Annotated in this window: 52 protein-coding genes (2 of these 52 running past the window's edge); 28 read left to right on the forward strand and 24 right to left on the reverse strand. The window is 70.7% G+C overall.

Annotated elements, in window-relative coordinates; translation table 11 throughout:
• From tsaB to EDF42_RS03255, 4 genes are all read left to right on the forward strand, one after another.
• Positions 1-483 carry the 3' portion of a tRNA (adenosine(37)-N6)-threonylcarbamoyltransferase complex dimerization subunit type 1 TsaB gene (tsaB, locus tag EDF42_RS03240; protein WP_123671435.1) on the forward strand. The gene continues 153 nt to the left of window position 1, outside the view, so the window shows 483 of its 636 coding nt (coding positions 154-636); the start codon falls outside the window, past its left edge; it ends in the stop codon at positions 481-483.
• A 2-nt stretch (positions 484-485) separates the two neighbouring features.
• Positions 486-1,037 (forward strand): ribosomal protein S18-alanine N-acetyltransferase, encoded by a 552-nt coding sequence (gene rimI, locus EDF42_RS03245; protein ID WP_260235031.1) that lies wholly within the window; start codon positions 486-488, stop codon positions 1,035-1,037.
• On the forward strand, positions 1,024-2,079 hold the full coding sequence (tsaD, locus tag EDF42_RS03250; protein WP_123671436.1) for a tRNA (adenosine(37)-N6)-threonylcarbamoyltransferase complex transferase subunit TsaD: 1,056 nt from the start codon (positions 1,024-1,026) through the stop codon (positions 2,077-2,079). Before rimI ends, tsaD begins: the two co-directional genes overlap by 14 nt.
• Before the next feature lie 141 nt (positions 2,080-2,220).
• On the forward strand, positions 2,221-3,000 hold the full coding sequence (locus EDF42_RS03255) for a DUF4190 domain-containing protein (RefSeq protein ID WP_123671437.1): 780 nt from the start codon (positions 2,221-2,223) through the stop codon (positions 2,998-3,000).
• Here the strand turns inward: EDF42_RS03255 and EDF42_RS03260 are convergent.
• On the reverse strand, positions 2,993-4,183 hold the full coding sequence (locus EDF42_RS03260) for a class I SAM-dependent methyltransferase (protein WP_123671438.1): 1,191 nt from the start codon (positions 4,181-4,183) through the stop codon (positions 2,993-2,995). The two genes, EDF42_RS03255 and EDF42_RS03260, sit on opposite strands and share 8 nt — an antisense overlap.
• Before the next feature lie 160 nt (positions 4,184-4,343).
• Between EDF42_RS03260 and groES the strand changes: the two genes are divergently transcribed.
• Positions 4,344-4,640, forward strand: a complete 297-nt coding sequence (gene groES, locus EDF42_RS03265; protein WP_110893972.1) for a co-chaperone GroES — start codon at positions 4,344-4,346, stop codon at positions 4,638-4,640.
• A 154-nt stretch (positions 4,641-4,794) separates the two neighbouring features.
• Positions 4,795-5,757 (forward strand): EamA family transporter RarD, encoded by a 963-nt coding sequence (gene rarD / locus EDF42_RS03270; protein WP_185040742.1) that lies wholly within the window; start codon positions 4,795-4,797, stop codon positions 5,755-5,757.
• A 147-nt stretch (positions 5,758-5,904) separates the two neighbouring features.
• On the opposite strand, the gene EDF42_RS03275 is transcribed toward rarD, so the two are convergent.
• From EDF42_RS03275 to guaB, 3 genes are all read right to left on the reverse strand, one after another.
• Positions 5,905-7,236 carry an ABC transporter substrate-binding protein gene (locus EDF42_RS03275; protein ID WP_123671439.1) on the reverse strand — a complete coding sequence of 444 codons (1,332 nt, stop codon included), beginning with the start codon at positions 7,234-7,236 and terminating at the stop codon, positions 5,905-5,907.
• Positions 7,237-7,427: 191 nt separating this feature from the next.
• Positions 7,428-7,811, reverse strand: a complete 384-nt coding sequence (locus EDF42_RS03280) for a VOC family protein (RefSeq protein WP_123671440.1) — start codon at positions 7,809-7,811, stop codon at positions 7,428-7,430.
• Between the two features lie 74 nt (positions 7,812-7,885).
• Positions 7,886-9,388 carry an IMP dehydrogenase gene (gene guaB, locus EDF42_RS03285; protein ID WP_123293173.1) on the reverse strand — a complete coding sequence of 501 codons (1,503 nt, stop codon included), beginning with the start codon at positions 9,386-9,388 and terminating at the stop codon, positions 7,886-7,888.
• 242 nt (positions 9,389-9,630) lie between these two features.
• Between guaB and EDF42_RS03290 the strand changes: the two genes are divergently transcribed.
• The 7 genes from EDF42_RS03290 (at position 9,631) to EDF42_RS03315 (ending at position 17,591) form a co-directional block, all read left to right on the forward strand.
• Positions 9,631-11,025, forward strand: coding sequence for a branched-chain amino acid ABC transporter permease (locus EDF42_RS03290; protein ID WP_260212655.1), 1,395 nt, complete (start codon positions 9,631-9,633; stop codon positions 11,023-11,025).
• Positions 11,026-11,037: 12 nt separating this feature from the next.
• Positions 11,038-12,024, forward strand: coding sequence for a branched-chain amino acid ABC transporter permease (locus EDF42_RS03295; protein ID WP_123293176.1), 987 nt, complete (start codon positions 11,038-11,040; stop codon positions 12,022-12,024).
• Positions 12,017-12,919 (forward strand): ABC transporter ATP-binding protein, encoded by a 903-nt coding sequence (locus EDF42_RS03300; protein WP_123293178.1) that lies wholly within the window; start codon positions 12,017-12,019, stop codon positions 12,917-12,919. Before EDF42_RS03295 ends, EDF42_RS03300 begins: the two co-directional genes overlap by 8 nt.
• Positions 12,916-13,734: an ABC transporter ATP-binding protein gene (locus tag EDF42_RS03305; protein WP_123293180.1), complete on the forward strand. Its 819-nt coding sequence runs from the start codon at positions 12,916-12,918 to the stop codon at positions 13,732-13,734. Before EDF42_RS03300 ends, EDF42_RS03305 begins: the two co-directional genes overlap by 4 nt.
• Positions 13,735-14,095: 361 nt before the next feature.
• On the forward strand, positions 14,096-14,287 hold the full coding sequence (locus EDF42_RS18605; RefSeq protein WP_123936942.1) for a hypothetical protein: 192 nt from the start codon (positions 14,096-14,098) through the stop codon (positions 14,285-14,287).
• Between the two features lie 233 nt (positions 14,288-14,520).
• A complete protein-coding gene (locus tag EDF42_RS03310; protein ID WP_123339491.1) occupies positions 14,521-15,639 on the forward strand; it encodes a GuaB3 family IMP dehydrogenase-related protein in 1,119 nt (372 codons plus the stop codon).
• A 65-nt stretch (positions 15,640-15,704) separates the two neighbouring features.
• Positions 15,705-17,591, forward strand: a complete 1,887-nt coding sequence (locus EDF42_RS03315; RefSeq protein ID WP_123293182.1) for a glycerol-3-phosphate dehydrogenase/oxidase — start codon at positions 15,705-15,707, stop codon at positions 17,589-17,591.
• 220 nt (positions 17,592-17,811) lie between these two features.
• On the opposite strand, the gene EDF42_RS03320 is transcribed toward EDF42_RS03315, so the two are convergent.
• Positions 17,812-18,312, reverse strand: coding sequence for a hypothetical protein (locus EDF42_RS03320; RefSeq protein WP_123671441.1), 501 nt, complete (start codon positions 18,310-18,312; stop codon positions 17,812-17,814).
• A gap of 75 nt (positions 18,313-18,387) precedes the next feature.
• On the opposite strand from EDF42_RS03320, the gene EDF42_RS03325 reads away from it, so the two are divergent.
• The 5 genes from EDF42_RS03325 to guaA are packed head-to-tail and all read left to right on the forward strand — an operon-like array spanning position 18,388 to position 23,192.
• The gene (locus tag EDF42_RS03325) at positions 18,388-18,918 is read left to right on the forward strand and encodes a cation:proton antiporter regulatory subunit (protein ID WP_071260110.1); all 531 of its coding nucleotides are present in this window, start codon (positions 18,388-18,390) and stop codon (positions 18,916-18,918) included.
• A 3-nt stretch (positions 18,919-18,921) separates the two neighbouring features.
• Complete coding sequence (locus EDF42_RS03330; RefSeq protein ID WP_123671442.1) at positions 18,922-20,373, forward strand: cation:proton antiporter; 1,452 nt, start codon at positions 18,922-18,924, stop codon at positions 20,371-20,373.
• A 5-nt stretch (positions 20,374-20,378) separates the two neighbouring features.
• Positions 20,379-21,158: an SURF1 family cytochrome oxidase biogenesis protein gene (locus EDF42_RS03335; protein WP_123671443.1), complete on the forward strand. Its 780-nt coding sequence runs from the start codon at positions 20,379-20,381 to the stop codon at positions 21,156-21,158.
• A gap of 10 nt (positions 21,159-21,168) precedes the next feature.
• On the forward strand, positions 21,169-21,615 hold the full coding sequence (locus EDF42_RS03340; RefSeq protein WP_111083416.1) for a DUF3817 domain-containing protein: 447 nt from the start codon (positions 21,169-21,171) through the stop codon (positions 21,613-21,615).
• Positions 21,612-23,192 carry a glutamine-hydrolyzing GMP synthase gene (guaA, locus tag EDF42_RS03345; protein WP_111083415.1) on the forward strand — a complete coding sequence of 527 codons (1,581 nt, stop codon included), beginning with the start codon at positions 21,612-21,614 and terminating at the stop codon, positions 23,190-23,192. The genes EDF42_RS03340 and guaA overlap by 4 nt, the downstream gene beginning before the upstream one ends.
• 314 nt (positions 23,193-23,506) lie before the next feature.
• On the opposite strand, the gene EDF42_RS03350 is transcribed toward guaA, so the two are convergent.
• Together EDF42_RS03350 and EDF42_RS03355 are read right to left on the reverse strand one after the other, a co-directional pair.
• Positions 23,507-24,370, reverse strand: a complete 864-nt coding sequence (locus EDF42_RS03350; RefSeq protein ID WP_123339495.1) for a Bax inhibitor-1/YccA family protein — start codon at positions 24,368-24,370, stop codon at positions 23,507-23,509.
• A 36-nt stretch (positions 24,371-24,406) separates the two neighbouring features.
• On the reverse strand, positions 24,407-25,396 hold the full coding sequence (locus EDF42_RS03355) for a DUF817 domain-containing protein (RefSeq protein ID WP_123671444.1): 990 nt from the start codon (positions 25,394-25,396) through the stop codon (positions 24,407-24,409).
• A 106-nt stretch (positions 25,397-25,502) separates the two neighbouring features.
• On the opposite strand from EDF42_RS03355, the gene EDF42_RS03360 reads away from it, so the two are divergent.
• From EDF42_RS03360 to EDF42_RS03385, 6 genes are all read left to right on the forward strand, one after another.
• Positions 25,503-26,504: a glycerophosphodiester phosphodiesterase family protein gene (locus tag EDF42_RS03360; protein ID WP_123671445.1), complete on the forward strand. Its 1,002-nt coding sequence runs from the start codon at positions 25,503-25,505 to the stop codon at positions 26,502-26,504.
• Between the two features lie 33 nt (positions 26,505-26,537).
• Entirely contained in the window at positions 26,538-27,869 is a 1,332-nt protein-coding gene (locus EDF42_RS03365) for a right-handed parallel beta-helix repeat-containing protein (protein ID WP_123671446.1), read from the forward strand.
• A 12-nt stretch (positions 27,870-27,881) separates the two neighbouring features.
• On the forward strand, positions 27,882-30,326 hold the full coding sequence (locus EDF42_RS03370) for an ATP-dependent helicase (RefSeq protein WP_123293192.1): 2,445 nt from the start codon (positions 27,882-27,884) through the stop codon (positions 30,324-30,326).
• Between the two features lie 150 nt (positions 30,327-30,476).
• Positions 30,477-31,898: a pyridoxal-dependent decarboxylase gene (locus EDF42_RS03375; RefSeq protein WP_123671447.1), complete on the forward strand. Its 1,422-nt coding sequence runs from the start codon at positions 30,477-30,479 to the stop codon at positions 31,896-31,898.
• The gene (locus tag EDF42_RS03380; protein ID WP_123671448.1) at positions 31,895-33,271 is read left to right on the forward strand and encodes a lysine N(6)-hydroxylase/L-ornithine N(5)-oxygenase family protein; all 1,377 of its coding nucleotides are present in this window, start codon (positions 31,895-31,897) and stop codon (positions 33,269-33,271) included. Before EDF42_RS03375 ends, EDF42_RS03380 begins: the two co-directional genes overlap by 4 nt.
• Positions 33,272-33,339: 68 nt before the next feature.
• Positions 33,340-35,727 carry a GNAT family N-acetyltransferase gene (locus EDF42_RS03385; protein WP_123671449.1) on the forward strand — a complete coding sequence of 796 codons (2,388 nt, stop codon included), beginning with the start codon at positions 33,340-33,342 and terminating at the stop codon, positions 35,725-35,727.
• A gap of 201 nt (positions 35,728-35,928) precedes the next feature.
• Here EDF42_RS03385 and EDF42_RS03390 read toward each other — a convergent pair whose 3' ends face one another.
• The 11 genes from EDF42_RS03390 to EDF42_RS03440 form a co-directional block, all read right to left on the reverse strand.
• Positions 35,929-36,564: a pyridoxal 5'-phosphate synthase gene (locus tag EDF42_RS03390; RefSeq protein WP_123671450.1), complete on the reverse strand. Its 636-nt coding sequence runs from the start codon at positions 36,562-36,564 to the stop codon at positions 35,929-35,931.
• Positions 36,565-36,582: 18 nt separating this feature from the next.
• A complete protein-coding gene (locus tag EDF42_RS03395) occupies positions 36,583-37,233 on the reverse strand; it encodes an NUDIX hydrolase (RefSeq protein ID WP_123671451.1) in 651 nt (216 codons plus the stop codon).
• Positions 37,230-38,810 carry a nicotinate phosphoribosyltransferase gene (locus EDF42_RS03400; protein WP_123671452.1) on the reverse strand — a complete coding sequence of 527 codons (1,581 nt, stop codon included), beginning with the start codon at positions 38,808-38,810 and terminating at the stop codon, positions 37,230-37,232. Before EDF42_RS03400 ends, EDF42_RS03395 begins: the two co-directional genes overlap by 4 nt.
• Positions 38,807-39,658 (reverse strand): phosphoribosyltransferase family protein, encoded by an 852-nt coding sequence (locus tag EDF42_RS03405; protein ID WP_123340970.1) that lies wholly within the window; start codon positions 39,656-39,658, stop codon positions 38,807-38,809. Before EDF42_RS03405 ends, EDF42_RS03400 begins: the two co-directional genes overlap by 4 nt.
• Before the next feature lie 24 nt (positions 39,659-39,682).
• A complete protein-coding gene (locus EDF42_RS03410; RefSeq protein WP_123671453.1) occupies positions 39,683-40,765 on the reverse strand; it encodes a hypothetical protein in 1,083 nt (360 codons plus the stop codon).
• Positions 40,762-41,340, reverse strand: coding sequence for a hypothetical protein (locus tag EDF42_RS03415; RefSeq protein WP_148067602.1), 579 nt, complete (start codon positions 41,338-41,340; stop codon positions 40,762-40,764). The genes EDF42_RS03410 and EDF42_RS03415 overlap by 4 nt, the downstream gene beginning before the upstream one ends.
• A 44-nt stretch (positions 41,341-41,384) precedes the next feature.
• A complete protein-coding gene (locus tag EDF42_RS03420) occupies positions 41,385-42,218 on the reverse strand; it encodes a hypothetical protein (protein WP_123340967.1) in 834 nt (277 codons plus the stop codon).
• Positions 42,209-42,817, reverse strand: coding sequence for a hypothetical protein (locus tag EDF42_RS03425; protein ID WP_123340966.1), 609 nt, complete (start codon positions 42,815-42,817; stop codon positions 42,209-42,211). Before EDF42_RS03425 ends, EDF42_RS03420 begins: the two co-directional genes overlap by 10 nt.
• Positions 42,814-44,652, reverse strand: coding sequence for a WXG100 family type VII secretion target (locus tag EDF42_RS03430; protein WP_395865028.1), 1,839 nt, complete (start codon positions 44,650-44,652; stop codon positions 42,814-42,816). The genes EDF42_RS03425 and EDF42_RS03430 overlap by 4 nt, the downstream gene beginning before the upstream one ends.
• 2 nt (positions 44,653-44,654) lie before the next feature.
• Complete coding sequence (locus tag EDF42_RS03435; protein WP_123936922.1) at positions 44,655-44,984, reverse strand: DUF6507 family protein; 330 nt, start codon at positions 44,982-44,984, stop codon at positions 44,655-44,657.
• Positions 44,985-45,084: 100 nt separating this feature from the next.
• Positions 45,085-45,381, reverse strand: a complete 297-nt coding sequence (locus EDF42_RS03440) for a WXG100 family type VII secretion target (protein ID WP_071404660.1) — start codon at positions 45,379-45,381, stop codon at positions 45,085-45,087.
• 107 nt (positions 45,382-45,488) lie between these two features.
• Here EDF42_RS03440 and EDF42_RS03445 point away from each other — a divergent pair, with 107 nt between their 5' ends.
• The gene (locus EDF42_RS03445; RefSeq protein ID WP_123671456.1) at positions 45,489-49,910 is read left to right on the forward strand and encodes an FtsK/SpoIIIE domain-containing protein; all 4,422 of its coding nucleotides are present in this window, start codon (positions 45,489-45,491) and stop codon (positions 49,908-49,910) included.
• 63 nt (positions 49,911-49,973) lie between these two features.
• Here the strand turns inward: EDF42_RS03445 and EDF42_RS03450 are convergent, their stop codons facing one another.
• The 6 genes from EDF42_RS03450 to EDF42_RS03475 all read right to left on the reverse strand — a co-directional run bounded on the left by EDF42_RS03450 (position 49,974) and on the right by EDF42_RS03475 (position 53,290).
• Positions 49,974-50,582: an FHA domain-containing protein gene (locus EDF42_RS03450; protein ID WP_123293218.1), complete on the reverse strand. Its 609-nt coding sequence runs from the start codon at positions 50,580-50,582 to the stop codon at positions 49,974-49,976.
• Positions 50,582-51,190, reverse strand: coding sequence for a hypothetical protein (locus EDF42_RS03455; RefSeq protein WP_111085350.1), 609 nt, complete (start codon positions 51,188-51,190; stop codon positions 50,582-50,584). The genes EDF42_RS03450 and EDF42_RS03455 overlap by 1 nt, the downstream gene beginning before the upstream one ends.
• A gap of 5 nt (positions 51,191-51,195) precedes the next feature.
• On the reverse strand, positions 51,196-51,999 hold the full coding sequence (locus tag EDF42_RS03460) for an oxygenase MpaB family protein (RefSeq protein ID WP_185040743.1): 804 nt from the start codon (positions 51,997-51,999) through the stop codon (positions 51,196-51,198).
• 92 nt (positions 52,000-52,091) lie between these two features.
• Complete coding sequence (locus tag EDF42_RS03465; RefSeq protein WP_123671458.1) at positions 52,092-52,457, reverse strand: hypothetical protein; 366 nt, start codon at positions 52,455-52,457, stop codon at positions 52,092-52,094.
• A 61-nt stretch (positions 52,458-52,518) separates the two neighbouring features.
• The gene (locus tag EDF42_RS03470) at positions 52,519-52,812 is read right to left on the reverse strand and encodes a hypothetical protein (RefSeq protein WP_123340961.1); all 294 of its coding nucleotides are present in this window, start codon (positions 52,810-52,812) and stop codon (positions 52,519-52,521) included.
• A 43-nt stretch (positions 52,813-52,855) separates the two neighbouring features.
• Positions 52,856-53,290, reverse strand: coding sequence for an ester cyclase (locus EDF42_RS03475; protein ID WP_123340960.1), 435 nt, complete (start codon positions 53,288-53,290; stop codon positions 52,856-52,858).
• Positions 53,291-53,630: 340 nt separating this feature from the next.
• Here EDF42_RS03475 and sucC point away from each other — a divergent pair, with 340 nt between their 5' ends.
• The 3 genes from sucC to EDF42_RS03490 all read left to right on the forward strand — a co-directional run.
• Positions 53,631-54,800 carry an ADP-forming succinate--CoA ligase subunit beta gene (gene sucC / locus EDF42_RS03480; RefSeq protein WP_123671459.1) on the forward strand — a complete coding sequence of 390 codons (1,170 nt, stop codon included), beginning with the start codon at positions 53,631-53,633 and terminating at the stop codon, positions 54,798-54,800.
• Between the two features lie 11 nt (positions 54,801-54,811).
• Positions 54,812-55,699 (forward strand): succinate--CoA ligase subunit alpha, encoded by an 888-nt coding sequence (gene sucD / locus EDF42_RS03485; protein ID WP_123340958.1) that lies wholly within the window; start codon positions 54,812-54,814, stop codon positions 55,697-55,699.
• A 104-nt stretch (positions 55,700-55,803) separates the two neighbouring features.
• A protein-coding gene (locus tag EDF42_RS03490; protein WP_123671460.1) for a DUF6350 family protein crosses the window boundary here: on the forward strand, positions 55,804-57,671 show its 5' portion. 115 nt of this gene lie beyond the right edge of the window; the window shows 1,868 of its 1,983 coding nt (coding positions 1-1,868); it begins with the start codon at positions 55,804-55,806; its stop codon lies beyond the right edge, outside the window.

A 57,671-nucleotide genomic window follows, 5' to 3' on the forward strand; every position in this document is an offset into this window, starting at 1 on the left:
ATCACCGGCGCGGACGTCACGGGCGTCGTCGCCGGCACGGGCCCCGGCCCGTTCACCGGTCTGCGCGTCGGCATCGCCGCCGCCCGCACCTTCGCCGCCGCGGTCGGCGTGCCCGTCCTGCCGCTCGTGAGCCACGACGCGGTCGCGGCCGACGAGCGCGACGGCCGACGGGACGGACCGTTCGTCGTCCTGACGGACGCCCGCCGCCGCGAGGTCTACTGGAGCGCGTACGACCAGACCGGCACGCGCGTTGCGGGTCCGGGTCTCGCCAAGCCCGCCGATCTCGACGAGGCGATCCGTGCCTCCCGGCCCGAAGCGGTGGGCTGGGACCGCGTGACGGCCCTGTCCATCCCTGCCTGGAGGCTCGGATCACTCGCCGCGGACCGCCTGCGGTCCGGCGCGGGGTTCGACCAGGACACCCCCCTCTACCTGCGGGAACCCGACGTCACGGTGCCGGGTGCGCCGAAACGGGTGAAGCAGTGACGGTGCCGGACGGCCTCCGCCTGCGGCGGGCGCACCCGCAGGACCTCGACGACATCATGTGGCTCGAGCACGTCTCGTTCCCGACGGACGCGTGGTCGGCGTCGCAGATGTCGGGCGAGCTGTACTCGCCGCACGGGTACTACGTCGTGATCGAGACCGTCGACGACTCGGCCGCGCCGTCGGTCGTCGGGTACGCCGGACTGTCCTCGCTGGCGGGCAACCCGGTCGCCGACGTGCAGACAATCGCGGTCGCAGCCGGGCAGCGCGGCAAGGGACTCGGGCGGGTGCTGTTCACGGAACTCCTCGACGAGGCCCGTCGCCGCGGTGTGCGCGAGGTGTTCCTCGAGGTGCGCGCCGACAACCCCGTCGCGCAGTCGATGTACACGGCGTTCGGGTTCGAGCACATCGCGACCCGGCCCCGCTACTACCAGCCGGACGGCGTCGACGCGTGGGTGATGCGGGCGGAGCTGCCGGTCGCAGCAGACGCGGCGCCGACGCCGACGGCGTCGACCGTCGGCCCGATCGGACAGGAGGCGCTCGATGAGCGTGGCTGAACCACTGGTGCTCGGCATCGAGACGAGCTGCGACGAGACGGGTGTCGGGATCGTGCGGGGGAGCACCCTGCTCGCGAACGTCATCGCGTCGAGCATGGACGAGCACGCCCGGTACGGCGGCGTCGTGCCCGAGGTCGCCGCGCGGGCGCACCTCGAGGGGATGACCCCGACGCTGCACGAGGCACTCGAGCGGGCCGGGGTCACCCTCGACGAACTCGACGCCGTCGCGGTCACCGCCGGGCCGGGTCTGGCGGGCGCGCTCATGGTCGGTGTGGGTGCCGCGAAGGCGCTCGCCGTCGCCACCGGCAAGCCCCTGTACGGCGTGAACCACCTGGTCGGGCACGTCGGCGCCGACGTCCTGCGCACGGACGGCAGCGACATCGAGCTGCCGACGATCGCACTGCTGGTGTCCGGCGGGCACACCTCGCTGCTGCTCGTGAAGGACCTGGTCGGCGACGTCGAACTGCTCGGCGAGACCATCGACGACGCCGCGGGTGAAGCGTTCGACAAGGTCGCGCGGCTGCTCGGGCTGCCGTACCCCGGCGGGCCGCAGATCGACCGGGCCGCGGCGGACGGCGACCCGAAGGCCATCCGGTTCCCCCGCGGCCTGACGCTGCCGAAGGACCTGGCCGCGCACCGGTACGACTTCTCGTTCTCCGGGCTGAAGACCGCCGTCGCCCGTTGGGTCGAGCGCTGCCGCGACGAAGGGCGCGAGGTGCCCGTGGCCGACGTCGCGGCGAGCTTCCGAGAAGCCGTCGTCGACGTCCTGCTGACCAAGGCCCTGAACGCGTGCCGCGACACCGGCGTGGACCGGCTCCTGCTCGGTGGCGGTGTGGTCGCGAACGCCCGACTGCGGCAGGTCGCCGAGGAACGGTGCGCCGCCGCGGGCGTGCAGCTGCGGATCCCGCCGTTCGACCTGTGCACGGACAACGGCGCCATGATCGCGGCCGTCGGTGCACGCCTGGTCGCCGAGGGGCACTCGCCGAGCGACCTCGGGATCGCGGCCGACTCGACGTTGCCGGTGACGACCGTCCAGGTCTGAACCGTCCGGGCCCCGACCCGGTCTGAACCGTCCGGGCCCCGACCCGGTCTGAACCGTCCGGGCCCCGACCGGTCGGCCCTCGGGTGCCTGTGGGAGGATTCACGTGGCGTCGGAGAGACCGGGCGCCGAGAGGGGTGGACGGTGTCCGATCAGAACGAGTGGCCGAAGCCGGGCGAGACGACGCCGGGCGGTACGACCGGCGGGCAGCCCGAGGGGACGCCCGCTCCGGATGCACCGCAGGCCCCCGACGCACCCCAGGCCCCGTCGGCTCCCGAGCAGCCGCAGAACCCGTACGGGCAGCAGCAGCCGTCGAACCCGTACGCGGCACCGCAGCAGCCGAACCCCTACGGTCAGCCGCAGCAGTCCAACCCGTACGGCCAGCCGCAGCCGTCGAACCCGTACGCGGCTCCGCAGCAGCCGCAGCAGCCGCAGCAGCCGCAGAACCCGTACTCGGCACCGCAGGCGCCGCAGGACCCGTACGGCGCCGCCCAGAACCCGTACGGCCAGCAGAACCCGTACGCGCAGCAGGGCGGTCAGAACCCCTACGCGCAGCCGCAGCAGCAGCCGTACGCGTCGGCGGGTGCCTACGGTGCGACGGGGTACCAGCCCTACGCGCAGCGCCCGAAGACGAACACGCTGGCGATCCTGTCGATCGTGTTCGGCCTCGCCGCCGTCCCGATGTGGTTCATCGCGATCCTGCTCGGCCCGGCCGGCGCGATCCTCGGCCACGTCGCACTCGGCAAGATCAAGCAGAACGGTGAGGCCGGCCGAGGGCTCGCCCTGACCGGCATCATCGCCGGCTGGGTGATGACCGGCGTCTGGCTGATCTGGATCGCCTTCATCATCTTCCTCGGCGTGATCGGCCAGAGCTCGTACTCGACGTACGACTACGACTCGGGTACCGGCGCGTTCCTCAGCTGAGCCGCTCGCACAGGATCGCGGTGTGCCGGCCCTCCAGCCGGGTGAGCACGAGGGTCACGCGACCGGTCCCGCGTAGCCGCAGGCGCTTGCGGAACTGCGCCGGGTCGACGTCGACGCCGCGCTTCTTGATCTCGACGGTGCCGATGCCGTCGGCGGCGAGCCGCGCTGCCAGGCGCTTCACGTCGAGCGGCATGGTGTCGAGCACCCGGAAGCCCTGGGCGAAGGGCGTCGACACGGCACGGTCCGAGGTCACGTAGGCGATCCCGTCGGACAGCATGTGGCCGTCCAGGTCGCGTGCCAGGTCGCCGATGAGCCGTGCGCGGATGACGGCGCCGTCCGGCTCGTACAGGTAGCCACCGAGCGGTCCGACCTCGGCGTCCTCGGCGTCGGCGGGGCCGGTCATCTCGGCGATGCCGTGCGCACCGATCACCGTGGCGGCGCGGCGGATGCCCGGCCGGGCGAGGGGCCCGAACCACAGTGCGAGCTCGACGACCTCGCGGTCGACGGACGTCCACTGTGCTTCGGCCGTGTCCGGGATCAGGTCGCGGTCGATGCCCGGCCCGAGCTTCACGCCCGTCGGGGTGTGCGTCGCGGCCGCGAACACGGTGTCGAGCGACGGCGACCAGTCGTCCGGGTCGGCCAGTCGGCGGGTGTCGGAGTGGCCGCTCGTCCGGCGGGCCGGGTCCATCCAGACGCCGTCCACCGAACCGAGGTCGAAGGCCGCTGCGTCACCGAGTTCGACCCGGGCGTTCGGCCACACTGCCAGGTTGTGCGTCGCGACCGCCGCGGTGACCTCGTCACGGTCGACCGCCGTGACGTCGAGGTCGAGCGCCGCCATGGCCATCGCGTCGCCGCCGATCCCGCACCCGAGGTCGGCGACCCGTGTCAGCCCGGCCGCGGCGAAGCGACCGGCGTGCTGGGCGGCGACCTGCAGCCGGGTGGCCTGCTCGAGCCCGGCCTCGGTGAAGAGCATGCGCGCGGCGAAGTCGCCGAACTTGCCACGGGCCTTGAGCCGGAGCTTGGCCTGGGTGAGGACCGCCGCGACGAGCTGCGGGTCGTGCCCCTCGGCGCGGAGCCGCGACACCACCCGGACGATCTCGCCGCCGTCCGAGACGCCGGGGGTACGGTCGAGCAGGGCCATCCCGTCGGGGGTCAGCAGTGCGGCGAGTTCGGCGGCTTCCATGTCCCGATCCTCCCAGGTGCTGGATGTTCCCCTGATGTGCTGGCACTCGGATTGACCGAGTGCCAGTGTCCCCCTAGAGTTGGCGTTGGCACTCTCCTGTGCGTAGTGCCAACCCGGTTTTCATCTGTACCGAGTCCGTACCGAGAAAGAAGAGGTCACCGTGGCCGTCAGCATCAAGCCGCTCGAGGATCGCATCGTCATCCGCCAGGTCGAGGCGGAGCAGACCACTGCATCCGGTCTGGTCATCCCCGACACCGCGAAGGAGAAGCCCCAGGAGGGCGAGGTCGTCGCCGTGGGCCCCGGTCGCATCGACGACAACGGCAACCGCGTCCCGCTGGACGTCGCCGTGGGTGACAAGGTCATCTACTCCAAGTACGGCGGAACCGAGGTCAAGTACTCGGGCGAGGACCTGCTCGTCCTGTCGGCCCGCGACGTCCTCGCGGTCGTCGTCAACTGAGTCCAGTACTCCACGCGAACGCCCCGTTCGGCCTGTCGGCCGGCGGGGCGTTCGTGCGTCTGCGGGCTCCCGGCGGGTCCGTCGCGTGCACGTGCTCCGACCGGGAGGCCCGTGGAACGCCCGGCTCGTCGGTGGCCGTTCCTAGGATGGTTCCGTGAGTGAACCGAGTCCCGCGCGACCCGTCCGCAGCGAGGCATCCGTCGGCGTGGTGCAGGCGATCATCGCGTACGGGCTCTGGGGCCTGATGCCCCTGCTCTTCGCGGCGATGGCCCCGGCCGGCGCGTTCGAGATCGTCGCCTGGCGGATCGTCTTCGGGCTGGTGTTCTGCGCCGTCGCGATCGCCGTCACCCGCTCGTGGCTCCGGACCCGCTCCCTGATGGCGCAGCGCCGGGTGATGGCCGTGATGGGGCTGGCCGCGGTCCTCATCCTGGTGAACTGGACCGTGTACGTCCTGGCGACCACGACCGGCCACACCGTCGAGGCCGCGCTCGGGTACTTCATCAACCCGCTGGTCACGATCGCGCTCGGCGTCGTCGTGCTCCGCGAACGCCTGCGGCCGGCGCAGTGGGCCGCGGTCGGCATCAGCGTCGTTGCGGTCGTCGTGATCGCCGTCGGCTACGGCCAGGTGCCGTGGATCTCGCTCGTGCTGGCGTGCTCGTTCGGCCTGTACGGCCTGGTGAAGAAGCGGGTCGGTGGCACCGTCGACGCGCTGAGTGGCCTGACGATCGAGACCGTGTGGCTGCTGCCGATCGCGGTCGTGGCGCTGGTCGTGCTCGGTGCGACGGGCCTCGGCGGCGGCGTGACGTTCACGAGCGAGGGTTGGGTGCACGTCCTGGTGACGGTGCTCACCGGCCCGGCGACGGCTGTCCCACTCCTGCTGTTCGCGTCGTCGGCGCGTCGGGTGAGCCTGTCGACCCTCGGGCTGACGCAGTACCTCGCGCCCGTGATGCAGCTGCTCGTCGGTGTGGTGGTGCAGCACGAGGCGATGCCGCCTGCGCGCTGGTTCGGCTTCGGGATCGTGTGGTTGGCGCTCGTGGTGCTGACGGCGGACTCGTTCGCCGCCGCGCGGGCGTCCCGTCGCCGAGCGCTTGCACCTGCTCCGGCCGAGCCTGCCTGACGGACGCACCCCGGGCCTCCCGTCCGCCCGTCCCACACGCGAAAGCGACGCTCCTGCGCTGCCGCTGCCCGTCCCCAACGCGAAAGCGACAGTCCCCTGCGGATGATCCGCAGGGGACTGTCGCTTTCGTGAGGTGGAGCCGGTGCCCTACTTCTTGACCGCGCCCTGGATGGCGCTCTGGTAGACGGGCTTGTTGTCGCCGTCGAACTTGTAGATGCCGATGTAGGCGCTCGACGGGTCGTTGTTGTCGTCGAACGGACCGATGCCGGACGGGCCGGTGTAGTGGATGTCCTTGCCGTCGTCGAGGAGCGCGACGCACTCCTTGAACGTGGCGCACTCGGTGCCGCCGTCCGCTCCGGAGACCGCGGCCATGTTGGCCTGGATCGTGCCCGAGTCGGTGCCCTTGCCCTTCACCGCAGCGAGGGCGGCGAGGACGGTGGCGTCGTAGGACTCCGCCGCGTACGAGTAGTCGGCGAGCGTCTTGTTCGACGACTCCTTGTAGAAGTCGGAAAGCTGCTTCTTGAAGTCGTCCTTCGGCGAGGCACCGGGGATGGTGCCCTGGGCGCCGTTCAGGGTGCCCTTGTCGAAGTCCTTCGAGTAGTCCGCCGTGTTGCCGTCGGACATGTAGATCTTCGCCGTGTTCCCCTGCGAGACGAGCTCCGGGATGATCGACTTCGTCTCGTCGAAGGCCAGGACGACGATCGCGTCCGGCTTGGCTGCGAGTGCGGCCGTCACCTCGGACGAGAACGTGGTCTGACCGGGCGGGAACTCCTGGCCCTCGCCCTTGCCGCCGTAGACGACCTGGCCACCGGAGGCCTCGACCGCGGACTGCACCGAGTTGCGGAGGCCCGTGCCGTAGGTGTCGTTGAAGACGAGGAACGCGACCTTGGCGTTGCCGTCACCGGTCACGAGCTGACCGAGCGCCGAACCCTGCACCGAGTCCGGCGGAGCGGTCCGGTAGTAGTACGACGAGTAGCCGGAGAGGTCGCTCGCGGTGTTCGCGGGCGAGATCTCGACGATGCAGTTGCTGGTGAGCTGGTCGATGACGTTGAGCGTGACCGACGAGGACTCCGCGCCGATCGCGACCGGGACCTTCGCGTTCACGAGCTTCGTCGCGGCCGAGCTCGACACGGTCATGTCGTTGCTGTCGCCCGAGTCCGTCGCCGGGTCGATGGTGACGTCCTTGTCGAGGACGCCGCCCGCGGCGTTGATGTCCTTGACCGCGAGGCCGACACCGGACTCGGCGGGCGGGTTCAGGTACGCCAGCGAACCGGTGAGCGGCAGGATCGTGCCGATCTTCAGTGCGTCGGTGCTGGGGGTGTCGGGGGCCTTGCAACTGGCGGCGGGGTCCTTCTTCGCATCGCTCGACGCCGAGCTGGAAGGGGAGTCGCCGCTGCTGGTGGTGGAACACGCGGCGAGCAGGACGGCTGCTGCGCCTGCCAACGCCAGTGCCGTGGTGGCACGGGTGGTTCTGATCATCCGTGGAGCCCTTTCTCTGCGCGGAGGCCGTGCCGCTTCGGGTCGAACGCGGCGCCTCCACTGGATGTCGAGAAACGTAGGGTCCCGGTGTTTCGCCCGTGTGACGGGGCGGTACGGAAAGTGTTTCGTTACCGAGCCGTGATCGTTTCTGTGCGGAGGATCAGGGATCGGCGATCCGAGCAGCCCGTGTGTCAGGCGTCGAGTTCAGCCGCGGAACGCAGCACGCAGAACTCGTTGCCCTCCGGATCGGCGAACACGACCCACCCGCCGTCGTCGTGTCGGAGGTCCGCGAGTTCGGTCGCGCCGATGCCCCGCAGCCGCTCGACCTCGGCATCGCGCGTGCGGTCGGTGGGACGCAGGTCGAAGTGGATCCGGTTCTTCACGGACTTCGCCTCGGGCACCTGGATGAACAGCACCTGGTGCGAGCCGTCGGGGGCGGTGATCATGCACTCCTCGTGCCCGGGGCCGTTCGGGTCGTCGGCGATGTCGACGTAGCCGAGGACCTGCTTCCACCACTCCGACAGGGCGAAGGCGTCACGGCAGTCGATCGTGGTGTGGGAGACGGCGCTGACCATGCCGCGACACTACTGCCGGCAGACGACGAACGCCCCGCTCCGGTGGGGAGCGGGGCGTTCGGGGTGCAGTCGGCTCAGCTGCGGTAGTTCGGCGCCTCGACGACCATCTGGACGTCGTGCGGGTGCGACTCCTTGAGCCCGGCAGCCGTGATGCGGACGAACTTGCCGCGGGCCTTGAGCTCCGGGATCGTGCGGCCGCCGACGTAGAACATCGACTGCCGGAGTCCACCGGTGAGCTGGTAGACGACGTTGCCGACCGAGCCGCGGTAGGGCACCTGGCCCTCGATGCCCTCGGGGATCAGCTTGTCGTCGTTGGGGACGTCGGCCTGGAAGTAGCGGTCCTTCGAGTACGAGGTCTTCTTGCCGCGGGTCTGCAGTGCGCCCAGGGAGCCCATCCCGCGGTACGCCTTGAACTGCTTGCCGCCCACGAAGACCAGGTCGCCGGGGGACTCGTCCGTGCCGGCCAGCAGCGAACCGAGCATGACGGTGTCGGCACCGGCCACCAGGGCCTTGGCGATGTCGCCCGAGTACTGCAGACCGCCGTCGGCGATGATCGGCACGCCGGCCTCGCGCGCAGCGAGGGACGCCTCGTACACGGCGGTGACCTGCGGGACGCCGACGCCGGCGACGACGCGGGTGGTGCAGATCGAGCCGGGTCCGACACCGACCTTGACGGCGTCGACACCGGCGTCGATGAGCGCCTGCGCACCGGCACGCGTCGCGACGTTGCCGCCGATGACGTCGATGTCCGCGAAGGACGGGTCGGCCTTGAGGCGGCGCACCATGTCCAGCACGCCTTCGCTCTCGCCGTTGGCGGTGTCGACCACGAGCACGTCGACGCCCGCGTCACGCAGGGCCTCGGCACGCTGCCAGGCGTCGCCGAAGAAGCCGATCGCGGCACCGACGCGCAGTCGGCCCTCGTCGTCCTTGGTGGCGTCCGGGTACTGCTCGCTCTTGTCGAAGTCCTTGACGGTGATGAGGCCGCGGAGCTTGCCCTCGGCGTCCACCAGCGGGAGCTTCTCGATCTTGTGCTGCGCGAAGATCGCGATGGCTTCTTCGGGGTCGATGCCCTCCATCGCGGTGATCAGCGGCGCCTTGGTCATGACGTCGCGCACGAAGGTGGTCGACTGCTCGAACGTCGCCACGAACCGCATGTCGCGGTTGGTGATGATGCCGACGAGGGTGCCGTCCGCTTCGACCACGGGCAGGCCGGAGACGCGGAACTGTCCGCAGATCGCGTCGACCTCGGCCACGGTGGCGTCCGGGGTGGTGGTCACCGGGTTGGTGATCATGCCCGACTCGGAGCGCTTGACCTTGTCGACGTAGGCGGCCTGGTCCTCGATGGAGAGGTTGCGGTGCAGGATCCCGATGCCACCCTGCCGTGCCATGGCGATGGCCATGCGGGCTTCGGTGACGGTGTCCATCGCTGCGGAGAGCAGCGGGACGTTGACGGAGATCCGCCTGGTGAGCCGGGACGCGGTGGACGCCTCGCTCGGGATGACGTCGGTGTGCCCCGGCAGGAGCATGACGTCGTCGTACGTGAGTCCGATGAATCCGAACGGATCCGGCTGGTCCATGGGTCCCCTTCGTGGGCGAGTGAAGTGGTCGAGACACCGAGAACGCAACGGCGGGTTCCGGATAGGACATGGTAACGCGCGTGGGCCCTCTCGCTATTCCGCGTTCCGCCTGGGGGAACGGATCGCGGTACTCCTCCACACAGGTCACGGTTGCGCGACGACTCACAGCGGGAACGAGTTGGAAACACGGGTGTCACACAATCCCCATAGCGTCACTCGACATCCGAACGAGAGGCTCTTCCGTGGGATCCATCACTCCTCCGGGACGGGCGCAGCCGCGCCTGTTCCGCCTCCGCCAGGCCCGGCGACGACCGGTCCTCGCGGCCGTGCTCGTCGCCGCGTTCCTGGCGACCTTCCTGATCGACTGGGCGGTCACCCTGCCGGCGTTCAGCGCCACCTCGGCGCCTGCCACCAGCCAGGCGTGCACCGTCAGCCCCGACAACGGGTGCATCCAGGGCACGATCACCGACTCCGAACGTGAACCGGCCGAGGGCGTCGACGTCGACGTGACCGGCCCGAGCGGCTTCGACGAGACCGCCACCACGAACGCCGACGGCCGCTGGTCCGTCACGGTCGACACGGCCGGCGAGTACACGGTGAGCGTCGACCAGGACACCCTGCCGAAGGGCCAGTACCTGACGAACGCGGCGGACGCGGAGCGCAAGGTCCAGGCGACCCTGAACGCCAACGTCGGGCAGATCTTCCAGCTGTCCGACCAGAAGGGCGCCACGACCACGACCGACTCGTCGAGCGTCAGCCCGCAGCGAGCCTGGCAGCAGTTCGCCTCGGGGATCCGACTCGGTCTGCTCATCGCGCTGGCGTCGATCGGCCTCTCGCTCATCTACGGCACGACGGGGCTGTCGAGCTTCTCGCACGGTGAGCAGGTCACCCTCGGCGGGCTGCTGGCCTACGTGTTCGCGAACCAGCTCGGCTGGAACATCTGGGTGACCGGCATCGTCGTCACGCTGCTGTGCGCGGCGACCGGGTACCTGCAGGACGCCGGGATCTGGCGGCCCCTGCGGCGCAAGCGGATCAGCCTCACGCAGCTCATGATCGTGACGATCGGACTGTCGATCGCCGCCCAGTACGCGTTCCAGTACTTCTTCGGCGCCGCGACCGTCCGGATCCAGCAGGGCAACCCCGAGACCGTCCGGTTCGCCGGGGTCACGCTCACGGTGCAGTCCTACGTGGCGATGGGCATCGCGCTGGTCGTCCTGATCGCCACCGGCCTGTTCCTGGCGAAGACCCGCTTCGGCCGGGCCACCCGGGCGGTGTCGGACAACCCGGCGCTCGCCGCGGCGTCCGGCATCGACGTCGACCGGGTCATCCGCTTCGTGTGGACGCTCGCCGCCGGTCTCGCCGGCCTGTCCGGCGTGATGCTCGGCCTGGTGCTGAACGGCGTGAACTGGCAGACCGGCCTGCAGCTGCTCCTGCTCATGTTCGCCTCGGTGACCCTCGGCGGTCTCGGCACGGCGTACGGCGCGCTGGTGGGGTCGATGATCATCGGCGTCGTCGTCGAGCTCACGAACCTCGTGCTCCCCGGTGACTTCAAGTACGCCACCGCCCTCGTCATCCTCATCCTCATCCTGCTGTTCCGGCCGCAGGGCATCTTCGGCCGCGCCGAGCGGGTCGGCTAAGGGAGCACGCGCATGGACTACATCCTCAACCTGCTGTCCTCGCTCACCCAGGAGGCCCTCGCCCCGACCACGGCGGCGTTCGCCCTGGCGGCCATCGGACTGAACGTGCACTTCGGCCTGACCGGGCTCGTGAACATGGGGCAGGCGGCGTTCCTGCTGCTCGGCGCCTACGGCTTCGCGATCTCGATCACGAACGGGCTGCCGTTCGTGATGGCCGTGCTCATCGCCCTGCTCGTCGCCATCGTGTTCGCGATCATCCTCGGCGTCCCGACGTTGCGGCTCCGCGGCGACTACCTGGCGATCGTGACGATCTCCGGCGCCGAGATCATCCGCATGGTCGGCCGATCCAGCCTGCTGACCACGACGACGGGTGGCTCCAACGGCATCACCGGGTCGAGCTACCGCGACCCGTTCACCGCCCTGAGCCCGCTTCCGGACGGCACCACGACCATCCTCTGGTTCACCTACGCGAACAACGGCGTCAACGGCTGGTGGATCCGCATCGCCGCCTGGGCCCTCGTCGCGCTGTTCACCTTCGTGCTCTTCCTGCTCATGCGCAGCCCCTGGGGCCGTGTCCTGAAGGCGATCCGCGAGGACGAGGACGCCGTCCGCTCCCTCGGCAAGAACGTGTACTCGTACAAGATGCAGGCGCTCGTCTTCGGTGGTGCGCTCGGAGCGCTGGCGGGGATCATCTACGTCCTGCCGAGTTCGGTGCAACCGGACGCCATGGGCCGCTCGATGACGTTCTTCATCTGGACGGCGCTCATCCTCGGTGGTGCCGCGACGGTGTTCGGACCGGTGCTCGGCGCGGTGCTGTTCTTCGTCGTCCGGCTCTTCATCCGCACCCTGGCCGGCGACTTCATCCCCGACTCGATCATGAACGCCCAGCAGGCCGAGCAGTTCTCGTACGTGCTCGTCGGCGTCGCGCTCATGCTCCTGATCGTGTTCCGACCACAGGGCCTGCTCGGCAACAAGAAGGAGCTGACGTTCAGTGTCTGAGACCTACGGCTACACGAAGGCCGACCCGATCCTGACGGTCGACGGCGTCACCCGGCACTTCGGCGGCATGACCGCCGTGGACGTCGACCACCTCGAGGTCCAGCGCGGCTCCATCACGGCCCTGATCGGCCCGAACGGCGCCGGCAAGACCACCTTCTTCAACCTGCTGACCGGCTTCGACAAGCCCAGCCCCGGTGCCAGGACGCAGTTCAACGGTGCCACGCTGCAGAAGACCAGCGCGACCCACATCGCCAACCGCGGCATGGTCCGTACCTTCCAGCTGACGAAGGCGTTGTCGCGGCTCACCGTGATGCAGAACATGCTGCTCGGCGCCCGCGACCAGCCCGGCGAGAACTTCTTCGCCGCGCTGATCAAGCCGGTGTGGGCGAAGCGCGAGCGGGAGATCACCGCGAAGGCCGAGGACCTCCTCGCCCGCTTCAAGCTCGACGACAAGGCGGACGACTACGCCGGGTCGCTGTCCGGCGGCCAGCGGAAGCTCCTCGAGATGGCCAGGGCACTGATGTCCGACCCGACGATGATCATGCTCGACGAGCCGATGGCGGGCGTGAACCCCGCGCTGACGCAGTCGCTGCTCGGGCACATCCAGTCCCTGCGCGACGACGGCATGACCGTGCTGTTCGTCGAGCACGACATGCACATGGTCCGGCACATCTCGGACTGGGTGGTCGTGATGGCCGAGGGCAAGGTCGTCGCCGAGGGGCCGGCGGACACCGTGATGGACGACCAGGCGGTCATCGACGCGTACCTGGGTGCGCACCACGACACCGACCTGGGTGACGACTCGCTCCTCACCGAGGAGACCTTCGAGGAACTGGCGGAGGAAGTCGCGGAAGAAGACGCGGCGGACGCAGCAGCAGAGGAGAAGACCCGATGACGGACGCAGTCGACCCCACGAACGCGAGCAGCGCCTCCAGTCCGGAAGCGCCGAAGGCGAGCACCGCCACGCTGGAACGCGAGCCGGTGCTGAGCGCGAAGAACCTCGTCGCCGGCTACCTGCCGGGGGTGAACATCCTGAACGGCTGCGACCTGGACTGCTACCCCGGCGAGCTGATCGGGATCATCGGGCCGAACGGCGCGGGCAAGTCCACGCTGCTCAAGGCCCTGTTCGGTCTCGTGTCGATCCGCGAGGGGTCGGTCACGCTGCAGGGTGAGGACATCACGAACCTCAAGGCGAACAAGCTCGTGCAGGCCGGCGTCGGCTTCGTCCCGCAGACGAACAACGTGTTCCCGTCGCTGTCCATCGAGGAGAACCTGCAGATGGGCCTGTACCTGCGGCCCCGCAAGTTCGCCGAGCGCCTCGAGGTCATCTACGACCTGTTCCCGGTGCTCGCGCAGCGCCGCGGTCAGCGGGCGGGATCCCTGTCCGGCGGCGAGCGGCAGTCGGTCGCCATGGCACGTGCGCTCATGATGGACCCGAAGGTGCTGCTGCTCGACGAGCCGAGCGCCGGACTGTCCCCGGTGCGCCAGGACGAGACGTTCCTGCGAACCCGCCGGATCAACAAGGCCGGTGTGTCGATCGTCATGGTGGAGCAGAACGCGCGACGCTGTCTGCAGATCTGCGATCGTGGGTACGTGCTCGACCAGGGGAGGAACGCGTACTCGGGCACGGGGAAGGAACTCGCGGACGACCCGAAGGTCATCGAGCTGTACCTCGGGACGCTCGCCAAGGACGTCGACGCAGGGCGCTAGCGCGCTGTGTCGACTGCGGGTACCGCTGTGGGGGTGGTATCCGCGACGGGTGGGGCCGTGCGTGGTCGCTTCGCGCCGCACGGCCCCGCTCCTGCACGTCGGGCACCGTGGCACGGGGTCGGCGGGCGTGGGCGCGGGGTCGGCTGCGCAGGGTCGGCTGCGCAGGGTCGGCTGGCTCCGCGTCGGCTGGTCGCAAGACGCCGTCGTGTTCCGTCGACGCCTTGCACCCGTCGAGACGCCTCCGAATCCGGCGGCGTCGTGATGGCGTAGCGGCGTCCTGCGTTGACGACGGCGTCTGGCGTCGTGCGCGCCCCGGACGGGAGGCCCGCCCCGCGTCCGCCGGGTCGGTATCGTTCCGCAGGTGCAGAGACTGTCGGCGGGCGCGATGGACGCCCTGGTGTGGGTGGTCTTCATCGCGCTGTTCGTCGGTGCGGCGCTGCTCGTGAAGGTGGCGGCTGCGCTCCTCGTCGTCCTCGTGGTGCTCGCGCTCCTGCTCGGCTTCGTGCTGCGGGTGCTCCGCAAGCGACGCCGGACCCCGCGCCGCCCGCGCTGACCGCGCGCCCCGCCGCCCCCGCCGCCCCCGCCGCCCCCGCTGACCGCGCGGCCCGCCGCCCCGCGGCCCCCGCCGCCCCGCGGCCCCCGCCGCCCCGCGGCCCCCGCCGCCCCGCGGCCCCCGCCGCCCCGCGGCCCCCGCCGCCCCGCGGCCCCCGCCGCCCCGCGGCCCCTGCCGCGGTCCGCACCGTCCGGTCCGTGCACGCCCCCGGACCTGCCCGGTAGGCTTGCCGGGTGAGCGAAGTCGAGATCGGTGCAGGCAAGCGCGGACGTCGGGCGTACGCGTTCGACGACATCGCGGTGGTCCCCTCCAGGCGCACGCGTGATCCGCGCGACGTCAGCGTGCAGTGGTCGATCGACGCGTTCACCTTCGCGTCGCCGATCCTCTCCGCGCCGATGGACTCCGTGTCCTCGCCGGCCACGGTCATCCAGATGGGCAAGCTCGGCATCCTGGGCGTGCTCGACCTCGAGGGGCTGTGGACCCGCTACGAGGACCCGACGCCCTACTACGACGAGATCAAGTCGCTCACCGACGGCAACGTCACGAAGCGCATGCAGGAGATCTACTCCGAGCCGATCAAGCCGGAGCTGATCACCGCGCGCCTGGCCGAGATCCGTGCCGCCGGGGTGCCGGTCGCCGGCTCGCTCAGCCCGCAGCGCACGCAGGAGTTCTCGAAGACGGTCGTCGACGCCGGTGTCGACCTGTTCGTCATCCGCGGCACGACGGTCTCGGCCGAGCACGTGTCGCAGAACGAAGAGCCCCTCAACCTCAAGAAGTTCATCTACGAGCTCGACGTCCCGGTGATCGTGGGCGGTGCCTCGACGTACACGTCGGCGCTGCACCTCATGCGCACGGGTGCTGCCGGTGTCCTCGTCGGCTTCGGCGGCGGCGCTGCGTCCACCACGCGTGCCGCGCTGGGCATCCACGCGCCGATGGCCACCGCGGTCGCCGACGTCGCGGGTGCGCGTCGTGACTACCTCGACGAGTCGGGTGGCCGCTACGTGCACGTCATCGCCGACGGCGGTCTCGACACCGCCGGCGACATCGTCAAGGCGATCGCGGTCGGTGCGGACGCCGTCATGCTCGGCACCGCGCTCGCCCGCGCCACCGAGGCACCGGGTGGCGGCTTCCACTGGGGTGCCGAGGCGCACCACCCGGAGCTGCCCCGCGGCCGCCGGGTCGAGGTGGGCACGATCGCCCCGCTCGAGAACGTGCTGAACGGTCCGACCCCGACGTTCGACGGCCGCGCCAACCTCGTCGGTGCGCTGCGCCGCTCGATGGCGACGACCGGATACTCCGACGTCAAGGAGTTCCAGCGAGTAGAAGTGGTCGTGGCGCCGTACCACCAGTGATCCTGGTGGCACCCGCGCACCGACGCGGGTGACGCTTCGGCGCCGACCGTGACCCGGAGGCGACGATGGCGAAGTCCAGCACCACGAAGCAGACCAGTTCGGCCGGACGTCCTGGCGACGTCGTGCCGGGGGCGGGGTTCGACCCCGCGGCCAAGCTCGGCCCCGACGAACGCGCGGCGGCGATCGAGACCCTCAAGACGAAGGAGCTCGACGTCCTGGTCGTGGGCGGCGGCATCGTCGGTGCGGGCAGTGCGCTCGACGCCGTCACCCGTGGCCTGACCGTCGGCATCGTCGAGGCTCGTGACTGGGGTTCCGGCACGTCGAGCCGTTCGTCGAAGCTCGTGCACGGTGGCATCCGCTACCTGGAGCAGTTGAACTTCGGGCTCGTGCGCGAGGCCCTCATCGAACGCGGCCTGCTGCTGCAGCGGATCGCCCCGCACCTGGTGAAGCCGGTGCGCTTCCTCTACCCGCTCAACCACCGCGTGTGGGAGCGGTTCTACATCGGCATCGGCATGGCGATGTACGACGCCTTCAGTTGGTCCGGCGGTCGTCCACCCGGGGTCCCGCACCACCGGCACCTCAGCCGCACGCAGGTGCTCCGCTCGATGCCGTCGCTCAAGAAGGACGCCTTCGTCGGCGGCATGACCTACTACGACGCCCAGGTCGACGACGCCCGCTACGTGGCCTCGCTCGTCCGCACGGCGGCGTCCTACGGTGCGCACGCCGCGAGCCGCATCCGGATCGAGGGCTTCATCAAGGTGGGGGAGCGCGTGGTCGGCGCCCAGGCCCACGACATCCAGACCGGCGAGCGGTTCGAGATCCGCGCGAAGCAGGTCGTGAACGCCACGGGCGTCTGGACGGACGACACCCAGGCGATGATCGGCACCCGCGGGCAGTTCAAGGTGCGGGCGTCGAAGGGCGTGCACCTGGTCATCCCGCGCGACCGGTTCCAGTCGAACATGGGCATGATCCTGCGCACCGAGAAGAGCGTGCTGTTCGTGATCCCGTGGGGCCGGCACTGGCTGGTCGGCACGACCGACACCGACTGGTACCTCGACAAGGCGCACCCGGCGGCGACCGCGGCCGACATCGACTACATCCTCGAGCACGTCAACAAGGTGCTGCGCGTCCCGCTCACCCGTGAGGACGTCGAGGGCGTCTACGCCGGACTCCGTCCCCTGCTGGCGGGGGAGTCCGACCAGACCTCGAAGCTGAGCCGCGAGCACGTGGTGGCGCACACGGTGCCCGGACTCGTCGTGGTCGCCGGCGGCAAGTGGACGACCTACCGGGTGATGGGCAAGGACGCCATCGACGAGGCCGTCGCTGCGATGGACGGCAAGATCCCGGCGTCGACGACCGAGGACATCCCGCTGCTCGGGGCCGAGGGCTACCCGGCCGCGTGGAACCGTCGCGCACGGACCGCCCGCAGCTTCAACGTGCACAAGGTCCGCATCGAGCACCTGCTGAACCGCTACGGCACCCTGGCCACCGAGGTGCTGCAGCTCGTCGAGCAGGACCCCGCCCTGGCCGAGCCGCTGCCGGGAGCCGACGACTACATCGGTGCCGAGGTCGTCTACGCCGCCTCGCACGAGGGGGCCCTGCACCTGGAGGACGTCCTCGCCCGCCGCACCCGCATCTCGATCGAGGCCTGGGACCGCGGCGAGTCGGCGGCCCCGGTCGCCGCGAAGCTCATGGCCGACGTGCTCGGCTGGGACCAGGAGACCACCGAGCACGAGGTGTCGAACTACCTGAAGCGTGTGGCTGCGGAACGCGAGTCGCAGCTGCAGCCCGACGACGAGAGCGCGGACCGTGTGCGGCTCGAGGCACCGGACATCGCGTTCGGCTTCGACGAGGACGACGTCGTCGTGGGCGGCGGCCGCAGCAGCGGTGCCGAGGGCGCGAAGGCGTCCGACGAGCAGGTGGTGGGGGAGAAGACGAGCGAGCCGGAGTAGCGCGGCCAGCAGACGCCGTCGTGTCACCGAGACGACGGCGTCCGCTGGTGGCTCAAGACGCCGTCGTGTTGCTCCGGCGCCGCCTGGTCGGCAAGACGCCGCCGGATTCGGCGGCGTCTCGCGGTGGACGGGGCGTCTCGACGAGACGCCGGCGTGTTGCGGGGGCAACCCGCGCCTCCAGGCAGACGGCGGAGCGGACGGGAGGCCCGTGGCGCGTCCGTCAGACGGCCAGCGTCCCCGACACGGTGCGGCCACGGCGTCGCTCGCCGACGACGAGCACGACCGGGATCGCGAGCAGCGCGACGAGGCTGGCGAAGTAGAGGACACCGGCCCAGATGGTGTGGTCCTCGCCGCCGATGCCGTAGCCGTCGGCCACGTCCATCCCGAGCTGGAAACCGGAACCGAACACCTGGACGGCACCGGCGGCCACGATCGCCAGCAGCCAGGCGGCGGCGACGTGCGCCGTCGTCCGCCGGACCAGCGTCACGATCAGGACCGTGACCGCCAACGCGATGCCGACCGCCGCGATGACGAGCACGGCCACGACGTCGGTCCGCACCTGGAACCCCTGCGCGTCGAGGTGGCCGTAGATCGCACCGAGCGACTGCCCCGGCACCGCACTGAGCGGATCGAGCACGAGCGCGTTGAGCGCCAGCAACCCCGCGTACAGCGTGACGACCAGCGTCCCGACGACCCCGACGACGATCCGAGTTCTCCCCATCCACAGAACAGTAGCGACCGGAATGCGCGGGGCCGTGCGGTGGTTAGCATGGGCGTACTCGAAAAGGGAGCCATCATGGTCGACGTCCATCGCGTCAAACTCCCCGGAGTCGGCGTGCTGCACAGCTTCTACACCGACGACGGTGGCAAGTGCGGTGTCATCACGCACCGGTCGGGTCACTCCGACCTCATCTCGTTCGCCGACGTCTCCGACGGCGCGGACAAGTCCGAGAAGGTCTCGCTGCGCCTCAGCGAGGACGAGGCGCACACCCTCGCCGAACTGCTGGGCGGCACCCGGATCACCGAGGGCCTCGACAAGCTCGACGAGATCCCCGGTCTGTCCATCGACTGGTTCTCGGTCGACTACGACGACGCGATCGCCGGCAAGCCGCTCGGCGACCTGCACGACTCCGGCTTCATCGGCCTGACCGTCGTGGCCGTCGTCCGTGGCGACAGCGCCAACCCGGCACCCTCGCCGGACTTCGTCGTCTTCCCCGGTGACACCATCGTCGTCGCCGGTTCCCCCGAGAAGGTCGCCAAGGCCTTCTCCTTCTACCGCAGCGGAGAGCTTGCGGCCGCATCGGCCGAGGCCCCGCGGAAGAGCTAGCGCATGCACCTGGGCGGTGAACTGCTCACCATCGGTGTGCTGTTCGTCATCGCCTACGTGCTCGGGCGGCTCGGCAAGACCATCGGTCTGCCGGCGATCCCGATCTACATGATCGTCGGGCTCATCGCGAGCCCGCACACGCCGTGGATCGGCCTGAACGTCGAGTCGCACACGATCGAGCTCATCGCGACGTTCGGGCTCATCCTGCTGCTGTTCAACCTCGGGTTGGAGTTCGACCAAGAGGAGTTCTACGGCAACGCCGGCAAGCTCCTGGTGTCGGGCGGCACCTACGTCGTCATCAACATGGGCGTCGGGTTCGCGTTCGGGTTCTCGCTCGGCTGGGGCACCCGGGAAGCCCTGATCATCGCCGGCATGACGGCCACCTCGTCGAGCGCGATCGTCACGAAGCTCCTCATCGAGCTGCGGCGACTCGCGAACGACGAGACCCCGATGATCCTGGGCGTCACGGTCATCGAGGACGTCTTCATCGCCGTCTACCTGGCGATCGTCTCGGTCGTGCTGTCCGGCGACACCAATGCCTGGGCCGTCGTCGGCAAGCTCGCGCTCGCGTTCGGCTTCCTCATCGTGATGTTCACGCTCGCCCGGTTCGCCGGCAAGTGGGTGTCGAAGATCTTCGCGACGCGGGACGACGAACTGTTCACGGTGCTGTTCTTCGGGCTCGCCGTGATGTTCGGTGGCATCGGCGACCTGCTCGGCGTGACCGACGCCATCGGTGCGTTCGTCATCGGTCTGCTCTGCGGTGCCACCCGGTACCGCGACCGCATCGAACAGCTCGCCCTGCCGATGCGCGACGTCTTCGCCGCGTTCTTCTTCGTGAACTTCGGACTCGGCCTCGACCTGTCGACCTTCGGCGAGGTGCTCTGGCCGGTCCTCGGTGCGATCGGCATGACGGTCGTGCTCAACGCGATCGCCGGGCAGATCGTCGCGCGCATGAACGGCTTCAACGTCCAGCAGGGGATCAACACCGCCGTCATCCTGGTGAACCGTGGCGAGTTCGCGCTGATCCTCGCGACGCTCTCGGCTGCCGCCGGACTGGAATCCCGGATCACCGCGTTCGCGGGCCTCTACGTCCTCGTCATGGCGATCCTCGGGCCGCTGCTCGCGGTGAACTCGGAGCGGATCGGCCGCCTCGTGGTGCGCCCCGCCCGCCTCGCCCGCCTGCGCGGACGACTCGGTGGCCGCCGAGCGGTCGCAGCGGCTGCCGCCGCCGAGGCAGCAGAGGCCGAGGAAGCCGAAGCCGCGTCCGCCGCGGCGGTCCGCCGTGCCGAGCGGGACCGCCAGTTCGCAGAGGAGTTCGCGCTCGTGGAGGCCGCTGGCAGGGACGAGCAGGAGAATGGGTCACCGGAGGCGACCGACGAACCCGTCACGTCGCCCGTCGAGATCCCCACCGAGCGCCCTGAGCGTCCGGTCCGACAGCGCGATCCGGAGTACTGATACAGATGTGGGCCGTTGCCCGACGACCGAGGTGGATCGCGCTGCTGTTGCTGGCGCTCGTGCTGGCAGCGGTGTTCGCCGGGCTGGGCAAGTGGCAGTTGGAGCGGAGCATCGCCAACGGCAAGCCGCTGCCGGCGACCACCGAGACCCGCAAGACGCTCGAGGCGGTCACCGCCCCGGAAGAACCCGCGAGCGAGACCATCGCCGGCCAGAAGGTCACCGTCACCGGCACGTTCGTCGCCGGCGACACCACGATCCTGACCGGCCGCACCGGGGGTGGGACGTACCAGACCGTGGGGCACTTGGTGGACTCGGATGGTGGGGCGAGCCTCCCGGTCGTCATCGGGTGGTCCGACCAACGGTCGGCCGCCGTCGCCGGTGGTGACCGCCTGACGGACGGGCAGACGCTCACGGTGCAGGGCCGGTACTACCCCGCCGAGTCGCCGGACCAGGACACCTACAAGCAGGCGGAGTACTCCGCCGTGGCACCCGCGCGCTTCGTGAACACGTGGAAGGCGTTCGACGACCGGATGTACCTCGGGTACGTCGTCGCCGACGGTGCCACCGCGCAGGCCGCCGACCTCGGCACCATCGCCGACCGGGCGCCGTCGCGCGAGGTCCAGTTCGACTGGCTGAACCTGTTCTACGCGATCGAATGGGTCGTCTTCGCCGGCTTCGCGGTGTTCCTCTGGTACCGGTTCGTGAAGGACGCCTGGGAGCGCGAGGAAGAGGAGCGGCGTGAGGCTGCCCTCAGCGTCGACGGGGCCCTCGCGGACCGACGGTAGGCTGGTCGTCATGGCCTTGACCGTCCGAACCCGCGACATCCCGAAGATCCCGGGTGCGGTGAAGTGGTACCGCGTCTCCGCGTACATCACCGGTGTGCTGCTGCTGGCCCTCGTGATCGAGGTCATCATCAAGTACACGCCGCTCCAGCTCGAGATGCAGCTCGGCAACGGCCCGTTCTTCGTGCCGAACGGCACGGCCGGTGAAGCACCCGGCACGTTCAACCTGTCGATCGCGATCCTCATCGCGCACGGCTGGCTGTACGTCCTCTACCTCTTCACGGACTTCCGTCTGTGGAGCATCATGCGCTGGAAGCCCTCCCGCTTCCTGCTCATCGCCCTCGGTGGCATCATCCCGTTCATGTCCTTCGTGGTCGAACACCGCATGCAGCAGAAGGCCATGGACACCTACCACGAGCTGATCGCTGCCCAGCAGCGTGAGAAGGAGGCCGCTCGGTGAGCGAGACCGAACAGCGTCCCGTCCTCGTCGTCGACTTCGGGGCCCAGTACGCGCAGCTCATCGCGCGTCGGGTCCGTGAAGCGAACGTCTACAGCGAGATCGTCCCGCACTCCATCACGGCGGAGGAGATCCGCGCGAAGGACCCCGCAGCCATCGTGCTGTCCGGTGGGCCGTCGTCCGTGTACGAAGAAGGTGCGCCGTCCCTCGACGGCGACATCCTCGACCTCGGCGTCCCCGTGCTCGGCATCTGCTACGGCTTCCAGGCCATGGCGACCGCCCTCGGTGGCGAGGTCGCGAACACCGGCCTGCGTGAGTACGGCGCGACGTCCGTCGACGTCAGCGGCACCGACAGTGTCCTGCTCGGCGGGCAGCCCGGGTCCCAGGTCACGTGGATGTCGCACGGCGATTCCGTGGCGAAGGCCCCCGAGGGCTTCGAGGTCCTCGCGTCGAGCGCGTCGACCCCCGTCGCGGCCTTCGCGTCCGACGAGCGCAAGCTCTACGGCGTGCAGTGGCACCCCGAGGTGAAGCACTCCGAGCACGGCCAGGCCGTCCTCGAGAACTTCCTGCACCGTGCCGCCGGTCTGCCCGGCGACTGGAACTCGAGCAACGTCATCGACGAGCAGGTTGCCCGGATCCAGGCCCAGGTCGGGTCGAACCGCGTGATCGCCGGCCTGTCCGGCGGTGTCGACTCCGCCGTCGCCGCAGCCATCGTGCACAAGGCCGTCGGTGACCAGCTCACCTGCGTCTTCGTCGATCACGGGCTCCTCCGCGCCGACGAGCGCAAGCAGGTGGAAGAGGACTACGTCGCCTCCACCGGTGTCCGGCTCATCACGATCGACGCCGAGCAGCAGTTCCTCGATGCCCTCGCCGGTGTGAGCGACCCCGAGCAGAAGCGCAAGATCATCGGCCGCGAGTTCATCCGCACGTTCGAGGCCGCGGCCGAGGCACTCGTGCTCGAGGCGCGCGGGGACGGTGACGACGGCGAGGTCAAGTTCCTCGTGCAGGGCACCCTCTACCCCGACGTCGTCGAGTCCGGCGGCGGAGCGGGCACCGCGAACATCAAGTCGCACCACAACGTGGGCGGCCTGCCCGAGGACATGACCTTCGAGCTCGTCGAGCCGCTCCGTGCGCTCTTCAAGGACGAGGTCCGTGCCGTCGGTCGCGAGCTCGGCCTGCCCGAGGTCATCGTCGGCCGCCAGCCGTTCCCCGGACCGGGGCTCGGCATCCGCATCGTGGGTTCGGTCGACAAGCAGCGGCTCGAGCTGCTCCGCGCCGCCGACAAGATCGCGCGTGAGGAACTCTCCGCAGCGGGTCTCGACGGGGAGATCTGGCAGTGCCCGGTCGTCCTGCTCGCCGACGTCCGCTCCGTGGGTGTCCAGGGCGACGGCCGCACGTACGGGCACCCGATCGTGCTCCGTCCGGTCTCGTCCGAGGACGCCATGACCGCGGACTGGACGCGCCTGCCGTACGACGTGCTCGCGAAGATCTCGAACCGCATCACGAACGAGGTGCCCGACGTCAACCGGGTCGTGCTCGACGTCACGTCGAAGCCGCCGGGGACGATCGAGTGGGAGTGACGCTCCCCTGAACGACCGGAGGCCCGGCACGCCCTGCGTGCCGGGCCTCCGCGCGTCCGGGGCCGGGCGCGCGTGCGTCGTGCGTGCGTGCGGCGCGTCGGGCGTCCCCGAGGTTCCGAGATCTCGGCATCTCGAGCCTCCCCCGGGGCACCTGTGGAACCTCGGCGTTGCACCCGCGGCATGTCGTGGAACCTCGGCGCCGCGGGCACGGCGAGCCCCACAGCCGCACAGCCCACAGCCCAGCAGCCCCACGGCACCCTGGGGAACGACGAAGGGCCCCGGCAGCGCCGGGGCCCTTCGTGTACGCGGTGGTACTAGTTGCGCGCGCTGCTCGCGACGATGGCGAGGATGCGCAGGATCTCGAGGTACAGCCAGACGATCGTCATGATCAGGCCGAACGCCGCGGTCCAGGCGTAGATGCGGGGAGCTCCACGACGGACACCGGTCTGGATCTGGTCGAAGTCGAGGATCAGCGAGTACGCCGCCATGACCACGACGAGGATGCCGATGATCACGCCGAGCGGGATGCCGAAGACGGTGATCCCGAGGGCACCGAACGCGGTGTTCGTCACCCCGGTCCACATCAGGACCAGGTTGATGAGCGAGAACACCATGTACCCGACCATCGCGACGAGGAAGAAGCGCGTGGCCTTCGGTGTGGCGCGGACCTTACCCGATGCGAACAGCGCGAGCGTCACGGCGAAGACACCGAGCGTGCCGAACACCGCCTGGGTGACGATGCCGCCCCACATCGAGTTGTACGCGCCGGAGATGCCACCCACGAACAGACCCTGGGCGAACGAGTACGCCAGGACGAGGCCCGGAGAGGGCTTCTTCTTGAACATGTTCACGAGCGCCAGGACGAACCCGACGACGGCGCCGATGATCCAGACGATCGGGGGCAGGTTCCAACCGGCCACTGCACCGACGACGAGCACGCCGAAGGCGAGCAGCGTCTTGACGATGGTGTCCTCGTACGACATGCGGTCGGTGTCGACCGTCGATGCCGCCGGGCGGTCGTACATGTACTGCAGCTGCTCGGGGGTCATCCCGCCCTGTGCCTGCTGCGGGGTCTGTCCCCAGCCGGCCTGCTGCTGACCAGCGCCACGCCCACCCCAGGTGTTGGCTCCCTGGGCGTTGAAGGCGGGGGACTGGTCGAAACCGGGCTTGAAGGCCATGGTGTCCTCTTCCTAGGAGATATGAGTCCTCTCAGCCTAGGTGCGCTCGGTCGCGGAAGGCTGAGGATTCGCGGCGAGCGGACGCGGGCCCGGAGGCCCTGACGACGGCAGCCTATGGGCGCCCGCTGCACGCACGCCTCGAAGACGTCGAGAGTCCGCCGTCCAGCGTGCCGAGCCCGACGGCAGCGCCGGGTAGAGCCAGGTGACGAGCGCCACCGAGATCGTCATGAGCAGGAACCACGCGACGATCTTCGTCGGGGCCACCGGGTGCCAGACCGCGAGCTGCGCGGGGTAGCTCCACGCCCCGGCCCAGGTCGCGACGTTCTCGGCGAACCAGATGAACACGGCGACGAGTCCCATGGCGACGAGCACCGGCATGCGCATCGTCGCTCGGTGGATCCGGACGTGCATGGTCGTGCGGGCGAAGAGCAGCACGACGAGTGCGAGCAAGACCCAGCGGGCGTCGGGCAGGAAGTGGTGCCCGAAGAAGTTCAGGTACACGCCGGCAGCGACGACGGCGAGCAGCCACTGCCGCGGGTACCGGTCGAACCGCAGGTCGAACAGGCGGTGCACGCGGACCATGTACGACCCGACCGCGCCGTACATGAACCCGGAGAACAGCGGGACACCGGCGATCACGAACAGCCCGCCGGGTTCGTACGACCACGAGCCCATGTGCGTCTTGAAGACCTCCATGGCGGTGCCGACGACGTGGAAGAGCAGCACGACCCGGAGTTCCCGCACGGTCTCGAGCCCGAACACGAGCATGCCGACCTGCAGCAGCACCGCCACGACGGTCAGCACGTCGTTCCGGGACGTCGCCGGCACGGTCACGGAGGCCACGGCCATCGAACCGAGCAGCAGTGCCCCGAACGCGCACGCCCACGCCTGCTTCGCACCGAACACCAGGAACTCGGTGACGAACAGCCGGACGGGCCGGTGCGGCTGGTGCCCGGCGTCGAGCAGTCGGCGGGCGGCACGGTCGATCCTGGCCTCGACGGCGGTGGAGAGCGCTCGGACGGTCATGCAGCGATGGTCAGCGCCGATGCTGAGATGCACGGGCTCCGGCCGGACGCGTGTGTCCCGCGACACAGGACGGTCCGCCGTCACCCTGGCCCAGTAGGGTCGCGCCATGACCCTCGTGATCGCCCACCGCGGTGCGTCCGGCTACCGCCCCGAGCACTCGCGGAGCGCGTACGAACTCGCCATCGAGCTCGGTGCCGACGCGATCGAGCCGGACCTGGTGCCCACGAAGGACGGCGTGCTCGTGCTCCGCCACGAGAACGAGGTGTCCGGCACCACCGACGTCGCGGACCACCCGGAGTTCCGGCACCTGCGCACGACGAAGACCGTCGACGGCCAGAGCCTGACCGGCTGGTTCACCGAGGACTTCACCTGGGCCGAGCTGCAGACGCTCCGCACCCGGGAACGCCTGCCCGCGCTGCGGCCCGGGTCGGCCGAGCACGACGGCGAGGAGCCGATCCTGCGCCTCGAGGACCTGCTCGCGATCCTCGACGCCGCGCCTCGTCCGGTCGGGCTGGTCGCCGAGGTCAAGCACGCGGCCTTCTTCGGCCGCGCGGGCTTCCCGATGGACGAACTCGTCGACCGCGCGCTCGGTGACGCCGGGTGGCGCCGTGACGAGCGGCTCACGGTCGAGAGCTTCGAGAAGGGCGTGCTCCGCGACCTGCGCGAGCGGCACACGGGTGGTCGGCTGGTGTACCTCCAGGAGGCCCGTGGCAGCGCCGCCGACGAGGTCGCGTCCCACGGATCGCTCGCCCCCACCTACGCCGCGGAGCGTTCCGAGGACGCGCTCGCGTCGTTCGCGACCGAGTTCCACGGCATCAGCGTCGACCTCGGCACGCTGATGGCCGGGGTGGACAGCGTCGCGCTCGAGGACCCGACGCCGGTCCGGAGCGCGATCGTCGACCGGGCGCACGCCGTGGGCCTCGCGGTGTACACGTGGACGCTCCGACCGGAGAACCGGTTCCTGCCCGGGCCGCTGCGCCGCGGTGGCGACGTCGCGGCCTTCGGCGACTGGGAGCGCTGGTACACCTCGGTGATCCGGACCGGCCTCGACGGAGTGTTCGCGGACCACACCGACCTGGCGGTCCTCGCCCGGTCCGTCATCGTGTGATGTACTACATTCGTGGATCGACGCTGCTTCCTGATGACCGCCGCCGCGAGTGCGGTCTTGATCGACCGGAACCGGGAGACGGCGTTCGCATCGGCCGCAGCTGGCGGCGCGGAGCATCGGGTCATCGACTCGGCGCAGGGGCCGATCGTGATCGATCGACCCGGCGTCGTGTCTTTCAGTTCGTCGGGCAGGATCGTCGCTCCGGCGGGTGCGTCAGGGATCACGATCACGTCCTCCGGCGTCACCGTTCTGGATCCTCGCGTCGAGGGCCCGGGCAGCACGCTCGTCGGTGAGGACACGAGCCGGTCGAGCGCCATCTCGATCGCCGGGTTGCCCGGCAACCTGCTCGAGGGTGTGCAGATCCTGGGCGGTGACCTGCGCGGCTTCACCTACGCCGGCGTCCGTGCTTCGCACGTTCGTGGGCTGACGCTGTCGGGCGTGTCGATCACCGACGTGGCGTACGCCGGCGTCCAGATGCTGTCGGTGCTCGGCGGCGGAGTGCTCCGGTGCACGATCACGAATGTGCGCCAGCAGGACTACGTCAACTCCTACGGGATCGTCGCGACCCGCGACACGAACAAGTCGATCAAGGACGCGCCCAGGTGCGCCGACATCGCGATCGTCGGCAACGACGTCCGGAGCGTCCCGCATTGGGAGGGCATCGACACCCACGGGGGCGTCCGGATCATGATCGCGGGCAACCGCACGACGGACTGCGCCACCGGGATCGCGCTGGTGCCGCTGAAGGGGACGGGCGGCGGCCCGACCGATGCGGCCCCACTCGACGCTCAGGTCCTCGCGAACAGGGTGACCTGGACCGGGGACTACTCGGACACGAGCGCGATGCGTGCAGGGATCACCATCGTGGGCGCCGGAGTCGGACTCGGCTCGACGGCGGAACGCGCGACGGGGGTGGTTCGTGGGAACACCATCTCGGGGTACGGGAACGCGAACGCACAGACGGCGGGTGTCCTCGCCTACTTCACCGAGGACTTGGTCATCGAGGGGAACCGCATCGAGCAGGGCAGCGCCCGAGGGATCATGCTCTGGCACTCCAACGACCAGGCACGGGTCACCGACAACACGATCGACGACCTGCGACCAGCGGGAGTCCAGGCCTACCGCTGCGCTGTCGACGTCCGCGCCGCGGGCAACGACGTGGTCGTCGACCGCAATCAGGCCTTCGCCGGCCTCAGTCCGGTGCCGGGTGCACCGCGGTACGGGATCTACGCGCCCGGCAGCGGAAGTACGCTCCGCCTCGGCACGAACGATTGGGGGGCCGCCGAACTCCCCCTCGTGCCCGTGAGGCAGGGGAACACTGTCGTGCCGCTGGCGGACCGGTCGGCTGTCGGGGGTCCCGCTTAGACTGTCCCGAACATGACGATCGTGCTCGACCCCTTCGAATCGACGCCCGAGCCGGGCGCCGGTGCCCGTGCGTACGAAGACCCGTTCACCGCGGGTCTGAACCCCCAGCAGAAGGAAGCCGTCGAGTACCGCGGCGAGTCCCTGCTGATCGTGGCCGGTGCCGGATCCGGCAAGACGAGCGTCCTCACGCGCCGCATCGCGCTGCTGCTCGCCAACCGTGAAGCCTGGCCGTCGCAGATCCTCGCGATCACCTTCACGAACAAGGCCGCGGCCGAGATGCGTGAGCGCGTCCGGGCCCTGGTGGGGGGCGAGTCCGACGGCATGTGGATCTCGACGTTCCACTCGGCGTGCGTGCGCATCCTCCGGCGCGAGGCGGAGCGGTTCGGGTTCGCGCAGTCGTTCACGATCTACGACTCCGCCGACTCCAAGGCGCTGCTGAAGCGGATCATCAAGGACCTCGAGGCGGACACGCTCGGGCTCACCGTGGGCGCCGCGGCGTCGAAGATCTCGAAGCTCAAGAACGAGCTGCAGGACATCGACTCGTACGCACGCAACATCAACGTGAACGACCCGCAGGAAGTCATGTTCACCGAGGTCTTCCGTCGGTACACGAACGACCTGCGCCGGGCGAACGCCTTCGACTTCGACGACCTCATCGGGCAGACCGTCTTCCTGTTCCGGGCGTTCCCCGAGGTCGCTGCGCTCTACCAGCGGCGTTTCCGCTTCATCCTGGTCGACGAGTACCAGGACACCAACCACGCGCAGTACTCCCTGATCCGCGAGCTCACGCGTCCGGTGCCGGTCGAGCAGGTCGACAAGCTCGAGGACTCCGGCCAGCACGTCGCCCGCATGCGCGAGCGCGACGGGTCGATCGCCGGAGCGTCCCTGACCGTCGTGGGCGACTCGGACCAGTCGATCTACGCGTTCCGCGGGGCCGACATCCGCAACATCGTCGAGTTCGAGCGCGACTTCCCGAACTCCAAGGTGATCCTGCTCGAGCAGAACTACCGCTCGACACAGACCATCCTCGACGCCGCGAACGCCGTCATCGCGAACAACTTCGACCGTCAGGCGAAGAACCTGTTCACCGACGTCGGCGCGGGCGAGAAGATCGTCGGCTTCACCGGGTACACCGGCCACGACGAGGCCCAGTTCGTCGCCGACGAGATCCAACGCCTGCGCGAGGACGGCATGGACTACCGCGACATGGCGGTGTTCTACCGAACGAACTCGCAGACCCGTGCGCTCGAGGAGATCTTCATCCGCGCCGCGATCCCGTACCGGGTGCTCGGCGGCACGAAGTTCTACGAGCGCGCCGAGATCAAGGACGCCATGGCGTACCTGATCACCGTGGCGAACCCCGCCGACCCGATGGCGCTCCGTCGTGTGCTCAACGTGCCGAAGCGCGGCATCGGTTCCGTCACCGAGACGACCCTGCAGCGCTACGCCGATGAGCACGAGACCACGATGCGCGATGCCCTGCGGCACGCGGGTGAGCTCGGCTTCGGGCCGAAGGTGCGGAACGCCATCACCGAGTTCGCGGCGTTGCTGGACTCCGTGTCCGAGAAGGCCCCGACGCAGCCGGTCGTCGACACCCTGACCCAGCTGCTCGACGGCTCCCACCTGCTCGAGAACCTGCGGAAGTCGCCCGACGCGCAGGACGCCGCCCGGGCCGACAACATCGACGAGCTCGTGGCGGTGACGCGCGAGTTCCAGAAGAACAACCCCGAGGGCACGCTGACGGACTTCCTGACCGAGGTCTCGTTGGTCGCAGCGGCGGACGAGCTCGACGACTCGTCGGGCACGGTGTCGCTCATGACCCTGCACACGGCCAAGGGACTGGAGTACGAGGCCGTGTTCCTGACCGGGGTCGAAGAAGACCTGCTGCCGCACCGGATGTCCGCGAACGAACCGGGTGGTCCGTCGGAGGAACGCCGGCTGTTCTACGTCGGCATCACCCGCGCGAAGAAGGTCCTGTTCCTGTCGCTGGCGATGACCCGCGCCCAGTTCGGTGACGTCAACGTCGCCATGCCGTCGCGCTTCCTGCAGGAGATCCCCGAGGGGCTCATCGAGTGGAAGCAGTCGCCGGGCATGGCGAACAGCCGTGGTGGCACGCAGCCCCGTGCGCTGAACGCGAAGCGCGAGGGCGGCATCGGCGGCGGAGGTGGCGGCGGCTACCGCGGCGGTGGTGGCTGGGGTGGTGGCTCGTACGACCGCGCGGCCGCTGCGTCGAAGACCCGCCCGAAGACCGAGTGGGCGAACCGGGTGTCCGGCCAGGTGCGCGACAACGGCGACATGGAACTCGTCGCCGGCGACCGGATCAAGCACGTCGACTTCGGCGAGGGCACCGTCTCGGCGGTGACCGGTCAGGGCGCGAAGCGCATCGCCGAGATCGCGTTCGACTCCGCGGGCCGCAAGAAGCTGCTCATCAAGATCGCGCCGATCGAGAAGCTCTAGCCAGAGCCAGCTGAACGTCCGTACACCCCGCCGGTTCCCCGGCGGGGTGCGTTCGTCGTGGGCACGAGGACGTCGCGCCACGCCCGAGACCTGGGAGTCCACCCCTGTTCGGGTGGCACCGAAAAGCAGGTGAGGTTAGCCTTACCTAACGTGACGCCCATCGAACTGCTGACCACTGCCAACGCCGAGCGCTACCGGTCGACCGTCGGGTCGACGGTGGACCAGCTCGCCGACCGACTCGCCACCGTCGACCGCCCGACGACCGCGACCGCCCCGGACGCGCTGCACGACCGGGTGCGCGCGGTCGACCTGGACGCCGCTCCCGTCGGGACGGAACAGGCGCTCGCCGAACTCGACGACCTGTTCGTCCGCGAGGCCGTGTGGTTCCACGACCCCGGCTACCTCGCACACCTGAACTGCCCGGTCGCGCTGCCCGCGGTCGCCGCCGAGTCCGTCCTCGCCGCGGTGAACCCGTCGGTCGACACCTGGGACCAGTCCCGCATCGGCACGGACATCGAACGCCACGTGGTCGACTGGCTGGCCCGTCGTGCCGGGTTCGCTGCCGGCGACGGGGTGTTCACCTCGGGCGGATCGCAGTCCAACCTGCAGGCACTGCTGCTGGCGCGCGAAGCCGTCGGCGTGGCCGGCACCGTGTTCACGACGGCGGAGACGCACTTCAGCATCGCGAAGTCGGCACGTCTCCTCGGGCTCGAGGCCGTGGTCGACGTCGCCACGGACCACGCCGGCCGGATGCGTCCGGCAGCCCTCGCGGAGGCGATCGCCGCGACCCGGGCAGCGGGCCGTACCCCGATCGCGGTCGTCGCGACCGCCGGCACCACCGACCGCGGGGTCATCGACCCGATCGAGCCGATCGCCGACGTGTGCGACCTCGACGACGTCTGGCTGCACGTGGACGCCGCGTACGGCTGCGGACTGCTCGTGTCCCCGACGCGCCGGCACCTGCTCGCCGGCATCGAGCGCGCGCGCAGCGTGACGACGGATCTGCACAAGTCCTTCTTCCAGCCGGTGTCCTCGAGTGCACTGCTCGTCCGTGATCCGGCCGACCTGCGCCGGACGGCCTGGTACGCCGACTACCTCAACCCCGAGGACGCCGCCGAGCCGAACCAGGTCGACAAGTCGCTGCAGACCACCCGCCGCTTCGACGCCCTGAAGCTCTGGGCCACGCTGCGCGCGACCGGGGCCGACGCGATCGGCACCGCATTCGACGCCGTCATCGACCTCGCCGCCGCCACCCACCGGATCGTCGAGGAGCACCCCGACCTGGTGCTCGTCGCGCCGACGCAGCTCAGCACCGTGCTCTTCCGCTGGCAGCCGGCCGGGGTGACCGACGAGCAGGCCGACGCGCTCGTCGCCCCGATCCGTGCGGCGCTGCTCGCCGAGGGCCGGGTCCTGATCGCGAAGACCGTGATCGACGGCCGACCCTGCAACAAGCTGACGCTGCTCAACCCCGAGACCACCCCGGCGCAGATGCGTGCGTCGCTGGAGCACGTCGCCGCGACGGCAGAGCGCGTCCGAGCCGCCACCACCACCCCGGAAGGAGCGATCCGATGAGCCACGATGAGCAGCCCGTCCACGACCTGATCGGCATCGGCATCGGCCCGTTCAACCTCGGCCTCGCCTGCCTCACCGACCCGATCGACGACCTCGACGCGGTGTTCCTCGACGCCGCCGACGGCTTCGCCTGGCACCACGGCATGATGCTCGACGACGCCACGATCCAGGTGCCCTTCATGGCGGACCTGGTGACGATGGCCGACCCGACCTCGCCGTTCTCGTTCCTCGCCTGGCTCAAGGAGACCGGCCGCCTGTACCCGTTCTACATCCGCGAGGACTTCCACCCCCTGCGCAGCGAGTACGACGCCTACTGCCGCTGGGCCGCCGACCGGCTCGACACCCTCCGGTGGGGCCGGTCCGTCACGGCAGTCGAGCACGACCCGGCGACGGACGTGTTCACGGTGCACGCCGAGACCGATCAGGGTCCCGAGACGTACCGCGCACGCCACGTCGTGGTCGGCATCGGCACCGAGCCGTCCGTCCCCGCCCCGCTGCGCGGGATCGCCGGACCGGTCATCCACTCCGCCGAGTTCCTGCCGAACCGCGATGCGCTCCGCAGCGCCGCCTCGATCGCGGTGGTCGGCAGCGGGCAGTCCGCCGCCGAGGTCTACCGCGAGCTGCTCGAGGACCTGCGCCAGGACGACTACCGGCTCGACTGGATCACCCGGTCGCCGCGGTTCTTCCCGATGGAGGACACGAAGCTCACGCTCGAGATGACGAGTCCGGAGTACACGGACCACTTCCACGGCCTGCCCGAGGGGGAGCGCGACCGCCTCGGGCGCGAGCAGCGCGGGCTCTACAAGGGCATCAGCGCGGACCTCGTCGACGAGCTCTACGACCAGCTCTACCGCATCAGCGCTCGAGGCCCGATCCCGACGACCCTGCGCACCGAGACGAGTGTCGTCGACGCCGAGTGGCTCGCCGGCCGGGGGACGTACCGGCTGACGCTCCGCCACGAGCAGCTCGGCGAGACGTACGAGCACGAGGTCGAGCGGCTCGTCCTGGCGACCGGCTACACGCCGCGCACGCCACGGTTCCTCGACCCCGTCGAGCACCTCGTCGCCCGTGACTCCCGTGGTCGCCTGGCCGTCGCGCGCGATCACCACGTCGACACGCTCGGCGGACGCATCTGGGTGCAGAACGCCGAGGAGCACACGCACGGCCTGACCGCGCCCGACCTCGGCATGGGTGCGTGGCGGAACGCATCGATCATCCGGTCCGTCACGGGTCGCCCCGTGTACGGCCTGGAGGCCCGGATCGCCTTCCAGGAGTTCGGTCTGCCCGCCACGGACCAGTCCACGACCCCACCCGACGGCGCGCACCGCGCGCCGGCCCGGCAGACGACCGAGCGCACGGAGGTGCCCGCGTGAGCGCGCACGTTACGGGCGCCGACGTGACGGGCACGGATCTGACGGGCACGGATCTGACAGGCACAGATGTGACGGGCACTGCACTGGCCAGTGCGCCCGAGGCGACGGTGTCTGCCGGAGTTACTCCGGGCCTCCTGGCCGTCGAGCCCGTGGACCCGGACCGCGACGCCGCCGTCGTCCGGTCGTGGCTCGTCCACCCGGCGTCGTCGTGGTGGGAGATGGGGCACCTCGACGTGGCAGAGGTCCGCGACTACCTGGCCGGCGTGCAGGCGGACCCGGCGCAGGCTGCGTGGCTCGGCCGACGCGACGGTGAGCCGTGCTTCCTGGTCGAGACCTACGACCCCGCCGCCGTCCTGCTCACCGACGTGTGGGCGGCGGAGCGCGGTGACGTCGGCATGCACCTGCTCGTCGCACCGGTCCCGGCCGGCGGCCGCGTGCACGGACTGACGAGCGCCGTGATGCGCGCCGTCGTCGAGCACTGCCGCGACGCTCTCGGTGCGCGCCGGGTCGTCGTCGAGCCGGACGTCCGGAACACCGCGGTGCAGGCGAAGAACGCCGAGGTGGGCTTCCGCGCCCTGCGCCAGGTGGACGTCGACGGCAAGCGGGCCCTGCTGTCGGTGCTCGACACCGACCGGATCGGCGTGCCGGACGACAACGGCCCGTCCGCGCACCTGCGACCCGAGCACCTGGAACCCGCAGAACGACACCTGGTGGCGAAGGCCATCGCCGAGTTCACCCACGAGCGGCTGATCGAACCCGTGCCGGACGGGGACGGGTGGCGGCTCGACGCGGGGGACTCGACCTACCGGTTCCGGGCACGGCAGCACGTGCTCGAGCACTGGTCGATCAATGAAGCCTCGCTGACGCGCACTCGCTCTGGGCTGTCGGCGTCACTCAGTGCGCAGGACCTCGTGCTCGAACTGCACGAGGTACTCGTGATCCCCGACGAGCTGCTCGGTACCTACCTGGAGGAGATCGCCTCGACCCTGGCGAGCGCCGCCGCGAAGCACCGGCGGGGTGGGCCGTCGGCCGCGCAGCTCGCGCGTGGGCGGTGCGCTGCGGGCTCGGCCGGCTCGTCCGGTCCGTCCGTCGACGACGTCGTCGCCTCGTTCCAGGACGTCGAGGCGGCGATGACCGAGGGCCACCCGGCGTTCGTCGCCGCGAACGGGCGGATCGGGTTCGGCCTCGACGAGTACCGCGCCTTCGCGCCCGAGGTCGGCGGCCGCTTCCGCTACCGGTGGCTCGCCGCCCGACGTGCGCACACGCACCTGGCGCTCGCCGCGGACCGGACCGAAGAAGCCCACTGGGAGGCGGAGCTCTCCGAAGCGGTCGTGGCCGGGTTCCGCTCCACGCTGGAACGTCGCGGCCTCGACCCCGACGACTACGTGTGGATCCCCGTGCACCCCTGGCAGTGGCAGCACCGGATCGCCGTGACGTTCGCACCCGACCTGGGGCGGCAGGACCTCGTCGACCTCGGCGACGGGTCGGACGAGTACCAGCCGCAGCAGTCCATCCGCACCGCGTTCGACCACTCGGACCCGACCCGCTCGTACGTCAAGACGGCGCTCGCCGTGCAGAACATGGGGTTCCTGCGGGGGATGTCGCCCGCGTACATGCGGAACACCCCGGCGGTGAACGACTGGGTCGAGTCGATCGTCACCGCCGACCCGACACTCGCGTCGGTCGGGTTCTCGGTGCTCCGCGAGCACGCGGCCATCGGCTACACCGGCGACGCGTACCACCAGGTGGACGTGTCGTCGCCGCAGCGCAAGATGCTCGCGGCACTGTGGCGGGAGAGCCCGCTGCCGCGGGTGAAGGACGGCGAGCGACTGCTGACGATGGCGGCGCTGCTGCACCGGGACGCCTCGGGGAACGCCGTCGTCTCCGCGCTGATCGAGGCGTCGGGACTTCCTGCCGACGAGTGGGTGCGGCGCTGGCTCGACGCCTACCTGTTGCCCGTCGTGCACTGCCTGACCGTGCACGACCTGGTGTTCATGCCGCACGGCGAGAACCTCGTGCTCGTCGTCCGCGACGGTGCCGTGGTCCGTGCCGTCATGAAGGACATCGGGGAGGAAGCCGCGGTGCTCGGGCGGCACGACGATCGCCCCGTGCCCGCCGACATCGACCGGATCGTGCACCCGGTGTCCGACGACGAAGCCGCGCTCGCGGTGTTCACCGACGTGTTCGACGGGGTGCTGCGGTTCGTCGCGGCGATCCTCGACGACGACGGGGTGCTGCCGGAGGGCCGGTTCTGGGAGGTCGTTGGGGAGTGCATCGACGCGCACGCCGCCGCGCACCCGGACCGCCGACGGCCGCTGGACCTGCGGGTGCCGACGTTCGAGCACTCCTGCCTGAACCGGCTGCAGCTGCGGAACACCCTGTCGATGGTCGACCTGGCGGACCAGTCGTCGTCGCTCATCCGGGCGGGGGCGATGACGAACCCGATCGGGCGGTAGGGGCTGCGCCTCGGACTCTCTCGGTGCGAGGTTGATCACTCCGTGCAGCACAAGAAGCGCGCACGGAGTGGCCAACCTCGCACCAGCTGGAGCGGCGACGGCGCCGGTGCGGGAAGTCCAACGACGCCCGGTCGCTGACGATCATCGTCGAGTCCGCGAAGCCATCGTGGTGGCAGTCGGACTGACCGGGAGCGGACTCGACTACGGCTGCAGGCGGGTGGCAGACCAGGTGCCGTCGGCGAGCACGTACTGCAGGCGGCGGTGCATCCGGTCGCGGCTGCCGTGCCAGAACTCCACGACGTCGGGTTCGAGCCGCCATGCCACCCATCCGGCTGGCCGCGGCACTGCGTCGTCGGACTCGTCGAGCAGCACGTTCGCGTCGTCGATCAGGTCCTGCAGCGTCCGCGGTTCGAGCACGGCGGACTGGTCAGCGATGGCGGTGGCGGCTCGGGACTTCGGCGACCGGTCGGCGAAGAGCGCGTCGGACTCGTCGTCGGACAGCTGCACCGCCCGGCCCTCGAACCGGAGCTGCTGCATCGTCTCGCGCCAGTAGACCTGCAGCGCAGCGTGCGGGTTGTCGGCGAGCTGACGACCCTTCGGGCTGAGCGTCGAGGTGCCGAACACGAGCCCGCGGTCGTCGAGTCGCTTCACGTCGACCGTGCGGGCGGACACTCGACCGTCCGCACCGGCCGTGGCGAGGGTCATCGACTTCGGCTCCGAGACGTCGCGTTCGTCCGCGGCATCCAGCCACTGCTGCGCGAGGTCGAGCGGCGACGCCGGGGGCGCGTCGAACTCGGGCAGGTGCAGGGAGTCGTCACCGGACAGGGAAGAGGACATGGGTCCACCCAACCGTGCTCAGTCCTGCCACGTCCAGGCTGCCGGGGGACGCCCGCCCCGGGGTCCCGCACTCGCTGGGAGGTCGACCCGGGCAAGCGCGGTGTTCGTACGGAGCGTCCGGTTGAGGTTGCCCGGGTCCGGTGTGGTCCCCGTCAGGGCGATCCGCAGCCGAGCGGCGTCCGCCGTGGTGAACGGATCGCCGAGCAGCGCTCGCGTGAACGTCAGGTCTGACCAGAGGAGGACCCGTGCACGCTCAAGCGCCGAGGCGACGATCCGGTCGTGGTCGAACGGCAGTCCGAGCGGGAGCGTGCCGACGTCGTGCCACGTTGCGTCGGCGTGCGCTGCCGGGTCGATGACTGCGAGGAACGCGATGCTGATCGCGGAGCTCCGTGGATCGCGGTCGGGCCCGTCGAACGCGCCGACCTGCGCGAGGTGGCGTACCGCCGTCGAGCCGACGCCGACCTTGGACCGCAGGGCGCGCCGCGCACCGTCGGCGAGGATCTCAGTGCCGTCGAGGAGCACGCCGGGGAGCGCTTCCTGTCCGGCGTACGGTGCGTACGCCCGACGCGCGGTGGCGACCCGCAGACCGTCCGTCGTCACGAAGGACACCGGGACGACGTCGATCGCGATGAGCGGTTGGTCGCGGATCGCCGCTGCGGCGTCGGTCACGCGGTGGCCGCCCGGCGGGTGGCACGAGCCGAACGCTCGTCGCGGAGCGTCTGGCGGACGTCGGCGAAGGACTGGAGGCGCGTGAAGCGGCCGTCGACCCACACCGGCTGGAGCAGGCTGCTCGCCTCGTCGTCGGCCGTGGCCTGGTCGGTCTGCCGGATCTCGCCGGTCTCGTCGCGGTGCAGGGCGATGCGGCCCTTCGCGCTCTTCTTGCCGCTGCCGGTCTTCGGGTCCTTCTGGATGTCGACGGGCTCGCCGTCGACGAGTGCCCACGTGGCCTTGACCGCGCTGCCGAGGTTGTCGCGGGTCATGTACTGGTACGTGTACGACCCGATGCCGAGCACGATGTTGTCGCTCGAGTACCCCTTGGCGGCCAGGCGCTCGTAGATGCGACGGGCACGGTCGAGCGTGATGCTGTCGCCGTAGATGACGCCGATGTGCTGGTCGAGGACCTTGAAGCCCTGCTCGTTCACGGTGTGCCCGAAGATCTCGTCGAGCAGTTCGACGACGCCCTTCTGCTCGTGGCTGCGGTCGGTGGCGAACACTTCCGCCTCGTCGACGCCGTGCACGGTGCCGGTGACGATGTCGACCGGGTCGCCCGAGTCGGGGCGGATGACGAGCTTGCCGTCACGACCGGTGATGCGGTCCTTGAGCTGCGGCAGGGTCTCGGTGATGACCTTGAACAGGTCGAAGCCGTCGCTGACCGCCGAGACGATGCCCGTCGGGTACACGTCGAGGACCTGCTCGAAGGTCGCCAGCTCGCCGTCGGCGCCGCGGACGCACATCACGCTGTGCTCGGTGGCGGGCACGCTCGCGGCCACCCAACCGTTGTCGCCCGGGTAGTAGCGGTCGATGAAGTCGAGCGACGGCATCGAGTCGGTGCCGAGGAACGAGAGCAGGTGGCCCGCGCCGCCCGCTGCGGCCGACTCGATGCTCGACTGCCCACGGAACGAGAAGTCGTGCGCGGCGAAGTCGATGCCGGCCGGGACCGCGCCGGTGCGGGCGGCCCAGTCCTCCATCAGGTCGCGGTACTCGAGCGCCTTCGTCGCGACCGTCGACGGGTGCCAGATCGACGCCGACAGGGCGGTCTCGATGTAGTTGGGCAGCCAGTAGAACTCGTCGATCGTGTTCTCGACGGTCAGCGTCGCGACGCCGATCGGGGCGAGGGTGCCCTCGGGCAGGGCGCGGATCTCGAGAGGCAGGTAGCCGAGGCGGTGCAGGGCACGGACGTGGTCGGTGCCGATGTGGTTCGGGCCGAAGTAGCTCTGCAGTGCGTCGTCGAAGAGCCGGACGACCTCGTCTTCGTCCGCGGCGAAGAACGGCGCCCAGGCCTCGACGAGCGAGCGCTGGATGAACGCCTGCAGCCCGAAGACCACGGCGTGCGTCGACTCGGGCATGTGCGCGTTCGACCGGTTCGTCCAGTTGATCAGGATGCGGGTGGTGCCGGCCGGGTAGACCTGCCGGTGCGAGTGCTTGTAGCCGTCGACGGCCAGCAGCGGCGCGATCGGGCTCGCCGTGGTGATGCGCGGCTCGATCCCGGTGCTCGTGGTGCTCGTGGTGCTCGTGGTCTGCGTCATCGGATCTGCTCCGTCAGGTAGGGGGTGAGTGCGATCGTGCGCAGGCCGTCGATGGCGTTCTGCGCGGGGTACGAGTCGGTGGTGACGATCTCGCCGAAGTGGTCGGCGAGCTGTGCGGCCCGACCGGAGAAGACGCCGTGCGAGATCCAGAGGCTGAGGCGCTCCTTCGGCAGACCCGTCGAGCCGGCGAGGCCCATGAACGTGCCGCCGCCGTCGCAGATGTCGTCGACCACCAGGAACCGGCCGGTGTCGGGCAGGGGTTCGCAGGTGAAGCCGTCGAGCTTGCCGGTGTCGGGGTTGCGGTGCTTCTCGGCCCGGTAGAGCGGCAGCCCGCACGCCTCGGCGACCGCGGTGGCGCGGGGTACCGCACCCTTGTCCGGAGCGATGATGCCGGTGTACGGGGCGCCGCCGTCGTGCTCGGGTGCGCCGACCACGGCGTCACGGACGACCTGCTCGCTCGTGACGACGGTCAGGTTGTCGACCAGGCCGACGATGACCGGCGAGTGCGGGTCGAACGCGATGACCTGGTCGAGGTGGAAGCCGTTGAGGACGTCCGCGTAGACCTTCGCGCCGAACGGCAAGCCGCGGTCCTGCCGGGCACCGGGCAGGTAGGGGACGAGCGCGACGGACCTCGATCCGCGCTGGCGCACGGCGTCCGCCCACATGCCGAGCATGATCAGATCGTCGCCGTTCGTGCCGCGCAGGGTCGCGATCTCGGTGAGGCCCCCCGGCTCGGCGGTGTCGTTCGCGACCTTGACGTGGGCTTCACCGGCGGGGAACCGCATGGTGGAGAACGTCGCTGCCGTCTGGTTGCCCTGGGCGTCCCAGGTGCTGAGTTCGACTGCCATGGCTCGACCGTACCACGGTAATTGTCAGTGGGACAAGAACGGTTCTTCCCGAACGATCCGGAGGTGCCCGGCACCGCTGACGAGCACCGTGTACGCCACCCCGTCGGCCGTGCCGTGGAAGGTCGTGTTCGCCCCTTGGTCGTCATCGCGCCCCGTCGGGACGCGACCGCGGTCGGGCCAGAACATGGCGTCGATCGCGATCGCCGGCACCATGCCGAGCCCCTCGATGTGTCGCCGCAGCGCTTCGACCTGCCGTTGCGGGGTGAGCGCTGCCAACTCGGTGGGTCGGAATCCGGTTGTCGGCAGGCCCTGCGCGCTGGTGTCGAGCAGCACCTCCACGTGCGCGCGGGTCCGTCCGGTGTAGCGGCGTCGGAACCGTCGGACCAGCACCACGCCAGCCTCGTCGACCCCGATGTCGACGAGGTCCGACCACCGCACACCGTCCTCGTCCGCACCGACCGTCGTCACGAGCCGCACACCGTCCGGTTCGTCGGACAGCGCTTCGGCCTCGTCCCGTTCGTCTGGTCGCAGTGCATCGCCGACCAGCGAACGCACGACCTGCCATCGCTCGTCGCCGGGGCGTCGGCCACCGAAGAGTGCGGCACGGAGGCCGCCTCGCCGGCTCCGTTCGGCGACGAGCTGGTCGCACGGTGCCGAGACCGAGACCACCTCGTCGGCGTCCTCGTACGATGCGGCAGCAAGATCGAGTGGCGCGACCCCGACCGTCAGGCGCTGCTCGGCCACGGTCGCCAGGTGATCGGCAGCCGGAGCGAACACGTCGACCAGGTTCGCTGAACGGGGAGAACGCCCACGTCGGAGCCGGTAGGCGCGAAGGCCCCCGCCCTGGTCCCTCGCCATGCCGCTCGGCCAGACGTCGATCCGTGCACCCTCGACGCCGAGCAGCCAGCCGCGTCGTTCGAGCTCCATCCGCACCGTCGACAGGGCCTCGAAGGCGTCGTCCTCGACGGCGACGTGCTCGACACCGTCGACGACGACGGTCACGGAGTAGCGAAACCGGCCGTCCGCGCCGGACGGCTCGGAGCTCACGGTGATCATGGCTGGCGTCGTCTCGCCCTGGCGGTGCGCCGTTCGCGCGTACTCGGTCATCCGGGCGTCGATGCCAATGTCGGCCCGAGCAGGTTGCGGGTGGCCGTGCGCCAGGCGCGGGGGACGGCGTCGAGAGAGTCGACGACGGTGATCTCCGGGTGCGGGCGTCGACCAAGGGCCTCGACCGCTCGCCTCCGCCATCCGTCCGGGTCCGGGTCGATGACGACGGTGCAGCTCGCACCGCCCGTCGACGCCTCGAGGAGCATCCATGCCGAGTGCGGCCGAGCCAGTCTGCTGACGACGTCCCCCCAGATCCCGTTGGCTGCCGACAGCTCGAGGACGCGGACGCCGGACGGTGCGAACGGGAGCAGACCTGGGCGCCGTGGATGCTGCTCCGTGATCGGGACGCCGTCGCCGTATCCTTCGGCGGCGTCGACCTGCACGACGAAGCGACCGCTCCGCTCGTCCTCGAGCAGAGACTGCCGGGTCACCGGCCGCGTCGCGACGCCCCGCGTCGCCGGACGGTCCTCGGCGACCGAGTACGCGAACTCGACACGAACACCCCGATCGTGCGGTTCGGTGGCGGGGCGACCATCGGACTCGATCGCCAGGGAGAGGCCGTTCGGAACCGGCACGGCCCGGACCGTCGTCTGACGGGTACTCGCGCGCCAGGTCACCATCAGGACACGTGGCTGTCGGGCCGCCCGAGCACCCACGCCTGCTCCGGTGAGGACCGGCGGTCGGTCACGAAGACGGGCAGGGGCACGAGCGATGCGGCCTGGACCCGGACGCGTCCGAGTTCGTCGGCGTCATCCGTGTCGACGAGTACCACGATCCGCTCGGACGCCCGTTCGACGATGACACCGACCGTGCTGATCGCCGCCCCGTCGTACTGTTCGCGGAAGTCGGTCACCGCCGGGTACTGCTCCGGCTTCGGGGCACCGACGACGACGTCGAACCCCGCCGGGAACGGGCTCGCCGCTCGGATGAGTGCCGCCGTCGTCCATGCGTCGAGTTCGAGGGGCATCGTCGGCCCCGCCGCCAGCGTCGACGGGACGCCGGATCGGCCGGCCTGGTCGAGGAGCACCCCCACGGGCAGACCATCCGGTTGCGGGCTGACGACTCCGTCCACGATCACCGCGGGGATCATCGACGTGATCGCCAGGTCGCGGGGTGAGAGCACCGGCGCGCGGTCCCGCGATCCACCGACGATCCGGTCGATGTCCTCGGGCAGCAGGACCTGCTCGTCGGGCTGGCCGGGCTGGAGCAGGAGAGCCACGTCGGCCGGGGTCGCGCGGAGCGCCGACCACAGCGTCGTGTGCAGGAGGACCGCGTCGTCCGGGGCCGCGGCCTGAGCCTGTTGCTGGTCGAGGAACGCGAGCGCGACGGCCTGGGGCGACTCGTCAGCCGGGGCGATGACCGCCGGGACGCCGTCCTCCGTCGCCAGCATCCACAGGTCCGTGTCGACCGCCCGTCGCCAGGCCGTGAGCTCGGCCGGCTCGCTCAGATCCACGGGCCTTCGAGTTCCCGTTGCGCGGGAGTGGCCTTCTTCCGCCAGCCATCGACGATCTTCGTCCATCGGTGCAGTGCCTTGGTGGTCTGCTTCGAGGGCGATGCAGCATCGTCGGTCTCGAAGGAGAGGACCTGGTCGAAGTACCCGGTGTCGCCGTAGCGCGTGAGTGCGGCTCCGGGGCCGATCTGCGAGACGACTTCGGCGCCGCGGGGGAAGGTGAAGAGCCCTTGTGCCATCGAGGGTTCGTTGCGGACATCCACGAGTCGGCCGAGGTCACTCGACCGGATCACAGTGGTCGTCAGCGAGCCGTACGCGAGCAGGCGCGGCGGAGTCCCACCGGCGCGGGTGTCGACGCGCCCGTCGATGTGGTCGTTGAGCAGGAACTGGTGACGTGCGCCGACTCGGACGTCGACTTCGGGGTCGAGCGCGTCGAGGAGCAGCGCCAGGAGTTTCGCCCGTGCGACGAGATCCGGGAGCGTTGCGTCAGGGGACCACCGAGGCGCCGTGCCGTAATCGATGACCAGCCGGCCGTCATCGGAGAACGACCGATCGGCGACCGGTCCCACGACGAGGACGTCCGGGAAGCCCTCGTGGATCATTCGTTGCTCCCGACGAGCGGCTGCGTGTAGGCCACCGCGCGCCACGGTGCGTGCAGGGCTCCGCGCATACCGACCGACTCGGTGATCGACCGAACGCTCGGGTCCATGCCGGAAGGCCCGCCTGCCGGGAACGGCGATGGGCTGTCGGTCGCCATGCCGGAGTGGAAGTACTGCGTTCCACCGCCGGCGCCGAACTGCGGGTTGGCCTGCGCCGTGCCGACGGCGTACGGCTGGTCCGCTCCGATGTGTGCGACTGAGACGTCTTCACGGTACGGGGTCGGGTAGTCGAAGTTCGCGCCGACCTGGGCCGATTCGTGGAACGCGGCGGAGTCACCGCTCGGGGCGTTCGGGATGGCGTAGCTCGCCGACGGGCTCTGCATGCCGGACGGCGTCGAGGCGAACGCGTCGATCTGCGCGTGCGGGCCGGTCACGTTGGTCATCGAGTCGACACCGTAGTAGCCGTCGCCGCCCTGCCACAGCTGGCTGGCCCGGGCCGGATCCGTCCGAGCGATGTCGGACACGTGGGCGTTGTAGGCGCCGCTGACGGTGCGGTTGAAGGCGCGGTCACTCGCGGTGAAAGCGTCGGTGAGGCGCTCGACGATCGGCTTGCCCTGCGACCCCAAGAAGCCGGTGTGCAGCCCCTTCGCCGCATCGACGGCGCTGTGCACCATGTTCGCTGGGGTCAGGTAGCGCACCTGGAGCGCCATGCGCTCGAGTCGCCGCGTCGGGTTTGACGCGAACTGCTTCACCGCCAGCGGAAGCTCCTTGAGCGCCATCACGCCGTAGCGGCCAGCTCCGCTGAGGGTCCGGCCGGCGAGCGCGCCGAGCGATCCGGTCGAGCGGGCGAGCGAGAACGCCTTGCGTGCGTCGCCGGCTGCGGACAGGAGCCGTCCGGCGGTGGTGATCCCCTTCATCCCCGGGATGCAGTCGAGCAACGCGAAGGCGAGGTCCCACCCGTCGGCGGTGCCCTTCGACATCTTGTACAGGGTGTCGGCGAGTACGAGCAGGGCTGCGCCGAGCACGATCCAGGCGAGTGGCCCGCCGATGATCATGACGATGATGCCGCCCACAGCGACGACGACCTTCGCGATGGAGACGATGGTCTCCCACGCCTCGGACCCGAAGATCTTGTCCCACGTGGACTGCTTCCCCAGCCCCGCGTCGGCGGCTTCACCGATCTTCGTCGCGGTCCGCTGCTCCGCGTCCTGCCAGTCACCCTTCGCATCCGCGACGAGCCGCTTCGCTGCGTCGATCCGGGACTGCGCCGCCGCGATGTCGCCCTGCGCGGACGACACGGACCCCTGCGCGACGGCGGCGTTGTCGGACGCGGCCCGCAGCTGCGCCGGCGACGGCACGTCCACCCCGTCCGGCACCTCGGACCCGGCCGGGTACTCGTCCGCGACCTTCGACAGGTCCTTCGACGCCGACTGGTAGTGCGACAGGTTCGACTGCGCATCGGAGAGCCGGTCCTGCGCCGCGGCGAGGTCCCCGGAGGCGTCCTTCGCGTCCGCGAGCGCACCGTCGGCCCGGTACTGGGTGTCATCGACCGTGTCCGCCCACCCCGACAACGCCGTCGCGGCGAGTTCGTACGAGTCGACGAGCTTGGTCAGGTCCGAGGGGGTGTCCTCGATCGCGTCGACGAACACGTCGGCGGCTTCACCCTCCCAGTCGGTCAGCCACCCGGACCCCTTGACCGACTGCAGCCGGGTCGAGGCGTCATCCGCTGCGTCGGAGATGCGCTGGTACTCCCGCGACATCATCCGCAACGTCGACGGATCACCCTTGACCGGATCATCACCCTGATCGACGACATCCCACCCCGACGGCCGCCCCATGACTACTCCGCCCTCGAGGCAGCGGGTCCGCCGCCGCCGTTCTCGTCGTTGACCTGCAGCGCCTGTGCGAGCTGCTCGTCAGTCTCGGTGTAGGTCTCGACGGACGCGCTGAGCATGTCCGCCAGCGCCTTCGTCGAGTCGCTGATCTTGTCGCGCTTGTCGCCCCAGCGGTGGTCGAAGTCGTGCAGGGCGTCCTGCACGGTGCCCGAGCCGATCTCGTCGTCGGACGCATCGACGCGCTTGTGCGCCTGTTCGAGCGTGCTGTGCACGGTCGACAGGTCGGTCTGGAGCTCCCCGAGCCCCATCAGGTCAACGAGCAGTCTCGAAGCCACGGAACAATCCCTCCCCGATCACGAACCGGAAGCCACCGCCACCGGGACCGCGTCGACCCCGTGCCCCACGCGATCGCGGGACACGGGGTCGTCAGCGGTGTCAGCCCTTGAGGCCGGAAGCGAGCGACTCGTCCGTCTCGGACAGGGTCTGCGACGCCTTCGACAGGAACGTCGACAGGCCCTCGAGCCCCTGGACGGTCTGGGTCACGCCACGGTTGAACTCGTCGTAGGACTCGCCGAACGCGACGGACGACTTGTCGGTGACGTAGCCGTCGGAGATGAGCTGCTGGATCTTGCGCTGCAGGGCGGAGAGACGGTCTTCGATGTCCGCCTGACCCGCCTTGAGGTCGGAGGCTGCTGCCTCGAGGTCTGCGTACGAGACGTTGATGTTCGCCACGGTGTGACTCCCTTTCCCCGGAGTTTCGTCATGTCCCCCCAACGGGGCGTGTTGCAGGGGACACTACCATCGTCCTGCGACATGTAGTCAATGCTACGGGGGATGCCATGACCTTCACGTTCACGATGGTCGACCGCGAGAGTGGTCAGACCGCCAACGTCTACGTCGACGGGGACGACACCCGCGCGGTCGGCGAGCTCGTCGCCGAGGCCGAACGCCTCATCGCGACGGACGTCGTGGCCTCCGGACGGACCCCGGCGTACTTCGTCGGCGAGCAGCCGCTCGACCTGGCTGCGACGGTCGCGGAGTCCGGTGTGCGCGAGGGCGTGGTCGTGGCCCGCAGCCTCGAGCAGGTGCCGCCGCAGCCGCTCCGTCCGCTGACCGACGCCGAGATCCGGATCGTCTCGGGCCTGCACGCCGGCACCATCGTGCGGGTGGGCACCGGCACGGTGACGATCGGCACGGCGACGAACGCCACGGTGCGCATCCCGGTGAGCAACACCGCCGAGGTCGAGGCCGAGGCCACCGGGGCCGACACCGTCCCGGAGGTCGCCCTGCTCGTGTCGGTCACGGCCGACGGCGCGAAGGTCCGTCCCGCGAACGGCTTCGCCGGGGCAGTGCTCGACGGTACTGCCGTCACCGAGGAGACCGACTGGCCGGAGACCGCGCAGCTGGCGATCGGCGGGGTCCTGCTCGGCTTCGGTCGGGCGCCGGACCGTGGGGCGCACCTGTCCCTGGCCGACGACGGCATGTCGCTCGAGTACAACCGCCCGCCGCGCATCCTGCCGCCCGACGAGCACACCCGCTACCAGCTGCCGGCCCCGCCGACCGAACCCCCGGCGCGGGCGCTGCCCATCCTGATGGCGCTGGCGCCGATGGGCATGGCCGTGATGTTCGTGTCGACCACCGGTCGCTGGATCTACCTGCTCATCGCCCTTCTGTCGCCGATCCTGATGATCATCACGGGCCTCCAGGGCCGCCGCCAGGGCAAGAAGACGTACCGCCAGCGGATCGTGGAGTACGAGGACACCAAGGCGCGCATCGAGGCGGACGCGACCGAGAGCCTCCAGTCCGAACGGGCACGCTGGATCGCGAGCGCGCCCGACCCGGCTGCCGTCTACGAGACGGCGGTCACGCCGCTGCCGCGCCTGTGGGAGCGGCGCCGCACCGACCCCGACCACCTGCTCGTCCGTGTCGGCACGGCGACGCAGCGGTCCGAGGTGACCATCGAGGACCCGGAACAGCTGTCGCACAAGCGGACCGTCGCGTGGGACGCAACCGACGTGCCGGTCCGGATCCGCCTGGCGGAGCGCGGCGTGATCGGCATCGCCGGTCCGGACGACGACGCCCGACGGCTGGCGAACTGGGTGGTCGCGCAGCTCGCGACGCTGCAGAGCCCGAAGGACGTCACCTTCACGCTGCTCACCGACACCACCCGGACCGCGCTGTGGGAGTGGATGTCCTGGTTGCCGCACGTCCGCCGCGACGGCGCTGACCAGCCGATGACGAGCATCGCCTCGAACGCCGCGACGACCGCGCGGGCCATCGCCGAACTCGCGGCGATCATCGACGCCCGCAAGGAAGCCGGCATCGGCAAGAAGACCCCGCCGGCCGACGAGATCGTCGTCGTGATGGACGGCGCCAGGCGCCTGCGAGCGATGCCGTCGCTCGTGCAGGTGCTGAAGGAGGGGCCGTCGGTCGGGGTGTTCAGCATCTGCCTCGACCTGGACGAGCGGCTCCTGCCCGAGGAGTGCGACGCCGTGGTCGTCGTCCGCGACGACCGGATCCGGGTCACGCAGCAGCGCAGCGAGCGGATCGACGACGCGCGACCCGACCTGGTCGACCAGGACTGGCTCGAGTGGGTCGCCCGGTCGCTGTCGCCGATCGTCGACGCCAGCCCGGACGTGCAGGACGGCGCCATCCCGTCGTCGGCGCGGCTGCTCGACGTGCTCCAGCTCGAACCGCCGACGTCCGAGGCCGTGCAGGCCCGCTGGCTGCTCGGTGGACGCAGCACGACCGCCGTCATCGGCGCCTCGATCGACGGGCCGTTCGCGATCGACCTGCGGAACGACGGTCCGCACGGACTCGTCGCCGGCACGACCGGCTCCGGCAAGTCCGAGTTGCTGCAGACGATCGTCGCGTCGCTCGCCGTCGCGAACCGGCCGGACGAGATGAACTTCGTGCTCGTCGACTACAAGGGCGGTGCGGCGTTCAAGGACTGCGTCGACCTGCCGCACACGGTCGGCATGGTCACCGACCTCGACACCCACCAGGTGGAGCGGGCGCTCGAGTCGCTCGGCGCAGAACTGCGCACCCGCGAGCACGCCCTGGCCGAGGTCGGCGCGAAGGACCTCGAGGACTACCAGGACCTGCAGGCGAAGCGCGCCGCGTCGGGCGACGCGATCCCGAGCCTGCCGCGGCTGCTCATCGTCATCGACGAGTTCGCCTCGCTCGCCCGCGAGCTGCCCGACTTCGTCAAGGGCCTGGTCAACATCGCCCAGCGCGGTCGGTCGCTCGGCATCCACCTCGTGCTCGCCACGCAGCGCCCCGGCGGTGTCGTGTCGCCCGAGATCCGCGCCAACACGAACCTGCGGATCGCCTTGCGCGTCACCGACCAGTCGGAGAGCCAGGACGTCATCGGCGCGAACGACGCCGCGCGGATCGCGAAGGCCACGCCCGGTCGCGCGTACGTGCGGCTCGGCGCGGCCTCGTTGCTGCCCTTCCAGTCCGGTCGGGTGGGCGGGCGTCGGCCCGGCACGGACGACCAGGAGGCCCGGCCCGCCCTGGTCCGCGAACTCACCTTCGCCTCGTACAGCGAACCAGCCCCCCGCCCGGCAGCCGTCGAGGCCGCCGCCAGCGACGTGGAGGTCACCGACCTGAGCGTCCTCGTCGCGTCGATCGGCGACGCCACCCGCGCCCTCGGCACCCCCGAGCAGCGGAAGCCCTGGCTGCCGCCGCTCGGCGCGGTCGTCGGGCTCGACGACGTCGAAGCCGCAGGTGCTACCGGAGCCGCCGCGCTGCCGCCGCTCGCCGTGGCCTGGGGCGTCGAGGACCACCCCGCCGACCAGCAGCAGCGCCCCGCGGTGTTCGACCTCGACGCCGACGGCCACCTGTTCGTCATCGGGTCGCCACGCTCCGGCCGCAGCCAGACGCTCCGCACGCTGGCCGGTGCGATGGCCCTGCGCCTCGGCGTCGGCGACGTGCACATGTACGGGATCGACTGCGGCAACGGCGCCCTGCTCGCGCTCGGGGCCCTGCCGCACTGCGGTGCCGTGGTGCAGCGGCACGAGCCCGACCGGGTCTCGCGGCTGCTCGGCATCCTGCTCCGCACCGTGCAGGAGCGCCAGGCCGCCTTCGCGAGCGGCGGGTACTCGTCCATCGCCGAGCAGCGGTCCGACGAGCACACCACCCCGCTGCCGCACGTCGTCGTGTTCCTGGACCAGTGGGAGAGCTTCATGGCGACCCTGGCGGACGCCGAGAACGGTGCGCTGCACGACGCCGTCCAGACGCTGCTGCGCGAGGGCGTCGGCGTCGGCGTGCACCTGATCGTCTCCGGCGACCGCACGCTGACCTCCGGCCGGATGTCGAGCCAGGTGGAGCGGAAGCTGCTGCTCGCCCTGGCCGACCGCGGCGACTACAACTACGAGGGCATCAACGGCAAGAAGCTGCCGGAGTCGATCCCGCCCGGCCGCGGCTTCCGGAACGCCACCGCGACGGAGACCCAGGTCGCCGTGCTGCCCGGCGGCCTCGGCGGACGCGACCAGGCGGCGGCGATCCGCGGCATCGGCGACGAGGTCCGCGCCCACGTCCCCGCGACCGTGCCGAAGCCGTTCCGGATCGACGTGCTGCCGCGGTCCATCACGTTCGAGGAGGCCGTGCGGTACCTGCCCTCGGCGGACGCCTCGGTCGGCCGGGTCGCGCTCGGCGTCGGCGGCGACGAGCTCCGGCTCTTCACCCACGACTTCGTGCAGGACACCCCGGTGTTCATCGTCGCCGGCAGCCCGCGCTCCGGCAAGAGCACCGCGCTCGTCGCGATGGCCCGGCACGTCCTGTCCGCAGGTGGGTCGGTCGTCGCGGTCACGCCGCGGGACTCCCCGCTCCGGGCACTCGAGGGCGCACCGCGCGTGACCGTGGTCACCGACGGCGGGATCGGGGCCGAGGGCCTCTCCGCCGCGATCGACACCGGCTCGGACGGCTTCACGCTCGTGCTCGTCGACGACGCCGAGGCGCTCAAGGAGACCCCGGCCGAACCGGTGTTCCGGGCGATCATGGACTCCGACCGGGGCCGATCGGTCGGGCTCGTCATCGCCGGCGACGTCGAGGGCGTCGCGAGCGGGTTCCGTGGATGGCAGGTCGACGCGAAGAAGGCCCGTCGCGGAATGCTGCTCGCGCCGCTCAGCACCGTCGACGGCGACCTGATCGGCACGAAGCTGTCGAAGAGCCTGGTGACGCAGGACCGCGTGCCGGGTCGGGCGCTGCTCAACGACGCCGACCAGGCGTTGCGGCTGGTGCAGGTGCCCGCCGACTGACGGGGACGGCGCGGCGGCGCGGGGTCGAGTCGTCGAGCCGTCGAGCCGCCGCGCCGCTCGGCCTCAGCCGAGTGGGGCTTCGCCGACCAGCGCGGTCTGCGGCTCGGCGCGCAGGGTGTGGCCGCCGAACACGACCACGTCGCCCGGCTGCACCACGGTGCGCTGCGCCGGCGGCACCATCGTCGCCGGGAACCCCGGCCGCTGCAGCTCGACCCCGTTCGCCGACGCCGTGTCGAGCACCCAGAGCGACCCCTCGGCACCGAAGCCGAACTCCAGGTGCGTGCGGCTGAGCAGCTTGTCCGGGTCCTCGAGGGCGATCATGTGCGCGTAGCCGCCGTCCGGGTGGGCGCTCGCCGGGTCACGGCCGATGAGCCCGCCACCGGACACGGTGACCCGCTGGTGGTCGTCGAGCACCAGGACGGCCGCCGCGGTCTGCCGGGCCGGAGCCGCGTCGCGGCGAGCCGTGCCACCGGCGGAGCCCAGGGGACGCCCGGGCAGCTGCGCGACGGTCGCCCGCACCCGGTCGGCGCTGGCGCGGGGAGCCGGCGGCGGCGTGACGACCGCGCGGGCGAGTTCGCCGCGCTGCGCCATCCGCGCGAGGTCGTCGACGGTGACCCGCTCGACGACGGGTTCGACGGGCTTCCGACGCTTCCGGAACGGCCAGATCCGCATCAGTCGACCCCGCCACCGACCGTGGCCGAGTCGATGAGCTCGAACGTGTCGGTCACGGTCTCGAACAGTTCGTACAGCGGCTCGGCCAGGTCGGTCGCGGGCGAGGACACGCTCACCAGCGCGACCTGGTCACCCGCCGGCACGAACGTCTGCATGAGCACGACGTCGAACGAGCCGCGGCCGTCCGGCGCCTGCACGGTCGAGACGCCCCAGACGCGCGGCACCCGACCGACGCGCGGGACCTCGTGCACGTCGACGTGCATGCCGTCGTCGTCACCGCCGAGCGCGGCGACGTGGTCGGTCAGGGCGGCGAGCGGGTCGCCGCCGGCCTCGGGAGCGGGCAGGACCGTGACGGTCAGGGCGCCGGAGACGATGCCGTCCTCGCTCGGCTCGGCGAAGGCCGCGCAGTACCGCGCACCGCTGTCCCATGCCGACCGGGCGAACCGACGGAGGGCCCGGACGATCTCGGTGCGGTGGTCCCAGAGCTCGCGCTGGTCCTCGATGCGCTCCTGCACGAGGGCGCTGATCCGGTCGTCGCGGCGCTCCGGCTCGACGGGCAGCTCGAACCAGGAGCGCGGGACCGTGATGGCGAAGTGGTCGACCGACATGCCCGCTACCGTACCGTGGCGTGTCGCCCGGCCGTCCGGCGCATCGCCCGCAGCAGCAGCGGACCCGGCAGCCGCAGCAGGGTCCCGGGCAGGACCGACCGCACCCCGGTGACCACGGCGACCGTCCGCTGGAACCGACGTTGCTCGCGCGGCCCCCACGCGAACCCGTAAGCGGTCCGCAACCGTTCCGGCAGCATCCCGACCGTGACGATCCGGACGAGCGGCATCGCGGCACGCACCCAGAACGGCGCGAAGCGCGGGTGGAGCAGGTCCCGCACCACGCCGCGGGCGTCGTCGGTGACCTCGAGCCGGTCGAGGGCGTCGGCCCAGTACTCGTCGAAGGCGGCCACCGAGGTCGGCCAGCGCTCGGCGGGCACTCGCAGCGTCGTCGCGATCGGGGCGTACGCGGCGAGGACGTCCTCCGCGCGTTCCGCCGTGACGGGCACACCGAACAGGTCGTGCGCCCGACGAGCCGAGTCGAACAGAGTCGCGGCCACCCACAGCTGCCGGTCGACCTCGTCCGCGCCGGTCACGGGCGCGTGGGCCCGGTTCACGAAACCCGCGGCGATCGCGGCGTCCTGCTCCGTACCGGAGACGACGGCGTACACGAACATCAGGGTGTGGGACAGCCGCTGCTGGGGTCGACGGGCGAAGTCCGAGTGCCGGCGGACCCCTGCCGCGACGATCGGGTCGGCGATCTGCAGCAGGATGGCGCGGCCGCCCGCGGCCACGGGTGTGCTGTCACCGAGGAACCGGCGCAGGCTGCGGTCGTGGACGCGACCGGACGACGGACGGGAGGTGGGCCCCACCAGCCGGTTCCGGCGCACCGCGCCAGCGGGGTGACGGCCGTGACTGGAGGGACGTGGCGGGCCCGGCACCGGGCCTCCAGGCCGTGGGGTGGTCACGACGCACCCCGTCGGCGTCGCGCCCGCAGGACGGGGACGAGATCAGCGGCGATCGCCGCGACGAGTGCGGCCGCGCCGGTCACGAGGGCGGCCACCAGGTACGTGCCGTCCACCCGGACGTCGCCGGTCAGGGCGAGCAGGGTGGCGACGAGCCAGATCGCGGGGAGCGGCCAGAGGCGGCTCGGTGCTCCGGTGACGACGGCTCCGACCACCGCGACCGCGAGGAGCGGGGCCCATCGTCCTGCCGGCTCGGACTGCGCGGCGAGGTGTGCGGAGGCCGCGACGAGCAGCATCGCCGCGATCGCCACCAGCCGGGCGGCCGACGGCATGCTGCGGACGCTGGCTCGGAGACGACGGAACACGGCCCGATGCTACGGGCCGTGTTCCGCGGATCGCTGGGGGACGCTGGTCGGGCGGTGCGGATCAGAGCGGCTTGGTGCCGAGGTCGCCCCCCAGGTCCGGGCGGTCCTCGTCGGCGTCGTGCTCCCACAGGTCGGGCGACCCCTCGCGCGGGGAGCCGCCGGTCGGGCCGTCGTCGGTACCGTCACCGGGCTGCGGCTCGACGGTTTCGCCGGCGACCGCGTCGTTCGTCACGGTCTCGAGGGACTCCTCGGACTCGTCCACCTCGTACGGGCCGACGTGCTCGCGGTCGATGTCGTCGTCGCGGCGCTGCTGGGCCTCGAAGTCGTCGACGGGGCTGATGCCGGGATCGCTCATGGTGTCCTCCTGGGTGTGGATGGTGCCGGGTGTCGGATGGTGTTCAGGCGCTGACGAAGTGGACGTCGCCGGAGCCGAGCGCGAGCTGCTCCGCCAGACCCTTCTCGTCGGTCGCGCCCCAGCGTTCGGCGATCTTGCCGTCACGGAACTTCGAGACCTGGATGCCGCGGACCTCGAAGGTGCGACCCGTCGGCGCGTGGCCCTGGAACGGACCGGTGTGGGTGCCGCGGATCGTGAACACCGCGGTGATGTAGTCGTCCGTGACGACGAGCGGGTCGGGCTCGAGCGTGAGGTCCGGGAACGCGGTGGTGAACTCGGTCCAGAAGTCGACGATCCCCGCGAGGCCGGGCTGCTGGTCGGGCGCGGGGTCGTGGTCCACGACGTCCTCGGCCCACACCTCGGGGAAGCGGTCGAAGGCCCGCGCCTCCAGGATCTCGCCGAGTCGTTCCTGTGCCTGCTGGTTCCGTTCCGCGGTCATGCGCGCTCCTTCGTTCGGGCCATCCGGTGGTTCGGGCCTTCCGGTGTACGCCGGGTCGGTGAGAGCGGCGTCCAGGGTGCGCGAGTTCACCTGCGGGACACCTCCCCGTCACGGTGGCCGTGCACACTGCCGGTGCTCGGGGGAGTGGAGCGCGGTCGCCGACGGGTGGTCGAGCGACCGCGCCTTCCCCTGCGTCCCGCGCCGCCCGTTGTCTCGACGTCCATGTCGCCGCGCTAGGCTGCGTGGCGGCCGTTGTCTCGACATCGAGCGACCCTCGATGTGGAGTGCGCGACCGGGAAACCGATGCCGATCGCACGAACCGTGCGGGAAGAAGAACAGCGTGGATCTTTTCGAGTATCAGGCCAGGGACCTCTTCGAGTCCTACGGCGTCCCCGTCCTCCAGGGGATCATCGCCGACACCCCGGAAGAGGCGAGAGCGGCGGCCGAGAAGATCGGTGGCGTCGTGGTCGTGAAGGCCCAGGTGAAGGTCGGCGGGCGCGGCAAGGCTGGCGGCGTCAAGGTCGCGAAGACCCCCGACGAGGCGTTCGAGCACGCCCAGGCGATCCTCGGCCTCGACATCAAGGGCCACACCGTGCAGCGCGTCATGATCGCCCAGGGCGCGGACATCGCCGAGGAGTTCTACTTCTCCGTGCTGCTCGACCGGGCCAACCGCTCCTACCTCTCGCTCACCAGCGTCGAGGGCGGCATGGAGATCGAGCAGCTCGCAGTCGAGAAGCCCGAGGCGCTCGCCCGCGTCGAGGTCGACCCGCTCACCGGGATCGACGCGGCCGCCGGTCGCGCGATCGCCGAGCAGGCCGGGTTCCCGGCGGAGCTCGTCGACCAGGTGGCCGACGTCTTCTCGAAGCTCTACGACGTCTACAAGGGCGAGGACGCCACGCTCGTCGAGGTGAACCCCCTCGTCCGCACCGGCGACGGCCAGATCCTGGCGCTCGACGGCAAGGTCTCGCTCGACGAGAACGCCGACTTCCGCCACCCCGCGCACAAGGACCTCGAGGACTCCGCCAGCGAGGACCCGCTCGAGGCCAAGGCGAAGGCCCACGGCCTGAACTACGTCAAGCTCGACGGCCAGGTCGGCGTCATCGGCAACGGTGCTGGCCTCGTCATGTCGACGCTCGACGTCGTCGCCTACGCCGGTGAGCGCCACGGCGGCGTGAAGCCAGCGAACTTCCTCGACATCGGCGGCGGCGCCTCGGCCGAGGTCATGGCCAACGGCCTCGACGTCATCCTCGGCGACCCGCAGGTGAAGAGCGTCTTCGTGAACGTCTTCGGCGGCATCACCGCCTGCGACGCCGTCGCGAACGGCATCGTCGCCGCCCTCGGGATCCTCGGCGACGCGGCCACCAAGCCGCTCGTCGTGCGCCTCGACGGCAACAACGTGGAAGAGGGCCGACGGATCCTGGCGGAGGCAGCGCACCCGCTCGTCACCGTCGCCGCGACCATGGACGACGCGGCCGAGCAGGCCGCCGAACTCGCCGCTGCCGCGGCCTGAAGGGACTGACCATGTCGATCTTCCTCAACAAGGACTCCAAGGTCATCGTCCAGGGCATCACCGGCGGCGAGGGCACCAAGCACACCGCCCTCATGCTCAAGGCCGGCACCCAGGTCGTCGGTGGCGTCAACGCCCGCAAGGCCGGCACCACCGTCACCCACGGTGACGTGTCGCTGCCCGTCTTCGGCACCGTGCGCGAGGCCATCGACACCACCGGTGCCGACGTCTCCATCGTCTTCGTGCCGCCGGCCTTCGCCAAGGACGCCGTGCTCGAGGCCATCGATGCCGCGATCCCGCTCGTCGTCGTCATCACCGAGGGCATCCCGGTGCAGGACGCCGCCGAGTTCTGGGCACACGCCAAGGCGCTCGGCGGGACGACCCGCATCATCGGCCCGAACTGCCCCGGCATCATCACCCCGGGGGAGTCGCTCGTCGGCATCACCCCGGCGACGATCACCGGCAAGGGCCCGATCGGCCTCGTCTCGAAGTCGGGCACCCTGACCTACCAGATGATGTACGAGCTGCGGGACCTGGGCTTCTCGACCGCCATCGGCATCGGCGGCGACCCGGTCATCGGGACGACGCACATCGACGCGCTCGCCGCGTTCGAGGCCGACCCCGAGACCGAGGCCATCGTGATGATCGGTGAGATCGGTGGCGACGCCGAGGAGCGCGCAGCCGAGTTCATCAAGGCGCACGTCACGAAGCCGGTCGTCGGGTACGTCGCGGGCTTCACCGCCCCCGAGGGCAAGACGATGGGCCACGCCGGAGCGATCGTGTCCGGTTCCGCCGGCACCGCCGAGGCGAAGAAGCAGGCGCTCGAGGCTGCCGGCGTGAAGGTCGGCAAGACGCCGTCCGAGACCGCTGCGCTGCTGCGCGAGGTCGTCGCCGCCCGCTAGCGACCATCGCCCGGCAGATGGTCGGGACGAAGCCGGGAGGCTCGGTGCGGGTTCCGCGCCGAGCCTCCCGTCGTTCGGGGGTCGGCTCACGTATCCTCGCTGCGATGAACCGCCTGGGAACCGCTCTGCTCGCCGCGATCGAGGCGGTCGTGACGGTCGGCGTCGGCATCGGGATCGCACTGGTCCCGCTCACGCTGCTGTGGGGCTTCGAGTACGGCCTGCAGATCGACTGGGACGTGTTCTGGAAGGCCACCGGCAGCGTCTGGCTCGTCGGCCACGGCGTCGACGTCTCGTTCCTGCTCGGGTCCGCGCTGGCGAAGAGCTCCGGGGTCAGCGGTGCCGCCGACCCCATCCACGTGACGCTCGCGGCGCTCGGCTTCGCGGTCGTGACCGCCTGGCTCGGCGCCCGTGCCGGTCGACGCTTCGCGGAGACCGAGCACCGCACCACCGGCCTGCTGGTCGGGACGGCGGTCGTCGCGGCGCTCGGCCTGGGCGTCGCGCTGTCGTCGACCTCCGCCGCCACGCAGCCGACGATCTGGCAGGCGGTGGTCCTGCCCGCACTGTGGTTCGGGATCCCGGCGCTCATCAGCTCGGAGGTCTGCCGACGACGGCGCGACCTGCCGGCGGACCCCGCCACCCAGCGTGTGCTCGACCTGCTCGACCGCGTGCCCGCGCTCTGGCGTGCGATCGCCGGGTTCGGTCTCCGTGCCGGGACCGCCGCCACCGGAGTCGTCGTCGCGTTCGCCGGGGTCGTCGTCGCGTTCCTGCTCTTCACCTCGTTCGCCGAGGTCATCACCCTGTACGAGCAGTCCCACGCCGGCGTGATCGGTGGCATCGCCCTCACCGTCGGGCAGCTCGCGTTCCTGCCGGACTTCGTCGGGTGGGCGACGTCGTGGCTGATCGGCCCCGGGTTCGCCATCGGCACCGGTTCGAGCGTGTCCCCGATCGCCACGACCCTCGGACCGATCCCCGGACTGCCGGTGTTCGGCGCACTGCCGACCTCGGGCCACACCTTCGGCCTGGTCTGGATCCTGGTACCGGTGATCGCCGGCTTCGCGATCGGCGGCTCGATGCGCCCGCGACTCGTCCGTGCGCTGGGGAACGCCGACTCCGCACTCCACCGAGCGCTCGCCGGTGTCGCGACGGGCATCGTCGCCGGCGCCCTGACCGGGTTGATCGCCTGGGTGTCGTCGGGTTCGTTCGGCCCCGGACGACTGGCCGACGTCGGCCCGCACGCCCTGGTGGTGGGTGGGTTCGCCGCGCTCGAGATCGGCCTGCCGGCGGTCATCGCCCTCGCCGCGGGCAGCGACCTCGTCCGACTGCCGGACCGGGGCTGGACGCGGGAGCGCTGGACCGAGGCGGACGACGACGACGCGGACCGGAACGGAGCCGATGTCGGGACGGGATCCCTGCTCGCCGCGCTCGACCAGGCCGGCGCGGGACGGACGACCGACGTGCACCGGTTCGTGGTCGAGGAGTCGCACGACGGGTCGACCGCTGCCAGCTCGCGCGCCGCTGTGGCCAGCCCGACGGAACCGATCGCCGACGAACCGGTCGCGCCTGCGCCCATCGCAACGCCTCGGACGCCCCCGCGCGACCCGGACCACGACGTGGAACTGCCGGCCTGGGCCAAGACCGACGCCGTCGCTTCGGAGCGCCTGGCCGACGAGGGCCCGAGCGAGCCCCGCTCGTCGGGGCGTGCCGCGATGGGTGCCCTGCGCGATCGACTGCACGGTGTCGCCGACGGTGTGCGCGAGCGGGCCGGTGGACTCCGCGACCGCGCCGGTGGACTCCGCGACCGCGTGACCGGTGCCGACGCCGTAGCCGAGCAGCAGCGCCCCGCGTCCGCTCCGGAACGGCCCGCCACGTCGACGTCCACGCCCGACCACACCGACGCGCAGCCGGCGTTCCCGTGGAGCACCGAGGAGTTCGTCGCCGGACGGGACGACGTCGACGACGAACCGGCCGCACC

It is taken from the genome of Curtobacterium sp. PhB172 (genome assembly GCF_003752545.1).
Classification (GTDB): Bacteria; Actinomycetota; Actinomycetes; order Actinomycetales; family Microbacteriaceae; genus Curtobacterium.

Coding starts and splice junctions, on each gene's coding strand:
- EDF42_RS03390 (WP_123671450.1), bottom strand. CDS start 36,564: ATGTCCTCTTCCCTGTCCGGTGACGACTCCCTGCACCTGCCCGAGTTC.
- EDF42_RS03305 (WP_123293180.1), top strand. CDS start 12,916: ATGACGGACGCAGTCGACCCCACGAACGCGAGCAGCGCCTCCAGTCCG.
- EDF42_RS03275 (WP_123671439.1), bottom strand. CDS start 7,236: ATGATCAGAACCACCCGTGCCACCACGGCACTGGCGTTGGCAGGCGCA.
- EDF42_RS03365 (WP_123671446.1), top strand. CDS start 26,538: ATGACCGCCGCCGCGAGTGCGGTCTTGATCGACCGGAACCGGGAGACG.
- EDF42_RS03475 (WP_123340960.1), bottom strand. CDS start 53,290: ATGACCGCGGAACGGAACCAGCAGGCACAGGAACGACTCGGCGAGATC.
- EDF42_RS03280 (WP_123671440.1), bottom strand. CDS start 7,811: ATGGTCAGCGCCGTCTCCCACACCACGATCGACTGCCGTGACGCCTTC.
- EDF42_RS03260 (WP_123671438.1), bottom strand. CDS start 4,183: ATGGAAGCCGCCGAACTCGCCGCACTGCTGACCCCCGACGGGATGGCC.
- EDF42_RS03320 (WP_123671441.1), bottom strand. CDS start 18,312: ATGGGGAGAACTCGGATCGTCGTCGGGGTCGTCGGGACGCTGGTCGTC.
- EDF42_RS03455 (WP_111085350.1), bottom strand. CDS start 51,190: ATGTCGGTCGACCACTTCGCCATCACGGTCCCGCGCTCCTGGTTCGAG.
- guaB (WP_123293173.1), bottom strand. CDS start 9,388: ATGGACCAGCCGGATCCGTTCGGATTCATCGGACTCACGTACGACGAC.
- EDF42_RS03335 (WP_123671443.1), top strand. CDS start 20,379: ATGTGGGCCGTTGCCCGACGACCGAGGTGGATCGCGCTGCTGTTGCTG.
- EDF42_RS03355 (WP_123671444.1), bottom strand. CDS start 25,396: ATGACCGTCCGAGCGCTCTCCACCGCCGTCGAGGCCAGGATCGACCGT.
- EDF42_RS03370 (WP_123293192.1), top strand. CDS start 27,882: ATGACGATCGTGCTCGACCCCTTCGAATCGACGCCCGAGCCGGGCGCC.
- EDF42_RS03425 (WP_123340966.1), bottom strand. CDS start 42,817: ATGATCCACGAGGGCTTCCCGGACGTCCTCGTCGTGGGACCGGTCGCC.
- EDF42_RS03315 (WP_123293182.1), top strand. CDS start 15,705: ATGGCGAAGTCCAGCACCACGAAGCAGACCAGTTCGGCCGGACGTCCT.
- sucD (WP_123340958.1), top strand. CDS start 54,812: ATGTCGATCTTCCTCAACAAGGACTCCAAGGTCATCGTCCAGGGCATC.
- EDF42_RS03350 (WP_123339495.1), bottom strand. CDS start 24,370: ATGGCCTTCAAGCCCGGTTTCGACCAGTCCCCCGCCTTCAACGCCCAG.
- EDF42_RS03430 (WP_395865028.1), bottom strand. CDS start 44,652: ATGGGGCGGCCGTCGGGGTGGGATGTCGTCGATCAGGGTGATGATCCG.
- EDF42_RS03330 (WP_123671442.1), top strand. CDS start 18,922: ATGCACCTGGGCGGTGAACTGCTCACCATCGGTGTGCTGTTCGTCATC.
- EDF42_RS03400 (WP_123671452.1), bottom strand. CDS start 38,810: ATGACGCAGACCACGAGCACCACGAGCACCACGAGCACCGGGATCGAG.
- EDF42_RS03405 (WP_123340970.1), bottom strand. CDS start 39,658: ATGGCAGTCGAACTCAGCACCTGGGACGCCCAGGGCAACCAGACGGCA.
- EDF42_RS03445 (WP_123671456.1), top strand. CDS start 45,489: ATGACCTTCACGTTCACGATGGTCGACCGCGAGAGTGGTCAGACCGCC.
- EDF42_RS03325 (WP_071260110.1), top strand. CDS start 18,388: ATGGTCGACGTCCATCGCGTCAAACTCCCCGGAGTCGGCGTGCTGCAC.
- EDF42_RS03380 (WP_123671448.1), top strand. CDS start 31,895: ATGAGCCACGATGAGCAGCCCGTCCACGACCTGATCGGCATCGGCATC.
- EDF42_RS03470 (WP_123340961.1), bottom strand. CDS start 52,812: ATGAGCGATCCCGGCATCAGCCCCGTCGACGACTTCGAGGCCCAGCAG.
- EDF42_RS03450 (WP_123293218.1), bottom strand. CDS start 50,582: ATGCGGATCTGGCCGTTCCGGAAGCGTCGGAAGCCCGTCGAACCCGTC.
- EDF42_RS03295 (WP_123293176.1), top strand. CDS start 11,038: ATGGACTACATCCTCAACCTGCTGTCCTCGCTCACCCAGGAGGCCCTC.
- EDF42_RS03410 (WP_123671453.1), bottom strand. CDS start 40,765: ATGACCGAGTACGCGCGAACGGCGCACCGCCAGGGCGAGACGACGCCA.
- EDF42_RS03340 (WP_111083416.1), top strand. CDS start 21,169: ATGGCCTTGACCGTCCGAACCCGCGACATCCCGAAGATCCCGGGTGCG.
- tsaD (WP_123671436.1), top strand. CDS start 1,024: ATGAGCGTGGCTGAACCACTGGTGCTCGGCATCGAGACGAGCTGCGAC.
- EDF42_RS03360 (WP_123671445.1), top strand. CDS start 25,503: ATGACCCTCGTGATCGCCCACCGCGGTGCGTCCGGCTACCGCCCCGAG.